This window comes from Halobellus ruber (assembly GCF_014212355.1).
GTDB lineage: Archaea > Halobacteriota > Halobacteria > Halobacteriales > Haloferacaceae > Haloquadratum > Haloquadratum rubrum.
In genome coordinates, this window is the sequence record NZ_JACKXD010000007.1 from 1 (window position 1) to 57,671 (window position 57,671).

Below are 57,671 nucleotides of genomic sequence, written 5' to 3' on the forward strand. Positions count from 1 at the left end.
AGGTCTCTTCGACATCAAACGAGAGAACAGAAGTTTCACGCTTAGCATACGTGTTCTGAACGTCAGTGTCGGCCTCCTTGTACATCTCCCGGGCAGTATGTGCTCCGTTGGAGAACAGAAGGTCTGATCGGTGGGCCGTCACGCTATCTGGTGAGACCAGGCGCTGTCGTTTCGGCGGTGTGTCGGCTCCACATTCGCATATTACATCTGGGGATTCGTACGCTTCCCAGCAACCCGGACAAACGTACTTCTCTAATAGTTCTGCGGATTCAGCATCCTCAACTCGTTTTCGAAGTTCTGAGGATTCGAAATCGTCCGTGGTAAGATGCGAGACAACATACGTATCTCCACCATCGAGGTACGCCGCACCGGGATGTAGTTCACTGATGGCTATCTGAATATTCCGTCCATCGTCGTCGCCGAGTGTCCGTGTCGTGTACTCGTCACCGTCACTGTCAACTAACGATACGGAGACGCTCTCGGCGACCGTTCGCATATCGAAAGCGTAGCGACTCTGACGCGACTCACGCAGGAAATCGACGTACGAGAGCCCCTGGACACGCTGTTTCTGCTCTTTGAGTGCCGACTTCCTATCAATCAGCGTCTCGTGTTCCTCTCGGAGTTGTTGCGCTTCCTGATCGGATGATGCTCGACGCCTGTCACGTTTGATTTCCCGTGTTTGTCGGGTCACTGACGTCAACTCTTCATCAATATTATCGATATACCCAGTATAGCTCTCCAGATATCTCTCTGCGAACTCGTCGACGGCTTCCTTTACGAGATCACCAAACTCATCACCTGCGTCTTTTATTCTCCCGTCACAACCGTCCTCTCTACAGTGGTTGACGGCTTCCTCGCGGTTGTATTTCCGGCTACACAGCGGACAAAACTGGTATTCAAGCAGTGATTTAAGATGATTCTCGATATCGGAACGGTAGTCGTGTACAATCGTCGCAAGTTCACTAAATTGTGAGTGATCAGTATCGAGGTCGAGCGCCTTCGTCCGCGCCGACATCACGTGCGTCAGTTTTGCCGCGTCATCCTCAGGAGATGGCTGACGCGGATGAAACGTGTGGCCGCCGGACACGTCTTTGTACCGCCCATATCGCTCGACATCCCACGGAATGACGAAGTTCGCGGCGATGTAGTCGAACACGGCCCACGTCAGCGAGATGCGCAACACCTCGCGGTTATGTTCCTTAAGCGGCACCGGCTGTGGGTCTGCAGCCATCAGATCCTCTGGCTGGTCATAATAATAATAGTCAATGGGGTTGCGTTGACTTACTGAGTGGACCAATGAGGCGTTCGAACTCCGGCCAGCACGACCAATCCGTTGAAGATACGCGTTCATATTGGGCGGGGTTCCGTAGAGCAACAACGCATCAAGTGCTCCGATATCGACACCGAGTTCCATAGTCGGTCCCGACGAAAGAAAATGCGGGTAGTTGCCTTCCCTGAAGAGATACTCCAGTTCACGGCGTTCGCGCTTATCCGTCATACCGTGGTACACTCGGCTCAAAAGGATGCGAGTCTCCGAGTAGAGTGCTCGATAAGCCCGTGCCGTGAATCGTGGGTGCGTGGGTGCCGCCAAGTCGTCGATCGTAGTATCGAACGGGACTGATGATTCCGATCGAAGCCCGTACTGCGCATTGAGCGTAGGTTCGATACTCCGATTGTTCGGATTATAGCGAAGGTGATCATCCTCGCCTGCCTGAGTAAGTTCAACTACACTCGGGTTGAAATAGACATAATCTCCCTCAACGTTCAGAATACCTCTCTCTTCCAGTCGATCGATGGCAGTGCCATCCGTTTCAGAAATCTCGTCTATTGGAGCGTCGTTCCCGGCATCAACGAGCCCACGAAGGACTGCCTGTTCGTGCTTTGAGATTGCGTCGTGTACTTCCGGTACCACTCTCACATCGAGGATACCATCACTGACCAACGACCCGCTGTATTCTCGATAACGAGGGCTGTAGCGGTGCGGGATCGCTCGTCGACGCAATCGGTCACGGATAGCCTCTTCAGTGTCCATATGCCGGCGGGCCGTTCCAATCAATTCCGAACGTAGATCGAAGGTGAGGTTCTGAATATCATTTGGTGGCGCGAGTATATCGTGAAGCGCGTCGATTCGTTCCACTGCAGCGTCGAGTACTGCGTCGAGTGTCGGCCAGGTTGTTGCTGATTCCCGAACTGCTTCAAGTAGACACTGATCAAGCAGGGTTCCGACCTCGGGTTCACTGAAGTCACGGTCGATTTCTTTCATATCGCGGTGTGAGTCAGCAAACGAAAGGAGTTTAGCCGATTCGAATCCCTCGTCTTCTGAGACTTTGCGAAGCAGATATTGTGACGTTGTGACAGCAACGTTTCCAGGCCCCCGAATCAGTTCGTCATAGCGTCGATCCGGGTCGTAGCGAAGTGACTGATGTGTACAGGGTGCTACGGGCCGGAAACTGCTCACAGACCGAATCGTGCCGTCCGGTTCGAACGTCTGAAACCTTTGGAATGCGCCTTCTCGAACGCGGAAATCTCCAGCACAGTCACAGGTCCGTTCAGCAAGGAATGATGTCTCGCAGTCCTCACAGTACGTATCAACGAACACCTCGAACAGTCCTGCCTTTGCGAACGTGTGGGATGATCCGCAATCGCACGAATCCGGTGGCTGATCGAAGTAGGTCCGGTCACAGTCACCGTTACGACAAACCCACGGCAGGAAACGGGTTTGACTCACAGGCGTTCCACACTCACAGACTTTCCCGGTACCAGCGTCGTGAGTTTGCCCACAGTTGTGGCAATCCACTTCGCCAGATCCGGTGACCGGTCGTTGCTGGCCCTGACAGACAGGGCACCCGCTTTCGTACGGTTGAGTCGCTCCACATTCCGGGTTCGGACACGAGAGCGTTTCCGTATCGGTGTGGACCATATCGGTCCCGCATTGCTCGCACTCCTGTCTCGAAGATCGTTCGGTAACATATCCGCACTCCTGACATTCGAGATGTGGATGAAATGTCACTCGAAGCGACCGAATAAGTTCATCACGGGCGTGACGACAGCGTTGACAGTAGTGATCGTTTTCGAACGTCTGCTCGCCCTCATCGGACGGTTGGTACGGTTCGAGTTGTTCACATTCCGGACAGTACCACGCAATCAGCGCTTCGTCGTCGCACCCGCGGCAATACGCCGTTCGGGTGACGAAATCGAAACCACATTTCGTACAAGACTCACGTGGCGAGCGATATACCGCATCACACGACATACAACCGTAGAATCCGTCGATGGGCCAAGAGAACAGGTGCGTTCTATTCTCCAGCAGACCTGAGAAAGTCCCGAGGGTCTGAAAGTTCTTGAGGACTGTCTCCGCTTCCCCTGGTTCAAGTCCAAATTCAGATTGTAGAAACTCCAGCACATCGTCGTATGTTTGAGGGTTTTCAGCTAACTCCCTGTGTAGATGCTGGACGGTGTTGACGACCGGATCGTCCGTCGCCTCAGTGAAATGGTCGAATAGTGTGTCCTGTAGGAGTTCCCGGAGTCGTTCATTATCAAACTTCTCGGGATCAACATCAAACTCGACGTTGGAAAGAAGGGAAGGTGTCCGTTCGTTGCGGGCGAAGGCCAGCAGATCGGTATCGGTCAATTCGGTTGCTACCATAGCGTTCGGAACCTCACTAACCGAATCGGGGTTCAGTGTCCGGGGTTCTTCATCGACGTGCGTAATCGATTGTGCATCACTAACTTTCCGAAAGAGTTCCACGTCGTTATCGACAGTCGCCGAGCTCGCTATCACCTGTAGATCATCGCAGTCTCGCTCCGCCCGAAGGGCCCGAAGGCGCTTGGTCAGCGTCGCAGTGTAACTGCCAAACAGACCGTCATACGTGTGAACTTCGTCGAAAACAAGAAACTCGGGTTCGTAAATGAATGCTTCGTGCTCGTCAGGTGCATTAATATTGATGAGTTTTCGGTTGATTGTGTCGGGGTTCGTGAGAAGGATATCCACGCCCTGGGTGAGGATCTGGTTCTTGGTGAGGCGAATGAAATCTAACGGCACGTCATCAACGCACTTGCGCTTCTCTGGTTGTAGTTCGTAGCGTTGTCCGGCGTGATGAATGCGAACTCCTTGCCCACAGTTACGACACTTCTCAAGATCCTCGTTCCGGCCGGGACAGTCGAAGTATTTGAATGAGGACTGTAGGTAGCCCTGTGCTTTCGACCCAACGTTCGTCGGTGTGTCACCGTCATAGATGCCGATGGTGATCTGCTCTGAGGATGGCCACTTCTCATTGATGAGATAAAGATACTGGACAAGGCGCTTGAACTGGTCTTGTGCAAGCGCCTTTGTCGGGTAAATTAACATTGCTTTGACGGTTGACTCAGCATCCTCGCGTTTCATATCGAGAATCCTGTCCAAAATCGGAACCAACCACGCTTCCGTCTTCCCGCGGCCAGTCGCAGCAGTGACGACCGTGTCCTCACCACGCTTGACAGTCTCGACTGTTCGCTCCTGGAACCGATAGAGACGACGGAATCCGAGATCGCTGAATGCTGTCCTGATGAGTGGATTAATATTTTGACTCCGACAGAACGACTCCCACGACTGTTCGCTCCAGTTAGGGATATCAAGCGCTTGTAAATACGGTCCTCGTACTCCCAAAACCGACTCTTCAGTGTCGGGCGTCCACTGATAACGGTTCGCAACGCTACGGGCTGCCGGACCAACCCGGCCCACGAAATGATTCCGGTACGCTTCGACCATCGCCTCCGCGCGTCTTGCTGGGTTGTCCATCAGTCAGATCTTGATTTTCACCACGTCCCGAAGCTCATCCACCGACAGCAATTCTTTAGCGATGTCTCCGTCGAGTTTTCTGAGTTGAATACTCCGTCCCTCTGCCAGCCTTTGAAGAATATCAATAGTCTTATCAGATAAATTATTTTCTCTCTGAAAGGTCTGCCAATCCATTCCGCTTTTATTCCACTGCTTTTGAAGTCCGCTCCATTCGGAGCGCAGCGACGAGATCGACTCCGAATCATCTTTCATCCGACGTTCGACAAAGGCTTCAATCTCGTTGAACATCCGCGCTTTATCAGATGAGTGCCCGAACAACTTCTGAACGTTTCGAGCGGCGTTCAGTTTATTTTGCCAACGCTGCTCCACGTCATCCAGTTCGTTTTCGAGTTGATTTGTTGCTTCTTTGACTTTCTTCTGCGCCTGCTGAACTTTCTGTTCGTAGTCGCCGATTGAATCCGCATCAACCTGCTGGTAATACCAGTCTTTATCATAATCGACGACGGATCGACTCTGTCGTCTCGCATCCTCAACGGTTCCGGGAACCTCGTCCTTGCCCTCAACCACATCAACGAGAATGGTTGCGAGGAACTCCATCCGCTGGACTCGACGATTGAGTCTATCGAGCGCGTCCTCTACTGAGTCCAATTTTCCGAGGTAGCGCTGTTTTTTCGCCTCGAAGTTGTCCGCAGTTTCATATTCCGCGGCCTTCGTACTGATTTCGTTCACTCTCGATGCGAGTGAATCGCCTGACTGGGACATCAATTTCCACCCCCGATATTTTCTTCAACGGTCGCATTCGTCTGTATCAACTTAGTCATCTCATCGGAACGCTTGACTTCCTCTTCAAGCACATAGGTTGTGTCCGGAACCTCAACGCCTTCTGCTGCCGTAATCATCTCGTCGATAGCCTCGTATATTTCCCACTCGACACGCTCGTTCCGGCTTTCCTCAAAACGATGGAGCAGCTCGAGTAACTCCGGGCCAGTAGCCGACTGTACGCTCCGGAACGTCTCAATATCGGACTGAAAAGCCGCAAAGCGGATCTCATCTCCTGTTTCAAGTCGTTCTTTTTGTTTCTCCCACCGCTCTTTTATATTCACGTCGAGCGTTCCGACCGCCTCATAGAGGTCCTCGTACAGTTCTCGTAGTTGAGGAACGTTGTGACTCTCGTCGAACCAAGTATCGATCTGATCGACCGCCTCAATGATGTGCTCAACATCGTCCCCTCCCAAGGAATTCAGTTCCTGGGCATACTCCCTGACCCGCTTGAGAAGAGAGTTGAGGCGTATCGTCGCATCCGACCGGTAATTCCCGATACGGTAGGCATCGGCCAAGTCGTCGTCGATGTACATTGCCTCTGTAACATAGGTTTCAAGGTTCGCTTTGACTACCCCGTATGCGTCTGAGAGACGCTGTTCGTCCACAAAGTTCTCTTTCAGTTTAAAGAATCCCTCTGCCAGGTCACTTGGGTGACTACTTGATTTCGTGAGGTTGTTATAGGATTCGCGGTATGCGTGGCTGTCTGCGAAGCGCTCTCGGACTGGGTTGGCATACTCCTCAGATGTCTCGAATTCTTCGAAAACCAATTGTCGTGAGAGCTCTGTGGTTCCGCGAGAGGCGTTGTGTAAGAGGTACTGCGCCACGATGATGAACTGTTCGATGGTCCAGTCGTCTGGAAGACAAGATTCGATATCGTCCCGCATCGCCGACCGGAATTCCGCGACGTTATCGTCAACCCATCCGCGCAACAAATCATAATTCAATTCGTACTGCTCCTCGCTGGGAAGCGCATCGTTTTCACTCAGGCCGCACCAAAGCAGCGGTTCATAGATATCGTTGTGTTCAGTTCCGAACGGGAGTTCAATACTCAATCCCTGTCGCTCGTTCACCGATTGTATCGACACCGGAGTTTCGGACCCACGGGCATAATAAATGCCAGCGACACCCGTTGCCGATGCATTGGCGTTCGCAAGGCGAGTCGGGTCGTGCCACTTTTCAAGAACAGTAACCGCACCCTCTCTCAGCGTGTCTGAACTCGGATACTCGTCACCAGTCTTGAGCCACTGCTCATACTCAAACCGTTGCTGGTCGACTTCATCGGGAGTGACCGTTACTTCGACGGGATAATTCCCGCCCGCGGTGAGAACCTGTACCGTCACCTCATCCTCGACACCGTCAATTTCTCCACGGATCGTCATCTCAGGCGTCTTATCGGCTACAACCGTTAATTGCCCGTCAGCATCGGTTTTCCCGGCCTGCTCATCATCTTTATACAGGGGGACATCACTGATTGGTTCACCATTGAATCGGGCAGTTATCGTTACCTCTTCACCCTCGTCCGGACGGGAAGGATTCGGTGAGAGATTCAGTGAGTCCGTCCCGACACTGAACGTCTGTGAATCTGAGAGGTCTGCTTTCCGGGCTGTAATGGTCACTTCACCTTCCTCGTTTGGTAAGACCAAGTCGTACCGGCCGTCATCGTCGGTAAACCCGACTGATCCCCCATCGAGTTCAATATCGGCGTCCGCTTCGGGGCGACCATTGAGCGTCGTTTCAATCGAGATAGTCGCTCCTGGTTCTATCGTTCCACCAACTTGTTCAAGTCGGAACTCCCGCTGAGGACCCCCTCCCTTTCCGCCGAGAACCACCGGATCATCGTCGGCCAACACACCGTCCGGAACCGTGACATCGAAGATCTCGAAGATGCCACGTGGCAGTTCGATATTTTGTTCTGCCGTCGGGATGCCGTACCACTTCGCTAAATTCTGAACATCGGCTGGAAGGTCGAGAGAGACAGGCGTTGGGAACTGCTTGACATAGGGATTACCATCGATCGATTCGAACGGTGGGGCTCTCGAAGTCAAGCACTCTCGGATGATACGGATGAGCAGCAACCGTGGCGTGCGCCGCTCGTTACCATCCTGAACGAGATGTTCGTAAGCACGGCGGACGAATTCTGCATTGAACGGGTATAGTCCGTCGAAGTCGTCTTCATCAATACCTATATCTAGTGTTTCATTCGACTCTTCTCGGATGACCGAGACGTACTTCCGAGCGAGCTCGACAGTGACATCTTCAGTGAGGAAGTACGCCTGACCTGTTTCGTCGGTCGTACTGAGATACCCCTCAGCACGGTCTTTCATATACGTGTAGGTGTTTTCGCTCGTCCCGAGCGCTTTGTCTAGACTATCTTTCTCCCATCCAGTCGTCCATCCGAGGACGACATCATAGTGGCCGCTATCGAGTTGGAAGATGTGGTCCAGCAGCTGTTCTTTCAGGACACTGAACGTCGTGAGGTCCTCGCAGATAAGCACCGGTCTGAGGCCCGCTTCGACGTATTCATCAGAGATCCGCTCCAGTTTCTCTTGGAAGTTCCCGACATTGAGTTTACTTGAGAGTTCGTCATGAAGAAAACCAAGGAGACTCGGATAGATTGTATCCTTACCGGTTGTTCGATTGAACGCACTCAGGGCAAGATCCCGATAGTCATCATCGTCGATAAGATCCGGAATCTCGTCGTCACCATCCCCAGCGACGGCTTCCTGGTATGCCTCAATATTCTCCGTAAGGATGCCCCGCAGGTCAGTTCCCGATCGGTCCTCAATCAAGTCGTGGACCTCATCTTCCGACAGTTCCTGGAATACCGTCGGCGCATACGCATCGAGATTTGCGATCATCGCATCCGCAACCTTTCCGGGGTTCAGGTCCTCAACATTCCCGACTTGGATATCCATATCAATCGGTTCGGTAAGGATATCAACAATATCCTCGATACGTGTCTGACTGCGTGAGACGTGAAGTGCGATGTGCGTCTCGTCCTCGCCAGTGTCGTTGCTGCGGCCGATCTGATATTCCAGCCACTGACACAGTTGGCTCTTGCCGCTACCGGTTTCTCCGCGGAGAATAAAGATCCGGTTGTCGTCTCTGACGTTAGATTTCAGAATAGCGTCACGGAACTCTTCTTGCGTAACGAACTCGTCGTTCGTTGGATGCGGGAACAAATACTCGCTTTTGATTTTATTGATGTCGATGTGGGTGCGCTCGAATTCGGGCCTCGACTTCTGATGGGACTCAGGGGTCAGATACCGTCGAACGATCTCGTCATCCCAGTCAACGGACATTCGAGTCATACATTTACCTCCGTGAAACGATCGTATGGATATCGATAACTTGGCTTATTACTCGCGGGTAGGCCGTGAAGATGGAACTCCTTGATTACAGGTTCCTCAGTTCTAGAATGAGTCGATGGGAGTTTCACTTCGTTCTGTGCGTCTGCCATACCGCGCACATCCACAACCCCGTCATCAAGCAGATTCTGGAGAGTGTCTGCGACACCCTGGTGTAGTTGTGGCGTCCCCGGTCTATCGGCTAAAACAGACATAAAGTACTCCTCTATCCAAGCTACTGCTTCTCCGAAATCGTTCGAGTCTTCCGTACGCTCGAACGTCTCCAGTAATTCGTACAGCAGTGCTCTGGCCGGACTCAACACGAGCTCGCGTGAGTCAATGTATGTCAGCACACCGATACCCTCGTAGAGTCGGTACCACATATTGACTTTCACATCATTCCAGTTGATGTAATCAAGATCTCTGTTGAGATACGTCTGTAGGAGATCTCGTTCTAGTGTCCTCGAAGCTTTCTCGAAGGCGACATCCTGCGTTCGCGCTAGGTGATCTTGTGGGCGCTCCTGCTGCCGCAGGTGATGTAATAATTTCGCCTCGAATGATAACTCCGGAAAAACGTCGTCGTTGATCTGCTCAACTACGCGTTCTTCGGGCCGTTCAAGAAAATCAACCGTATGTAAAAACCGCACACACCGGTCTAGATGATTGCTATCATCAAGGGTAAACATCCGTTCGAGTTGTTTGAAATTTATTGGTCCTGCGACTGCTTCCGATATTGCCTGGTAGATCAGTTTTAGTTCGGCTGGCCGTACGGCATTGTAATTAACGAGCGTTGCATCGGGTTTGAGGTCGGCGTATCGGTAGTTGTCTGCTGTCATCGGTGGTTTGGGGAACGCTGTCGGTATTGTTCAAGCATCTTCGGGTCGTACTCGCAGATCTGGAGCGCTTCCAAGATGTGATTTGCCACACGTTGGGTATCGCCACGCTCAGTCCAGGATCGCAGTGCTTCTCGAATCCGTTCAGAATAGTTGTCCAGAACGTTCTCTAAATCGTGCCTGACAAAGTATCGTATGGACTCCCACACGGGGCTGTCTGGCGGTGCCTCGGTGTAATCGAAGAGGTCGTCTATCGACCCTGCCGGAGCGCCCTGACGATGATGAATCGTCGATGCCGCGTGGAAGAATATGTTCCGCGTATCCACGACCGGCACGTGGGAATCAAGATGATTTTCGAGGAACTCGCTCGACAGGTGCTCGTAATCCCGGACCGCAATATCTCCGAATTCATCTACGATGGACTTTCCCGGTTTCATCGTGTATGTCGGCGTTTTCGGAGCAGCCGTATCCGTTACTAAAACATACCGTGCCTCCTCGTCGAGCGACCGTTTGACAAGTTGCCGAACTACCGTTTCCTCGCCATATTCGTCGATTCCTTCCTGTGTGACAACGTGTAGTAGAGGAAATGATACCTCTGAAGGATCGACATCGTCGGTCGAGACGTGGTCGTAATCCACAAGTCTATACTGATTATCCCACACGTCCGTGTGGAGCACGGTATCGAATCCGAATATCTGAAATAGCGGCACAGAACGCAGTTGTGCCCGGGCATGCTGGTCTCTGGCCTGCAGCTGCGGTTCTCGGACGACCACGGTCGGGATGTCGGAGTTGATAAACTCGGCAAACGCCGGCAACTGTCCGTTGTTCGTGATTGATCCGTACCAGTCTGGCGTATCTGAATCGGTCATCCTCGGGTTATCCCAGTTTTGCCGTTCGATTGTATTGTTGTCCATCGGATATGCCTGCTCCAGTCCCCTAGTGGTTGATCCCACGCTCGTTCTCCCGTTCTCGTCACTGGTACGTGCTTCTGTGCGTAGTCGGCGGGCCAGTTGTCGTTATACGCTAACATCGCGTTATATCGATATTGACATCCTGCTGTGCCGTCAGTTGTCAGAGCATTTCTTCCACCCTTTATTGACACAGCATCGGAAAGCAGTCTGGACATAACCGCCTCTTGAGTAGGCTCAACTACCAGTGAAACGTACACTGTCGGTCCTGATGCCGGATCCCCACTCATTCGCATATCCCCGTGTACTGAAGCAAATAGCGCTTTCGCTGGCTGATTGTACTTGCCGAGACACGAAGGGTATCAGACAACTGCGACAGCGTTGGACGATTATCACAGTCCACGGTATCGTATGCCGCGTGGAGAGCAGCACCTGTGAGCGTACGCGGGGAAAACCCGTGACAGTCGGTCTCGTCATCTGCCCGGAACGCTCTGAGAAGCGTTTTGGCGCACTGTTCAACAGGCACACCGATATTAAGTTCCGACGTAACCTTCGGAATGAGATCCTGTGGTTCTAATGGCGGAATCTCGATCTCCATACGGACCTCAAGTACCCCACGTGCCGTCTTAATCTGGTCTTCTGTGGCCCGAGCCACTTCTTCGAGTTCTCTCAGGGAAACGGGGAGTTGTAGCGGACTCTTTCGGACCGCTACGAGAAGACAGGCGGTTGCGAATCCGTTCGCAGACCGTCCAGCGACCAACCCCGCAGTATGGGCCTTACGATAGAGACGGGCCGCGTATTCAAGTTCGACATCCGGGATGTCGTATTCCGTGCCCATCCGACGTATCTCGCTCAGAGCGGCGTCGAGTCTAGTCTCCTGCTGTGTTCGACGGGTGGTCCACGGTTTCCGGCGTGCTACCCGACGCTGTGTCGCTGAAAGCGGCGTGCCATTTTCATCTGTAGTCACGTTTGCCGTGATACCCACCCCGAGACCCCGATCAGCGTACAGATGTGTGACCCGACTTCCTGCTTGGGCCTTCGAGTCACTCCCACTGTCTTCGTAGCGCGGCCGCGGGGCCGTTGATATTGGTTCCTCAGATACGACGATATGACACTCCGGACAAACGGCTTCCGTCACATTCACCGACTCGATTATTGACTCACAACCAGGACAGCGACGATGCTCGTTTGTTGCGTTTTCTGTCGGTTGCTGGGCAGTCGTTGGACGGTACTTGCTCTGTTCTGTGGGCGATACGGCGGCCGAAGAGCGTGGTTTTGCCTGCATTGGTGTACGGTGATAACCGTGGTACCGCCACGGTGGCCGGAGGGTCTCCCCGGCACTCGGCGGGCGCAGATTTTGGTCCGCGCATACCTCTGTGTACTTGTTCTGACAGCGGTGCTATAAATCTGTGGTCCCGGTCCTTCTCGTATCCGTATTCTACTCTGCCGATGGGTATCGTGGTACTTAAACTAGAAACACGTGATTATTTTTCGGCGATCGAATGCCAGTCCGTGAGGACTGGCGTGTCTCGGGTGGTTAGGCCGAGACGCCAGCCGACCACTTATTCACGGATTCTGACCATCCGTGAACAGCCCGACCGGCTGAATTCAGTTCGGTTATCACCGTAGGCGCATAGTGCGCCGTCTGAAATTATATCGTTTCGGCGTATTAAATTTGTGAGTACTTCATTTGAATACCTGTTCTTTGGTTTACTGTTGAGCACTCTGTTGAGGGCTTCCGGCATCGGTCCCTAATTTTAATACGACCGTATTCTATCAGTTTGTTATCACGGATGGGTCATACCTCTTCAACAGTAAGGAAATTTGAGCGGCTTCTTGAAGATACACGCGACCAACTTTCGACAGTACGTGATACGTATTCGCAGTTGGAGAGGACGGAATCAATCCCTGATTGGGTCATACAATCCATCGGGGATTTGGACCGGGAACTCGATGATCTTAATAAAAAGCTCGAAGTTTCCGAGCAGGACATACGAACCGCCGAACAGACTGCCCGGCGTGTCACGACTCTAGCAGGGGTTATTGACGCATTCCGCGAGCGACAGCGCACGATCGCGGAGGCGGCGACTGAACGTGTCTGTACGACTCTCTCAATAATCGCAGATCAGATCCAGGAGAACGGGTTGTCTCCTGATACGTCACCATCCCTCGATACGTTACAGCAACAGTGTTCGATGCTGGAAACATTGATTGAGAACGAACGATACGCGCAAGTACTTCAGCACGACCGGGTATCACCGAGATCTATAGAACCGCGGATACGAGAATTAGACGAGTCACTCCCGATTCCTGAGCGCACGCACGCACGGGTCCATCTCGATATTGTATCCAAGCTGCTTGATGGAATCCACGAATCACTGGCGATGCTCGGAGAGGAAAACGACGATCGGATGGCCTATCGTGACGATTTAGAGGAGATCAAGTCGGAAATCGATGAAGTTGAAGAGAGACTTCAGAGTGACAATGTGCCCTCTCCCGAGCAGACGACACGACCTCTTCTTGATGATTGCTTGAGGATGTCCGATCTTGTCGCACAGGCGGCCGCAGACCAACGGTTGGCCGATACTCTGGCAGAAACAATCCAGGAAGGAGACTTCATTGTCGACTGTGATGTCGCAGCGTGTAAAAAAGCGGGTGATGGAGAGAAGTTACTGGATGAACTCGGTAACGAAATCACCTCGAAAGCCGAGCTATCAGAGGCGAAGCGGCTTGAACAGCTGCTTGTCGAGCACGATGGAAGTGTTGTCAGGACCGCAGAGGCGACGGACTATACTGTAGACGCGATAATTGAGGAACTGTCGCAACTGTATCAGGCTGGAAACGTGGCCGATGTACACGTTGAATTCGGCAAATGAGTACTGATCACAAACCCGTCGATCTCGAAACGCTCAATAGAGCGTGGACGACCTTCGTAGAGACTGAAATGGTCTACGAGCGGGTACAAGAAGATCTTGTCTCCGAAGTGACTGATTCGTGCCGCCGACAGATCAACGCAGGGAACTACGATGCGGCTGCATCTCTGAAGGATATCTTCGACGTATTGGTCGACAAACATTGTAACGAGGAGAGTGCGTTCACGGAATCGGTTCTACGATCAGATGGGCTCCTGGTTGATACATTGGAGTGCGGGAGAGAGCGGATCGCGCGTGCCGTTTTCAAGCGACTCGTGGAACAGTTGGTCAATGACGGCGAACTCCTCTACGTGTACAACCGACAGCAGGTGCGGAGCCACGTCGCAGAAATGGCGCGCTACTTTGCACTTATGCGTCAGCGGCTTACTGACCAGACTGACTACCAGTTCACCCCGAATCTAGTTAAGATGGTCAAACTCGCGTCGGCAGACCGCGAGCAACCGATAATGGGGAAGGATAGAGCGAAGGCACGGGACTTCCAGACGCCGATACGGAAGATCAACGACCAGGTATCCGCTGAAGACACAAATCCAGCGTGGGAACTGGATGATAAGGTCGGTGGTGGATGGGAGGATCTCGTCAAAGAGACGATGACGACGATGAGTCGGTTTTTCGAAGAGGGTCTTCCCGAAGAGTTTGATTCGCTGGCAGCGTTTCAGGCACGGACGTTCGTAGCTCTTTATTTGAATTCCGTGACCGACCGGTCGGGACTGGATTCACTCTCCCACGTGGTGACAGCGAGTACTGGCGGTGGTAAGACGGAAGCGTTTATGTTCCCAACGCTGGCCTATTGTTTGACTGCTTCCAAGGCAGGCATTAGTAGTAACAAAGCCGTTCTGACGTATCCGCGAACCGACCTCTGTGACAACCAGTTTGAGCGAGCTTTCGACTACATCACGGAACTCAACCGTATCGAGGGTAGTCTGGATGCTACCTTCGAAGAGGCACCGCTGACACTCAGTATCCAGCACGGGTCGCGGGGAGACGTGACGCTCCCGTGTCCGCACTGTGATGGAACGCTGGAAGTCGTGGATGAATTCAAGAAGCCATATTTCCGGTGTGAGCGTTCGCCAGAGCATACGATCAGGTACGCCTCGGTCGACCGATCCAAACCGGCTGATGTAATCGTCACGACGCAGAACTCACTTCATCGGCGACTTATGGATCAGTACGGTCGAGACGCATTCTGGGACTCTCCCTATCCCCCGAAATTCCTCGTTCTTGATGAAGTCCATATATACACTGATCAGGCGGGGATGAACGTCGCAAACGTCGTGCGACGGTTCAAACAAGGGCTCAAGCAACGCGCACGCAACCAGTCTCCGACGCTTGTCGCGTCGAGTGCGACGATCAATAATGCCGAGGACTTCACCCGCCGTATCTTCGACACCGACCGGGCGGAAGAGATCAGTCCGACTGAGGACGAGAAGGACACGACCAGCCGCGAACACTTCGTGTTCGTAAAAGCGACTGATCCACGCGATGTGGTCGTTCCCATCGGGGATTCTGTCTACAGACCACGGGACGAGTGGGAAAACGTGAGCAAGACGACCGCATCGAACCTCTCGTGTATGATTCAAATCGCGTTCGGCTTCTTCCACACAATGCGGAAAGAACGGGCGGGCAGCCGAGAGGGACTCAATGTGAACAAGGACCGCGTTCTCGGGTTCGTCGACTCGATTGACTCGGTAAGCCGTCTCGGGGGATACGTTCAGGAAGCCGAAGAGGAAGGATTATTCAAGTACCGTTTTCCTGACGCGATTCTGGGCGAGCGCGGCAACAATCCGGACTGTCCGCGGAACCTGTTCCGCGGTGCGACAGACGACGAGTACGACGAAGATGCCGTGTGTGAGTCGGTCGTCCCGAACGAGAACATCAATCCCTGCCCGGTCTATCAGGATGGCGAATGCTGGTGGACGATGCGGGACCGGGAACTGGACCTCGAAGATATGACTGTCGCCATCCACCGCAGCGGCAATACAAAAATCGCAGGGTCCGAGAGGCCAGTGGGTGACGATTGGGACCAGCTCATTACAACTAGTGCGTTAGAGGTAGGATTCGATCACGCGAGCATCATTGGGACTTTTCAGTACCGGGCACCGAGGAGCGTCCCCGGATTCTTACAGCGGAAAGGACGAGGTGGGCGCGATGCTGCGGACGAACCAATAACCGTTGTCGTGCTCGGGTCGACACCCACTGATTCGTACTATTTCCACCACTCAAACTACCTCAGCGAGCCCCGCGACGACCATCTCAAAATTCCGCTCGACGAGAACAATCGTTTCATCCGTGCTGAACATATGACCGCCGCGATTATGGATTACTTCAATATCTCCGAGACGATTGATGCAAAACGAGCGTTTCAGGGGTCGTATTCTAATGGTCCAGACGTCGAGTATCTTCGGCAGTGCTTCGATAACAACAGGATTGAATTGCGAGGCTGGCTCTCGAACGCTTTTGATGGCGATGACGACGAAATAGAGGAAGTCCTATCGCAGTTCGACACGTTCCTGACATCCGTCAACGAGTCAGTTGCCCCCGGCGTTGACGAGACACCATACTGGGAATTCTTCTCCGAGATGGTCGAACAAGGCGATTCGAGTGCGCTGGAATACATCGACGAATTACTTCAGGAACTGGAGAACGAGCGATGAGTGACGATACGCCCGAAGGGCCCGACGACAACCAAGTGACAAGCAAACGAATCGGTCGTCTCCAAGGCATTCGAGGTCACGTCGAAGACTTCGTATCGAAGGACTACTCGTATCTGGATCTGCCAGGATTGTACGATGTGGACCCGGAAGCACAGAGTCCATACGTCGTTTCAGGGACGTTCATTCCAGAGGAAGTCGGCGGAAACGTGACTGTCGTGAATGCTGACGGGGAGAGCGATGGCAATCTCGGCCAAGAAAACCTCAATCAGATGCTCAGCAGTTTTCTTCCCGGCGGGTACAAACAGCGGTGGGGGAACTTCGACCTGTGGCGGGGAGCCTGGGACCACGAGACGCGGTTCGGTCACGCCGATATCGGACCGATGTTCGAATGGGCAGACTCATTTCCGCTTACCGAACTCATCGGTTCTGTCTCCGAGGTTGACTACGCCGAATTACCCTTCGATCCTGAGGGGGTCCGCGTGTACGTCCCGCTGACGGTCCGGGTGACGATGGAAGATAAGAACGACACGGACTACGTGTGGATCGAAGACAAAGGTATTGTCTGGACGGGTGACCCGCCAATGCGATACGAGCCACTCTCGTCGGATCCGACGACGAACTACCTCTGGTTCAAGCACGTCGAAGGATCACTCGAATCCGACACGACACCTGTCGCAGATGCCGACATTGTCAACGGATTCTCGTTTGATGATGATCGTCGGTTCATTCGATGTTATTACGCGTCGTTGCTTACCCTCTACCCTGAAGATTCACAGCGAACGCGGTCGGAAATCATCCGGTACCGCTGCGAAGAAGACGAAAGGGATGCCTTCGTTGCCAGTCGGGAGCGAAGCCAGTTGCTGAGCTTCGAACTTGACCGGGATTCCCTACGCTCGAATATTAAACGCGCTATCGATTCAAACCCGTATCTTAAGCGGGATCTCCGGATAGCGTTCCTACAGACGAAGATTTGGGAAGAGTTGTTCTTCGAACAGAACGCATTGGAGAGCGTTTTCGCCATCGAACCTCTGGTTGAACACCTGCTTGGAATCGACTATTGGCGACGCGTCGTTGACAACGAACCGATGGGGGTGTTCAGCCTGTCAGGGACGGGTGTTATTGACGAGGTACAGCGGCTACTCCCAGAGGACTCCTCGCGCCATCTTCGATTACTCGGGTACGAAGGACGTGAGGCTTCCCGGGCATTAGACGCGATCGAGAACCATTACGACCCCGTCGCTAAAATCTTGGCCGAGTGTCGGAACGAGACGCTCCTGTTGAATTTCGCGGAACGGATTCTCGTCCACTCGGCGGAACACGCACTGTCGACGTGGTCGAACGACCTGACCGGTTCAGGTACTACCTTCGAACTATGGTATGATGTCACGTTTCAGGAGAGTGACGACGATGTCGCCCGGATCGCGGTGTACGATCCGATTCAGGGCGGTGCTGGCATCGCAAAAGAGGTGTACGAACAAGTACGGGAGAATCCGAGCGTTGGGATTGAAGCAGGACTCGCAGCGCAGGGACGATGTCACTCTGCCGCCTCAGATCGTGCGACTATCGAACTGCTCGGTAGCCACCCAAGCGGTACGCTGTACGACATCTATCACAATGATCACGACGAGTTTACGTCGCTGGCCGAGTCGAAACTGTCAGGTGTCGTCGGTGACTTCGAGCACTACTCAAAGGAAGACCTGCTTTCACGCGTCGAACAACGGACACGGATCCTATTCGAAACGAGAGAGCTCGCAGCGTTCTACTCCTACGTTGCTACAGAGTATATGTCCGTCAAGGAAACGATCGAGAGGACACCACGAGTCGTGGATCTCGCTCTCCATCTCAACAGGCACGTCTTCACCGATCCACGAATCAAGACCACATACGAGCGATTCGCTGACGATTCGGGACGACGGGACATCGCCGAACTCGGCGAGCGACTCGGCGAGTTAACCGTCCAGTGTGTGACGGCCTGTCCCGACTGTCTCAAGACTGATTCAACCATCTGTCTCCACGGAACCGGACAACAGGCAGCACGGCTCAATAGACGGCTCCTCACGGCAGTGTTAGACCAATGATTCACAGTCTCGCTACAATTCTCGATGATCAGGGAACAGACGCAGGACCCGAAGTAACCGTTCGCTGTCGGGTCCAAAGCGACCCGATGCCAGGCGAAGGGACAGACGAATTGACAGTCTATCTCATTGATGATCCGCATAATGACATCGATGAGAAGGCGTTCCTCAGTTTCTGGGCAGGGGACCCACCGCATCCCGATCTCGAACGCACCGCACCGTATGTCCTTTCCACTCTTGGTGTCTCAACCGAAAGTGATGACGGACACAACGATGGACTCACCCTCCAGCGTGGCGAAGAGTTGCTATTGCGGGCCATCCCGAATCGTCGGGGCGGCGACGACGCATTCTATCTTAACGTCACCTCGTTCGTGATCCGAGATCCCGGGAAACTCATCAGCAAGAGCAAACTCCGCACGCAAGAGCGATGTCCACGAGAGTATTACTTACGGTACGTCAAACGAGTCTATCCAGGAAATAAATTCGATGTCGAAAACTACGAGCAAGAGGCCCGATTTCGAGGAAACGCGGTTCATAAAATAACCGAGAACGCATTCAAGCAGCACCTCGACCGGTTTCAGGACGCATCGTGGACACACGAGACTGTCGAATCATTCTGCGAAGACCAGTTCGCCGCTGAATTCGGATTCGAACAGGCATTACTCGTACTCTCAGGGGCGGGCCTCGACGTAAGAGACCACGTCAAAGATGCTGTGACGACGCTATTCACTGACGATGAGTTCCTCACCCGGATCGACTCGGCGGACCACGTCAGCGTTGAACAGTATCTCTCGAACGACTATGGGTACGCAGGCCGCGTGGATATCCTGCTTGACGGCACACCGTACGACATCAAAACAACCCGCAAACCGGATACGGACGACGTTCGGACTCATAGCAAGCAGATCAAACTCTACCTGTTCGCTCTCCTGTTGGAACGCATCGACCGAGGACAGTCGTTCCGGCAGTCAGTCAACCACGGTCAGGACGGCTATCTTGTGTATCCGAACGTGCAAAGCGACGGTGTCCGGTTCGAGCAGGTAGCACTTACGATGGATGATGTTCAAGAGTTCTTACACGCGCGGAACGAGGTTATTGAAACGGGTGATGCGTTTGCGCCGCCATCGACGTACAACCGAGAGTGTGAAGGCTGTTCATTCGCCGTCGAAGAGTGGATATCCGGACCCGACGACACCCTTCCGCCGGCGTGTACCTACCACTGCCAGAACGAGCGTAGGTGGCCTTGCTACGAGTTCGACGGCAACGAGTTAACAACAGACTGTTCACTGTTCGACCGGTGCGATCAGCGACTCGAATATCGTGACCCAGAGGTCATCGACCACTACGAGAGTGTCAGAGTCGCATTCCAGAAAGAGCGACGGGCGCGCGCGACCGCCAGAAGTGCTGTCGATACCTTCGATGACACAGTCCTTACTGAAGCCGGCTACAGGATCCCCGAAATGGACTGTGTCGGTGCGCGAGCAGCCGGAACCGTCATCCAATTTGAATCGACACAATCGGTTGTACCCGCGTTCGAACCGGGAGAAATCGTGAGAATCGAACCCGAAGACGGAACGAGTTCGGACCGCGCCATTTACTTCGGTCGATCTGAGGGACAGTTCCTGTTTAGCCCCGTCGAACCCGGTGTCAACGTGGCTGACTTCCTGGCGCCGGATACGTCGTACAGAGCCACGTACTCCTTCAGTGTTGAGACGATCGACGATCGATATCTGCCGTATCTCGACTTCGCACAGCGCCGGAATGCCGGTGACAAACTAAACAGCACTTCTGACGAGCGTGAGTCTGACGAGATTCCACCGACCGTGTCCACGTCAGCAGTGCCGGAGTATCTCGACCGCGAGAAGTTGTTCGTCGATCTTCCTGTAAGCACCCGACGAACCGAAGACCTCGGCGCACTAGTCCGGGAACTCGTGACCGCCCCGTACCCGGACCCACGTGGGGACGGGACCGTTCCGACCGAAGCCCGGCGGGCCTTAGTTCTGTGTGCGACGCCCGAACAGGCTGAGCAGGCAGTCGCGGCACAGCCTGACGGCGATCATTATCGCCTCGATGGTACAGGCGGCCCCGACGCGATAGAAAATGACGATGGATACCACGAGATTCAAGATCGCTTGCTAGATTCTCGATCGCTCGTCTCGACGATCCAGCAGGCGACCGGGCTTTCCGGTCCTGGTGGTGGCCGGGAATTCTTCCACCGACTTGAGGAGGGCTCGTTCGGGAATCGTGACCACTCTGAGAACTTCTTCGACGTGCTTGTGCTTCTCGGAGCCGAACGACTCACCGAACCGGAGTTTCACTTCCTCGCCGACATCGCAGATCGTCTCGTCGCCATTGGGGATTCTCGCCAGAGCGGTCCCCGTCTGCTCAGCACGGCAGCCGCAAACGCAAGCCTCGATGTCTACTTCGAACAACAGTTCGAGCGGTACAGAGCATTCCCGACCGAGGAAGCAGCTAGTCTCCAACTACAGGGCGAGGCACCGCCCGCACTGCGAAAGTTCTACCGCGATGGCCCGTGGGACGCGATCGACGGAGAGATCCAGTTCCTCGGGATCGAAGGCGACGAGGAAACAGCGCTTGATACAGTCGAACTGGAAGCATCAGTTCCAGCAGCGACCGGAAGCGGCCAGCGACTCGTCTTCGATGTCACAGACACACCGCTCTCGCCGATGGCGGCCCGGGAACTATTCGAGGACAGAACCGAACTCGATGCGACGAAACTGCGGAAGGGAACGGTAGTCGTGATTGATGACGAGAGCTTATTCCTCAGCGGGAAAGAACCGCTTGACGGCGAGGATCCCACGCACCACCAGGTGACTATTCAGGCCGAGCCATCTGAACTCCCGCAGTTCAGTCGGGCGCTGCTATCGAATCGCATTGCCGAACGCATCGTCACCGAGGTGGCTGAAGCCGAAGACCCAGACGCGGTTGTGACGCCCTTCGAGAAACACGGCACCAAAATCGCCCGGCTGCTAGACGAGAAGGAAGTTGATGTTCCAGTTCGCCGACCCGAAGAACTCGACGGGTCGATTGCCGACCACACGATCATCAGCTTCGCCACCTCGAACGAGGACCGTATCGTTCGACCCCCACTTGACGACCCCGAAGTTCTCTATTCGCTGCTATCTAGTGGACAGGACGTGATTGTAGTCGGGAACGAACCGACACTCCGATCCAGAGACGTATTCGACGAATTGCTGGCTGACGCGACGGAATACACGAAGATCTAACCGAGACGTGATACAGGTTCGATCCTTCCACGGGCTCGTGAATCAGCTTGTTTGAGATGGTTGGTCATATGAGTCCGCTCGGCAACTCGGCCTGTGCAACCATCTACGGTTGAGGTTACTAACTGTAACTCCTGGCCGGTTTTCGACTTTTTATACGACCGCGTGCTTCTGATGGGCGAACCGATAGCCGGCTGACATCCCGTTCGCCACACGGTGTTCAAACATATGACTCACGACGCTGTTCCACGCGCCCCCGAAACGGCAGCACTCAACGACGAACTGTATTCCGCTGATCCCGGACAGAAGATCACTTATCCCGTCACGATCGACGACACGGGCGTGTTTATCGAACCCACCGACGACGACTCGATCCAAGTAGTCGGGTTCGAGAATCCTGGCCAAGTACCCAGCGCCAGCAACGATACCTACGCGGTAACCGGCATCTACAAAAAGTACATCGTCGGAGTACACAATGATTCGAAGTATCTCGTTCTCCAAGACGTGCTCCGTATAACGCCTATTACGGATCACGAACCCGAGTCGGGAGAAAAAAGCGACTCAACAGAGGAAGCACCAGACGCGGATCAAGAAAAGACGAACACTACTAGCAAACGTCCGACCCTGAATTCGGGCAAGCGGGTGACGACCAAAGGGGGCGACGAGCGAATCACGGGCAAGAACCCCTTTGCCGACCCAGAACGCCTCAAAGAAACCGGTATTCACCAAGGCGGCAACTAACCTGAACGGCAACGAAAACCGGGTGTTGAAAACTACACGACCAATTATTTGAAATCTCAACAACATATGAGGCCTATGGACGATCTGCCGTTGAACGAATCCGAGTTTGTTAGACGGCTCGAAGAAGCCAACCAAGAGCGATTCGACGATCCCGACTGGTCGTTCAATGACCCGCAACAACGAGCCATTCTCCACGACGAAGGACCACTCCACGTGACTGCGGGGCCAGGCAGTGGCAAAACAGAGGTGCTCGTCTCCCGTACGCTGAAACTTCTGCTGGTCGATTCCGTCCCGCCAGGCAGTATCCTGCTGACAACGTTCACCGAGAAGGCCGCACAAAGTCTCGAAGAACGCATCGTTGACAGACTCGACGCGATCGGCTTCGGCGACGCCGTCGATGCGAATGAGATCCGCGTCGGGACGCTCCACTCGCTTTGTAACGATATTATGCAGGAGTACCGGTATCAGGACTACGCCAACGTCGAACTGCTCGACGAAGACGGCCAGCAACTGTTTATGTACCGGCACTGTGACTTCGTCGATTACATCAGCGGCTCCGATCTGAACGGGCAATGGGACACGGTGCCCGAAGCCATCGATGCCCGAGATGAGGACTGGCGGTTCTTCGAGGAACTCCACGGCTGGCAAGTACACGATCAGCACGGACCGAACAAATGGCAAGCAACCGAGATTACCTCGAAACTCTTCAATCGAGTCTCACAATACCGCGCCTCAACCAACCGACTCCGACGCCACAAAGACCGACCGTGGCGGGCGTGCGCCGAAGGACTTGAAAAATACCGGGAAACGCTCCGCGAACAGCAACGCTGTGACTTCGCTCGGTTACTCGAACGCTTCATCGAATTCATCGATACTGAGGCTGGACAGCGATTCATCCACGGGGAATCCGGCCGGGAACGACCGGCGTTACAGCACGTCTTAGTCGATGAGTACCAAGACACGAACCCGCTCCAGCAAGAACTCTATTTCCAGGTGCTTGAAGAAATGAATCGGCCGAACATCACTGTCGTCGGAGACGACGATCAAGCCCTCTACCGGTTCCGCGGCGGCACCGTCGAGTGCCTCATCCAGTTTCCGAAACGGTTACGAGAACGGTTCGGAACATTCGTCGAAAGCGTCCAACTAAGAACGAACTACCGGTCGACGAAAGACATCATCTCGTGGTGTAATCGCTACATCGACAACCACCCGGCGATGCAGGTCGACGGTGCACGTGCCCCGGGCAAACAGCCAATGGAAGTCGGGCGTGACGGGACCGAGAACATCGAAAGCGTCCGTGCGATTCTTGAAGGCAACTCCGATGCCGAGCCCGCAGCCATCGCTGCCGAACTCGTCGACCGTATGCACGACACCGGGTACATTGACGACTACAGCCAAGTCGCATACCTCTTCAAAAGCACCAAAGAAACCGACCGCTGGGCAGGCCAGTTCGTAACCGCACTCCGGGAACGAGGAATCCCCGTCCACAACCCGCGGAACAAAGCGTTTCTCGACCAACCTGAAGTCGAATTCGCACTCGGTGCGATCATCCGGGCTCTCGATCCCGAACTTGATGCACTGCAGAAACGCGGCATCCAGGGCCGCGTCACAGGCCAGATCCAAGACTGGTACGACGGCTTCGACGAGTACGTCGATCAGCACGACGCCACCGCGCTGGACCGATACGTCGACCAGATCGGCACCGAACTCCGAGCCACCGAGGACGAGTCACTCGGACTGAACCTGTTGGACCTATTCTACCGGATCCTCTCGTTCGACCCGTTCCTGACGTGGGTCGAAAGCGACGACGCCCCCGCCCGCGGCAGACGACTCGGGCAGCTCTCAAAACTGTTCGATGCGTTCGCCAGCGTCTCAGGACGATCAACGCTCACCGCGTCGTCGTGGGCGAACTCCGTCTCAACCAAGTTCCTCGCGGATTTCTACTACCTCTTCTGTGGGTACCTACACGCCACGGACTTCGACGAACCGCAAGACCCCCACGACCAACTCCCATCCGGATTCGTTCAAGTAATGACCGTCCATCAGGCCAAAGGCTTGGAATTCCCAGTCGTGTTCACCAGCGACCTCGACAGCGAGCCTTGGACCTTCGGCGGCACCTACTGGATCGAAGAGGAACTCGCACCGTACGCCGACATCTCACCTCTTGGGGGCGAAGACGAACGCTCAGTCCGCGACGAAATCCGGCGGTTCTACGTCGCCTACTCCCGCGCACAGGAAGACCTGCTCTTACTAGACCAAGCCGACACACCGACCCAACTCACACTCGGCTACGACGACGGCACCGCACTGACGACCGACTGGTTCGACGGATCACGTCGCATCAACACCCCTGACGACTTCCTGGACCACACCACAGGCTCGGTCGGAGAACTCCACGACGTTGACCTCAAACGACGATACAGCATCACAGGAGACGTACTCGCCTACAGACGGTGTAAACGACAGTACGGCTACTACACCGACCTCGACTTCGCACCGAACCACGTGACACAATTGTTCTTCGGACGCGTCGTCCACGAAACACTCGACCGAGCTCACCGACACTACGCCGGCGAACTCGACGGCTCAACCGAAGGCACCATGCCCACCGACGACGATATAGAACGCTACTTCCGCGAAGTCGCAGAAGCACTCAAAACACGGAACATCTACCCGATGAGCGAAGACGCCGAACAAACGGCGCTACAGTACATCCAACGGTTCAACCGCCGAGAAGGCGACCGACTCTACCCACGCGTAATCGACACCGAGCGCCGACTCCAAAGCAACCGCGAGGAGTTCGTCCTGGAAGGAGTCGTCGATGTCCTCGTCGGCGACGACGACGGCCGGGAAATCTGGGACTACAAAGCCGGACGCAGACCCGACAGCGGCCACGAACTCACCGACTACAGCGCCCAACTGAAAACCTACGCTGAACTATACCGCTACGCCCGCGGATCCTATCCCGACCGCGGTGTCATCTACTTCCTCGGCGAAGAAACCCGCACAGACGCGATGTTCGAGTTGACATTCGACGACGACACCGTCCAGGACTCACTAGCAGACTTCGAACGCACAGTCCAGCAAATCCAGACCGACCGCGAGGCCGGCAACTGGTTCGACATCACACCCGCCGACGCCCCTTCAGAAGGCACCTGCGCCGAATGCGACATTCGCTGGAGTTGCCCAGCCCGACCCGAGTATTCACTAGAGGACTGAACAACTCGATGGTTTTGCCGGCCACAGAGACTAATTCAGTCGCGGAGTTTTTTCACTATGACTCCCAAAACAGTTTTATTATAATCTACAACTATACGACTATATGTCTGACAAAAAACAAATTTTTCTTGCCCCGTGTAGCCGTGAACATAAAACTAAAACATATGAACATTTCGAGAGTACGGTTCTGGACGGGGTGGATACAGACACTTATCCGAGAATAAAATCCTCAGGGTTTGATGAAAAAGTTAGTGTATGGGGTACAGTCAGCGGAAATGAAGTCCATTGGCAGAAACTGGATGCCGGAGACATCGTACTGTTCTACACGAAATCCGGAGTCTACACACATCTCGCCGAGGTTGTTGACACAGAATACGATGAGATCATCGGTGATCAGTTGTGGACGACCTATGACGGAAAGCGACTGGTGAATGATCTAGAGGAGCCTTGGCCATTTCTGATCTATCTTAGCAATGTCCAGCAGGTGGAAATTCCCGCAAAAGACGTACATAACGCCCTCGGCTACAATATGGATTATCCACAAGGTTTCATACGCCCCACAGAGAGTCGTCATAGGACGCTTCGAGATGACTTTGGAAGTGTTCAGAATTTCATACAGCGATACACGAATGCCCCATTGAGTGAGTCGATTCGCTCAGTTGAAGAGACTATAGAAGACCTGAATTCGAGACTCAGTCGAGAACCTAAACTCGAAACGACGGTCAAGCGCACACCGACAGAACGAATCATACGGTCAAGCGCATTTCGTCGGAGAGTGAGAGATATCTACAATAACTCTTGCGCAGTATGCGGAGCTAGACGAAGGTCTCCGCAGGGAGCACCAGAAATCGAAGCGGCCCATATCTATCCTAAGAAACGAAATGGTAGCGACGATCTCCGTAATGGTATCACACTATGTAAACTACATCATTGGGCGTTTGATGTAGGTTGGTTCAGCATCGCAGAGGATTACAGTATTCTCGTACAGGAAGCTAAAAACCAGCGAGGATACGAAGAATTCAGACGATTAGACGGTCAAGGGCTTCGGATTCCTGAAGAGAGCCAATTACGACCGCATAAGAAATTCCTGCGAGCACACCGTACTATCCACGGGTTCGATTAATCCGACCTATTCAGAAGAACAGTATACTGACTCGTTCTTATCTTCTTCACCGCTGGTCCCAATTGTACAGACGAGGCATCCGCCGCCGGGAAACACTTCGACCTGATCTTTATTGATTTTCTTAACCGTGCCCGCGTCTGGGATTTCCCACTCTGTGTCCTCGGTACCACTATAATAGCTATCGTCATCCCGAACAACGAAATAAAGCGTGTCGACTGCTTCCGAGAATGCCGCTGCTCGGGAAGTCTGGCGGACGAACCTGCCAAACGGCGTCGAAGCCTTCCTCAGCAGATCACGGCACGAAAACGTTCTCACCGCCGGCGGCAACATTAGTGATTCACAGCTCACTGATTCAACCGTATACACAGGCATCCACTTCTGATTCAAATACCACCTATACCACGTCGGACTCCTTACTGATGACGGATCCGACACCAAAGCCGACATACTGGACGATTCGTGGCCACGCCACCATCTACTCAATTCAAAATAAAAGTTCTACACCCACTTGATCGTCGACTATGCCGTGGATATACGTCGGATCGAGGCCTCAAACAGGGGCTCTCAACGATATCTGGGATCCTCAGATAATTGCCAGAGTGCTGTAGGTTCGTGTACATACCCGATATAATCAGCAGCATATAGCCGGTCAAGACGCTTGGTTACTGTAGGTCGAGAAAGGTCAGTGGTTGCCGGAAGGCGCACCTGTCGTGGTGTATGCCTTCCGTCCTATCGAGGAGCCGACGTTCCAAATTGGGTATGCGAAGTGTGCTGATGGGCGGTACGTGCCGTCGGAGTGCTTCACGCTCGGTGTGCGTGAGTTGCTTGTTGAGGGGCGTGTCGGTGTGTGTTCGGATCAGGCGACGCAGTCGTCGTGGCCGGTGCTTGTTGCCCCGGAACCGGTGGCGGTGAGCGCGGCGTCAACGAAGTCCGTGCAGTGGCTTTCAAACGAGACGCGAGAGCGCGTGCGCGACAGGGGTGTTGAATCTGAGCGAGTGCCCGAACTGGACCCAGATCGGGAGCGTGATGAGCCGGCGTCACTGGTTGATCGTGTACTCCGGGTCCGGGTCGCGGAGCGCTGTGCGGAGCTGGGTGCGTGTGAATCTCCGTGCGGGGGTGATGCGTGATGTCGGACGTGCCGGCGTTTGATGATGAGCATTTGGAGATGGATCTCACGATTCCGGAGAGTGAGGATGAGGTGACGTTCCCGGATGTGTATGTGGGGTTGGAGATTGGGTTGTTGGCGCCGGGGGATGGGATCGTGACGGATCGACATCACGCGCCGGGGGAGCGGTACAGGCCGGATGATCCGTTGAATCAGACTGAGGGGCAACTCACGTCGTTCCAGATGTCAGGGTGGTTGCGGCACGGCTGCGAACGTGTGTTGCAGGGTGCTAGAGCGACGGCGTGCTATCCGGGAGAGCCGGATGCGGAGTTTATGTTGGATGACGTGTACGAGCGTCACAAGAAATTGTCCTATGTTGAGGTCAGCGGTGTCGATTGGGCTCGTGTCCTCGGTGTAGATCCGGACAAGGTTGATCTCGTGTCTAAAACGACTGAATTTCGCAGCAGCTCCCGCGAAGAGGTCTTCCCGGGTGACCGCGAGGCCGATCAGTCCAGACAGTCGAGCGAACCGTAGAGTTCCTCGTTCTGAATATGTGTACAGAACTGTGCGCAGAGCCGACAGCAGTCCGCGGCATCGGTGAACGCCCGGACACTGGCATCCCAGCGCGCGTGGACGGCGCCAAGCATCGCACTTCGAACCGATGGTTCGGTCGCGACCATAACCCGTCGCGCACGCGTTGGTGGCGTTGCATCGGCTGCCGGCCCCTGCATTCCAGCTGTTGATAGAATATCCTCGAGGACGCTCCCGATCTCGATCCCGACACCGAGGTTGTCGCCGACCTGTGGAGCGATGAAGATCGTTGCATTACTCGCTTGCGCAAAGGCGATACTCTGTGTGGCGGCATCCATCTCGTCGAGCGGAATCCCGACGTCGATTGCGAGGAAGGCATTGAAGCCGCGGTCGCGGAGGCAGTCCCGCGTTTCCTGCAGGAGCCGCAAGACCTCGTCTTCGGCGTACTCGCCGCTGGTATCGTCCCACGTCGCAAACGACGGGGCATCGGTTTCGACATCGGCGTCCGCCGGCAGCAGCGCGTCGACGTCGAATGTCCGATATGGGCCCATCAGATAGACGAGAAACTGTTCCCGCCGAACTGGAGCGAGCGCATCTGAATCACCGGCGGCACGGGGGAGATTATCGATAATCCGTTGCCGCATTCGACTCGTTGATTCGGAATGGCTGTATATAAATATCGATGTTCTCAGAAATATTCTAGTCGAGAACGACTAAGTACGTGGCGTCCCAACGTAGAACCCGAGGCACCCTCAAATGTCCGAAACCGATCGCCAGCCAACAGAGGAGGTTCGTCAGCCGGAACCACCGCTTCCCGAGGATAGCGGGCTGACGCTCGAGGAGTATCTCGCGATGCAACAGGCGATCGGCCATCCGACGCGGTTCCGGATCCTCCGCACGCTCGTCGCCAACGACGAACTGAGTGCTGCCGATCTCAAGGCCGCGGTCGATGTCGAATCCCACAATTTCCACTACCATCTCGACGAACTGGTCGACGTCGGGCTCGTTGACAAGCGCCAGCGACGGACCGCTGACAGCCAGGGTTTTTACACGTACTATCGGCCGACGGCAATGGGGCGGGGTATTCTCGAGCACGGTGTCGAGGAGCTGATGCGCCGTGAACGGGAGTTCAACGACGCTTATTCGTAGGTTGTCGTAGGGTTCTCTGTCCCGGTCGGTGATCCAGTTACCCTCTCGAATTCTTGTTGAGACCACAGTATGTCACGGAATTAACCAACAGACTGTCTGATGAGTCGATGTGTTGGTTAATTTCTTTCGACGCGATGTTTGTAGATCCCGTGTGGCTGTACGAACAAGATCGCATTTTTTCACGGTTCAGTAGTGGCAGAACGGTGGCTTCACAAGCGGTCCGAGGCGGATGCACGGGGCTTGCCCCCGAGGTGGTGGACTAACAACCGACAGTACAGGAGGTCACTATCTTATGCCGCTTCCGTGGAGTTAAGTTCTCTACTAGCCAGGTATAGACTATCGAATGGTCGAAATTCCGGACTCGCTTCGCTCTGTTTTCAGCGCGACTGTTCACGAGCGTGACGGGACATACGTTCTCGAGGTTCCGTCCGGAGAACTCAGCTATGACGCTGTCTCTCTCGGAGAAACGTATCGGATCGCTGTCTTTGACGCACCCACGTCGGCGCAGGATGAGCACGAGTCCGCGTCCGCAGATCGTGCCCAGTCTGACCGTCAGCGTGAATTTTCTGAGCCGCCTGTTGAGGAGGGTGAAGTACGCGAGGTGACAATCGAAACGGTCGGTGACCAGGGTGACGGGATCGCGAAAGTCGACCGCGGCTACGTCGTGATCGTCCCCGATACCCAACCCGGCCAGCAGCCGACCGTGGAGATCGAGCAGGTGCAACAGAACGTCGCGTTCGCCAGTGTGGTTGCGTCTGATTCTCGTTCGCTCTGATTACGTACCTCTGGCTATGTATCGGTCCGAAGAAGGGATTGAGTCGTATTAGAAAAAACTTGATCTGTGAGCCAGCGAGTTAGTGTTCAGTCGTCTTTGAATTCGTCAAGGACGTACTCTTCTAGTTCAGGATGATCGAGTCCAGCGCGTAACAAGCCCTCCATGAAGTGCTTGTGTTTCTCGACTTGAGCCTCATCGTTCAGTGTCCGCTGAGCATTGAACTTCTCGAAGCGATTCTGCACAGTCTTTTTCAAGTCGGGAGTTACGTACAGCGGGAACGGGGAGCGAGACCGGACGGTGCCTTCTTCCGTCTCTGACTCTGTCCCGTTCCCAGTTTCGTCATCCTCAGAAGACTCATCTGTAGATTGCGTAATTTGCGTAGATTCCGTATTGTCTGGGGACGATGCTTCGCTGGCATCACTATCCGAGGCAGATTCTGTTTCAACTTCATTGCTGAGCTCCTCTGTGTCTCGCTCTTCATCCGCTGCGTCACCCTTGGTCCCCTTGATTCGATCCCCGAGCATCTGTCCAAGGGCGTCGTCGTCCTCTTCAGGCATAGTGTCCCTCCACGTGGTCGGCGAGGCGGTCGTAGATCTCCCGCACTTCCTCGGCCTTCTGATTACGGTGGCGGTTCGATGGCTCGAATTCGTATACTGAATGCCCTTGGTTGAACGCCCCTTCGATTGCGACGGTCTCTGGGACGATGAAGACGTTCTCTTCGCCGAGGTTATCCAAAAACCAGTCGAGGCGGTTATCGCTGATTTTGTTTCTCGTCACTGCGTTCACGACTGCGCCGACGATGCCGATATCGCGCTGGAATTCTCGTTCGAGCTGGGTAATCTCCTGGGTGAGGAGATTCATTGAGAAGGTTGCGATCGAATCCGCTCGTGAGACAAAGAGAACGTTTTCTGCCGCGAGAAGTGCTCCGTCGGCGAGTGGTCCAAGGTTCGGTGGCGAATCGATTAGCATGTAATCGTAATCGCTTTCGACCTCATCAAGGATCATATCGAGTCGTTCGAGCGACCGGTTTGCCGACCAGAGTTCACGTTCGAGCTTGAAATTACTCCCGTGAGCAGGAAGGACATCGAACTCCTCGTGTGACTGTATAATATCGTTAACCTCACTAAACCGCTCGAAATCGAGCATAAGGTCGTACAACGAGACGGCGTCACCGCTCACGTAATAATCTCGGAAACCGAGTGTGATTGTAGCGAACCCCTGTGGATCAGCGTCGACGAGCAGGACGTCGTTCTCATCCGCGAGCGCTTCTGCGTACGCGAGTGCCCCACAGACATTGATTGTGGTGGTTGATTTCCCAACGCCCCCCTTCTGCATCGCAACTGTGAGCCTATTCGCCATCTCGATCACCGTTGATTGACGTGCTAGCTCGTGGGGTACACATAGTCTGTGCATTTCGTGATTTACGTATATTCCGTATTGCGTGGTGGCTCTGCAAATTGCGTAAATCACGAATTGTACGCAATTGACGAAAGCCACGAAAATTACGACTATCTCGAATTTTGCGTAATTTGCGCACATTACGATCACGGCCTCTGAATTGGATAGGTCTTTGCGGGATTGACGGGCTCTCCCTTCGTTTTCCGCTCCACATCAGTGGTGGCATATTTCGTAATTCACGGAGATTACACATAAATCTGTGTCAGACGTCTATTTCGTAGATTCCGTAAATTACGAGTTATACGTAATCTGCAGTTGTTGAACAACCACCCTGACTTGGACAGCGAGATCCAGTGCAAAAGCTGGGCGGGACAGACGAGATCGTCTCACGGCATTCTCTAAGTTCCAAACCGGTATGATTAGTCCCCTCGCCGTCCGTCGAAAATCGGGGTAAATGAGTTGACCACAGCTGATATCCTTTGGCCTGAAGCGACGCCAGGCAGTAGCTGAGGCTGGATGTCTCAATGCATATGGCTCGATCGGCCGTAATCATCTACCTTGTTCTGTGAGTTGTCGTAGATTCCCTGCGATAGGAGATAGCCTACAGACCCCAATATTTAGTGTTTCGAGTTTCGTAACTCTATACAACAATGTCCTACGACACGGACCACGTCCAGAATGCAGGTGGAACTCCTGAGCGAATCACGGGTATCCATACGTTCACGGATCTTGTAAATAACGTCGCCCTTGCCGCCCTCTATACGAATATCCGCAGCAAAGGGACTGCGACCGGTCCTGAACTCGTCGACGAGGCGGCAGTCTCGAAGAAAACTGTCTACGACTATCTCAGTACACTCGCCAGTGCAGGACTTATTACCGACATCGGCGAAGAGAACGGCGCGACAACCTACGCCGCCGAGGACTTCGAACTGACCCTAACGGTACGAGACGTGGCAGTGTCGATTACACCGTCGCTGGTGGCGGTACTGAGCCATCGAGACGAATATCCTGTCATCGACCGCGTCCTCGAAGAACACGGCCTGTTGACGTTTGCTCTCGCACACGATCTCGTGATGGATCATCACGAAGGAGAAGTCACCATACGCCAGATTGGGGACCTCACAGGCCTCTCCTCCGGGATGACTTACGACCTCGTCGACGCCATCTACGCGATTCGGGACTTCGGTGAGAGTGCGTCCAGCCCAGAGACGTACACTCCATCCACCGTCGACAGTAAGCAGCACAACGGCGACGAGACTGAGGAATGAGCGCGGGCGAACACGGCCGGGTTTACACGGCCAACATCGTCGATACAGTCGTCTTTCGGAGTCTCGGGAAACACCCGAACTCACATCTCGACAGGCTCAAAGATGCCGTCAAGCAAGCACAAACTGAGATTTGGGTTCCAGAACTCATCTACGAGGAACTGGCAGACCACGGCACAGATGGCACGACGAACCCGTATCTGGATCACGGAATCGACGACGGGTGGATTCGTGTCGTATCGCTACCAGATCCAGAGAGTGACTCGGCTGACGCCGAGTCCGGTCCCACTATGGAGGCGTGGCAGGAGGCCAACCACTTCCTCAACCAGCATAGCAAGTATCCCACGACGAACAACCGGCGAGATGGAACGATAGTAGCTCTCGGAGTCCACCTCTTCGAGCGGAACAAGCGGATTCGCGTCATCACGCATACCGCCGACGAACTGCTGGCGAAAGCCTGTGCAATCATCCCGCCGGAGTTCGGCTACCACGAGGTTGTATCACGATACTACCATCCGCCTGCGACTGCGAAAGAGCAATTCCCCACAATCGCCAGTCTTAGTTGGGATCAGTAGTACTCTCTCGGATCGCGTCCCATCTAGTCGTAGATACCGTGTCTCTCCCTCGTAAAATTCTACTGGACAGGGGGGTAGAAACGCGATACAGAAAGACGAATTCTTGGCTTCGCCTGTGCGAGGCTCCGGTGTGGCTTCGACACGCGACAGTCGTCAGACGGTATTTCGACAAATCGCGCGCCGACAGTACCGTGATTGGCCATCCTACGCAGAAGATCCGGTCTGTGATCAGTCCACGCTCGCTGGTCTGGAATCAGACATCCGTACCGTTGCAGAGACGTGGTTCGGACACGACGCCCACCACTCTGTCGAGGAGTTCGTCGCTTCTTTCCCCCTGGTATATTTAGGGTTTGAAGCACACGACACCTACTCAGGGACTCCGCGATACGAGATAGAGGCCCTATCTCGCGTCTTCTTGCTCAAGGAAATCCACGGCTTCGATCACGAGACTACGCTAGTCGAGTACCTCGAATGTCGACCCGATTTCGTCGACCAACTTGGACTTGAGGCGATTCCGGATCAATCGACACTGTGGCGAAGCTGGCACGACCGGTTTACTGCAGAGTTACGCGAGACAGTCTTGACGGGCGCTCGGATGATCCTCATCAAGGCGGATAACGAGGGTGTTTCAGTCCCACGCGAGCCTGAGAGACGCACCCAGCAGCAGAACAATCGCGGAAAGCAGGATTTCCCCGATGATCGGACTGTCTTGGAACAGGCGGGTCGAATCACCGACTATGTCAGCCGTGTTGTCTTTCCGGCGTTCTCGCTGGATCGGGGTGAGGGCTGTGAGATTTACGAGAACGCATACTGGGGCCTCCAAACGTATCTGGGCCTTCGCGAAAATTTGGCTGCTAACGAGGGCGCTCGCAGCTTCGTCTACGAGTCGACGCGGGACAGGACGCCGCTGGGTCACGCCCATCGCGAGCAGATTCGCGATTTCTCGATTGAAGAGGTGCGAGCGATGTACCAGCAGTCCATCACTCGGCTCCTAAACGAAGTTTCGGAGACAGAGCAGTTCTTTCGAGCCGGGGTGGTCGCAATCGAGATTACCGAAGCTGACCCGTTCAGCGACGATAGAACGGGCTACGAAGACGAGATCATCGGGACGAAGGAGAAGACCGACGAATACGCCTACTAGTGGGCGACGGTCCAGCTGGTCGGGAATGCCGTCCCGCTGGTCCTTGATGCTCGCCTGGTACGGAAAGGCGAGTCACGACTGGAAATCATCGAGGACTTGCTCGATTCGGCTGAGGACCTCGTCTATGTCGATAACGTCCTGATGGACCGGGAGTTCGATAGCCAGCACGTCCTGGAGATGATCAGCCAGCGCGGGCTCTCCTACGTCGTGCCAAAGCGGATGCAGACCAGCGAGAAGGCTCAGGCGAACCGATTGCTCCAGCGTGACCAGGACCGATACGAGACCGACTGGAAGCTCCACCTCGGGAAGAACGAATGGCACGAAACAACACTGATCTACCGGCGGAAAGAGGACTCCGAGCACGACGACCACCGGCAGTATTCGGTGTTCATGACGAACCGGGGGAGCGGACACCTTACGGAGTATGGCTACCGATGGGAAATAGAGAGCGGCTATAGATCGATAAAGCGGTTCATGGCGGCGACGACGTCGAAGGATTTCGGGCTGCGGTTCTTCTACTTCGCATTCGCCTGCCTGTTGTACTCAATCTGGCGGGCTGTCGATCTGCTCGTACAGGTCGAATTGACTGGGGAGTACGAGCACTCACCGGTGATTACAGCGGACAACACGCTGACGCTGCTGAAGAAGGAGACTGAAATCGGGTAGTGAGGAACTCTATTCGGGTTAGCGTGCCGTCTGAGTGGCTACACTATTGGAAGTCTCGAAAATTCGCCCATACGATTGGGAGTATGACAAGAATAGCCGCTTGGAGAGCCATCTGGGGCAGTTTCCGCTGACCGAATCGGTCAAATTCACGCATCACAGCCCTGCTAAACCCCCTGTAGTCTCAACTTCCAATGGCCGACAGTAGTTGAGACCGACCATCCCAATGCATATGGAATGTATTCTTTGCAACTCCAGAAAGAGAATCATGGAACCCTATCGACCTAACAGACGCTGTCGGAGCGAGCGAGTGTGTGGTCGTTCGGCGAGTAAAACCGTCGTATCGAGATCATCAAGGGCGGATATGTTCAGCGATCCGCCCACGACTCGAGAGAGCAAACCACGCTCTGTTGCTCCCACGATGACCAGTGTCCGACCGGCCGATGCGTTCTCGATTGCAGTTTCCACGTCGCCCGTCTCAATCAATAGTTCGGCCTCTTCTAACTCGTGATCGGCGACCCAGTTCTGAAGAAACTCTCGGCCCGAGGTCGGATTATCGGCCACATGCAACACCGAGACGTTCGCACCAACTGTTGCTTGAAGCGCCTTTGCGACCTCCGCGGACAGGTCTGAAGAGTAACCACCAGCAGTCGGCAACAGGATTTCACTTGCATCGAATCCGCGCTCATCGAGAACGAGCACGTCACACGGTGGTTCGTGAAGCAACTCGTCGAGGGGGCCTTCGGCACGGCGTCCGGCCAAGCGCGTCCCTCGGTGGCCCATAATCAGCCTGTCAATGTCGTGCTCGTGGGCCGCGTCAAACACCTCCTTGAGACCTTGATGCGAGAGGATCGTTCGAGTCTCGATTGGGACTCCGAGATCGGCAGCATCGGTTTGGGCGTCGGCCAGCAACTGCTCGGACGTCTCCGGCAGGCGCTCACGCTGGTCAGCGGCGGCTGTAAGCGACGTCTGGTCTGGTACTTGAATAACGTGAGTCGCAAGGAGCCGTCCGCCATCGTTCCTCGCGAGCGCCGCCGCTAACGTGATAAGCGCGCGTTCCGTCCGAGGATTGGAGAGCGCAACCATCGTCGTCGGGATGTCGGGTTCTTCACCGGCGCCGTCCGGAGCAACGGTCGCTGCTGCGTTGACCACGGCTCGGGGAAACTCCTCTTGCCGGTTCAGAACGTGTCGGCCGAGGAGCCCTTGGTTCTCGGTTCGACGACGTGCATACGCGAAGTACCACACCAGTGCTGCGACGACGAATACCGCCGAGAGGAGAAGTTCGCGTTGGCCGACGAACGCCAGCAGCCCGATCGAGAGGATCATTCCCAGGATCGGCGTCAGTGGATAGAACGGGACACGGAACGCGGGCTCGTATTCAGGATCGGTTTCGCGGAACACGATGAGTGCGGCGTTCATCAGCGCGTAGACGACCAGATGAAGGACGCTCGCCGCCTTCGCGAGGACTTCGATGTTCTGTCCGAGAAGCGTAATAAAGACGACGATCATCGCACCCGTGACCAGAATCGACCGGTACGGCGTCGCGTAGGAGGGGTGAATTTCGTTGAGCCAGTTGGTGACGATCCGGTCGCGACCCATTGCGAAATTAATGCGTGCCGACGCGAGAATCGACGCGTTCGCGCTCGAGGCTGTCGCCAACAGTGCACCCAGTGTCACAACCGTGACGGCGATGCCGGCTAACCCACCGGGGAACGCGACCCGAGTAGCCTGCGTGAGGGGTGCGGTCTGACTCAATTCGGGCCATGGCACCACACCAAGCATAATGCTCACGAGGACCGCGTAGGCGATCATTACGACGGCAACGCTTCCGATGACGGCTCGCGGGAGATTCCGGCCCGGGTCCTTCAGCTCCTCGGCGACGGTCGCGATCTTCGCGTACCCGAGGAACGAAACAAAAATTAGTGCCGTCCCGGGAAGGATCGCTCCATACCCGAGGGGCGCGAGTCCGCCGTCGCCGAGCAGCGTCCCGAAGTCGAACGAGAGCCACCCCTGGATCGCGAACAGCGCGAGGATCGACAGCAGAATCGTCACGATAATCGTCTGAACGCCGCCGGTCTCCTTGGCGCCGATGTAATTGACCCCGACGAAGACCACACCAGCGATGAGCGCGCCCACTTGGATATCAGAGAGGAACAAGACACCCGGGATCGGGAGCAGTGTGGTAAGGTACTGGCCGAATCCGATACTGTAGAACGCACTCGCGAACGCCAGCCCCATCCAGTCACCGAGGCCGGCGATCGACCCGAATAGCGGACCGAGGGCACGATTGACGTAGTAGTAGCCGCCGCCAGCTTTGGGCATCGCGGTCCCGAGTTCCGAGACCGACAGTGCATTCACCATCGCGATCGACCCGCCGATTACGAACGAGACAACAACGACGGGACCAGCCGTGCTGGCTGCGACGCCGGGCAAGACGAAGATACCGGCACCGATCATCGTTCCGATCCCGATGGTCAGCGCCGAGAGCAGCCCGAGGTCCTTCGCGAGTTCCTCGTCACCCATCAGCTCCTCTCCCGTTCAGTGAGCGCCGTCCGCTGAGAAGGGTTTACCAGACAACACGTCTCATCCGGCAGATAACCTGGGTGACCCGGTCCGATACGGTTCCCCTTCCTGCGTGTGCAACGCGTGTCACAATCCGCAGCCAGTTCGCTGTGCATATCTGGCTCTCCGAGATAAAACAATTTCAAACCCTCGATTAGAGTGTAAAACATAATATTGGCCACTATAATTTGGATTTACAAGATAAAGACAAATTTACTATACAAACTTTAAGACGGTCGACCCGTCAGTTGCGCTATGCACCACACCCCGCTGTCTCCAGTCAGGTCTGGCGACCCAGCGTTCAACAGTGCGGTTACCGGGACCCGCTTAACGCGCGGTGATCCGGCATGAGTACGGGCGTATTCAGGCGCATTCTTGTCCCAGTCGCGTCCGAATCGGACGCGCACGCGACTGCTACCGCGGTTCGGCCAATTCTGAATGGTGACGGGGGTACCGGCATATTCGTGTACGTCGTAGAGAAAGCTGGCGGCGCCCCGGACAAAGCGTCGGTCGAACAGCAGGAAACATACGCTCAGAAGCTGTTCGACGGTGTTCACACCGTGCTTGAGGGGCAAGGTCTCTCGTATGAAACAGACGTTCTATATGGAACTGACATCGGAGAGGCGATCATTGAGGGAGCACACGCTCATCAAGCAAACGGGATTGCGTTCACTCCCCGCGGTGGGAGTCGATGGCTCAAGCTTCTCACGGGGGATGTCACGGAAACGCTTGTTTCCTCAAGCGACCTGCCGGTTATCGTCCTCCCCGAGGCTGACAGTGCTTCCGGGACGAGGTCTCCACGATGAATTAGGACTTTCAGTAAGAGAAGCCAGATATATTGGTGCTACCCAAATACACATTCTATGGTATACGGACTCGACGATATCGACCGATCGATCCTCTATCATCTCTCTCGGGATGCCCGACGTAACTCGGCCACAGATATCGCCGACCACGTCCGGGTATCCGCCCAGACGGTGCGCAATCGAATCAAACAACTCGAGGAGAGCGGTGTGATCAAGGGGTATCACCCACAGATCGATTACGAACGGGCCGACGGTCTGCTTACGAACCTGTTCATGTGTACCACGTCGGCGAGCGACCGCGAACGTTTGGCCCGACAGGCACTCCAGATCCCCGGGGTGGTCAACATCCGTGAGATTATGACCGGACACACCGATCTGCGGATTACAGCTATCGGCCAGGACACGGACGAGATTTCACAGATCGCCCGGGCGATTACTGATCTCGGTATCGACATCGAAGAAGAGGATCTGGTTCGACGTGAACACGTTAGCCCGTACCGGAAATTCGACTCAGATGGCGCACAACAGGGGCCAGCGATCACGGACTTTCTCAGTCTTGCCGGGGACGCGGAGCTGCTCGAAATCACCGTCGAGGAGGGAGCCGACATCGCAGGCAAGACGCTCGAAGAAGCGAACGCCAACGATCTCCTCGATGAGGACGTGCTGGTAATTACGATTGAACGAGACGACGTCATCATCACCCCCCGTGGGAAAACGACGGTCAAGGCTGGCGACGCGGTCACATTACTGCTCCGAGGCGATGCCGATGCAGAGTTTGGAACCACGTTCGGCGCTGGCGCGGAGGACTAATTTCGATGTATCTCGTCGTCGTGGGAGCGGGTGATATCGGAACGCCCCTCATCGAGATCGCGACCCGGGACGGGAACGAAGTCGTCGTCATCGAGCGCGACGACGAGCGGGCGGAACAGGCCGCGACGGACTACGACTGCCTCGTCATCAACGACGATGCCACGGTGAAAGACACACTCGTCGACGCTGGGACCGACCGCGCAGACGCCCTCATCTCGACGACCGACCAGGATGCAACCAACATCATGGTCTGTCTGCTAGCCAAAGAACTCGACGTCCCCGAGGTCGTCTCGGTCGTTCACAATCCCGACCACATGGGCATCTTCCAACAAATCGGGGTGAATACCATGGAAAATCCCCAGCGACTCATCGCCGAATACCTCTATCGGGCGGTGAAACGGCCGACAATCGTCGATTACATGGGCGTTGGCGAGCGGGCTGAAGTGTTCGAGATTGATGTCGGCCCAGACGCAGTGGTAGCGGGTCAAACGTTACAGGAGGCCGCCGAAGCTGGCCTCATCGGTGAGGACATCCTGCTCGTTGCGATCGAGCGAAACGGGGAGGCAGAGCCGATAACACCCCATGGCGGAACGACTCTTCACGCGGGCGATCGTGTGACTGTCTACTCGGCTATCGGAGCGACGCCCGACGTAACGGACGTGTTCGGGCACTACGAGAACCACAACGGGGCCGACTCGTAGTTACCCGATGGCCCGGAACCGAACGATCCACGGGGTCCCAGTAGACCTCGCAACCATCGTGCGGGACATCGGTGCACTGCTTCTCATGGAGGCGGGTCTCATGCTCCTCTCGGTGGGAATCGCGTTCGTGTTCCGCGAGTGGTACACGGCCGCTGGCTTTCTCGTTGCGAGCGGGGCGACCGCTCTCGTTGGATACGGCACTCGTCGACTATTCTCCGAGGCGCCTGACCCACTAATGAAACACGGGATGATCATCGCTGCCGCGGGCTGGTTCGTCGTTGCGTGCTTCGGTGCCCTCCCCTTCCTGTTAAGTGCTTATGTGACACCGGAGTCAGTACAGGCGGCGTACGTCCCTGCAGGTGCCGAGTATTCGACATCGAGCATCCAATATTTCACGAGCCCCCTCCATGCGCTGTTTGAGTCGATGAGTGGCTGGACCGGGAGCGGGCTGACGATGGCCGCCCACGAGCCGTCGCTCCCGCGGACAATCCAGTGGTGGCGGTCGCTCATCCAGTGGGTCGGGGGCGTCGGTGTCATCGTGCTCACCGTCTCCGTGCTCGAACGGCCCGGGAGCGGGAGTTACGCCCTCTACCGGAGCGAGACCCGCGAAGAGAAGATTCATCCGAGTATCGTCTCCACTGTTCGGACCATCTGGCGCGTCTTCCTGCTGTACACTGCACTGTCCGTCGTTGCGATGGTGATCGCGATTCGACTCAGTCCGTACGGGAGTCAGCTCTCGACGTTCGAAGTCGCTTGGCAGGGGCTCAATCACGCGATGACCGGTCTCGCAACCGGTGGGTTCTCGGTGACCGACAACTCGATCGCGACGTACAATTCACCGCTCATTGAGGGCGTTCTTCTCCCGATAATGACTCTTGGCGCGATCGCGTTCCCTATCCACTACGCGATGCTCAAAGACCGAAATCCGAGGCGACTATTCGATGACGTTCAAACCCGCGTGCTGTTCGGGTTGTTTGGACTTGGTGTGCTTGCGCTCAGCGTGCAGAATCTCAGCACTCTGCCGGTAGCGGAGTACGGTCGAGCAGTAGGGATTCCCCCATGGCTCGGGGTCTCCCCCGCACAGTTCGACGCGATCCGGGATGACACGTTCCAGTTCATCAGCGCACTGACCTGCACCGGGTTCCAGTCCTCGCCGATTGGGTCTTGGAGCGCTGGCGGAAAACTCATGATCAGTGGGGCGATGGTGCTGGGCGGGGCAGCCGGGTCGACGGTCGGTGGGATCAAACTCATCCGGGGATACACCGTGCTTCGCGGGATCCGCTATCAGTTTTCGCGGGTGTTCCTCCCAGCAAACGCGATCGTAACGACACGGATCGGCGACCGTCGTTTGAGCCGCGAACAGATGGAGCGTGAGTTCTCAGAGGCTGCGATTGTCGCATTACTGTGGGTCCTCCTGCTCGGGCTGTCGAGTCTCGTATTGGTGAACACCGTCGGTGTCGGGTTCGACTATGCCGACGCGCTCTTCGAAGTTGCGAGCGCACAGGGGAACGTCGGGTTGTCGACCGGGATTGTGGGACCGTCAATGAGCCCCCTCGCTGAGGGAATGTTCGTGCTGAACATGTGGATCGGTCGGCTCGAAATCATCCCCGTACTCGTTCTTACCCGGGCGCTTCTCTATGGGTTAGAGCCCTGATCACATCGAAGTCAGCACAAAAGCCTGGGTGCTACCCTTCCGAGTAACTCCCGCGTATGAGTTCGCTCATCGGAAACACTGTCTCAATCCAGAGGATACACAGACGTGACACACGGACAGACATTCGTTCTACGAACTCCCAGAGAGTGTCTGAGACTCCCGTGACTCGTCAATAAAATGGGGCAAGTCGTCTTCAGAATCTCTTGTTGATGTAAACGAGTTCTTGAGCGCGTATTGCTCAGTATCTCGTAGTGGGTTCGACTCGTGTGTCTCGTCGAACTGTCTTTCGACGTATCGCCCAGCGACAATACGGTGAGTGGCCGGCGTATGATTCGACACCGCTGTACGGTCGCACATCGCTTGCCGGACTGGAATCAGATATCCGGACAGTCTCGGAGACGTGGTTCGATCACGATAGTCACGACTCCATCGAGGAGTTCGTCTGTGCACTCCCCCTGGCCTACTTCCGGTTCAGCGCCCACGACCGATATGAGGGGTCGCCACGCTACCGGATGGACACCCTCTTTCGGGTGTTTGTACTGAAAGAACTCCACGGGTGGGAGCACGAAACAGCACTCGTCGACTACCTCGGAACCCGTCCTGAACTCTGCGAGCAACTCGGTTTCGAGACGATTCCAGACCAGTCGACACTGTGGCGAAGCTGGCACGAGCGGTTTACCACTGACCTCAGGGAGACTGTCGAGACGGCGGCTCGAACGATCCTCATCAAAGCACAGAATGCAGGTGTCGCGGTTCCGCGTGAGCCGGCACGAAAGCTCCGATACCACGGGAACGAGTCCGGTGAGTCAGACCCGGATGATCAAACTACGTTGGAGCAGGCAGAGAAGATTACCGACCACGTCAGCCGCATCGTGTTCCCGGCGTTTTCGTTGGACCGTGGGGACGGCTGTGAGATCCACGAGAACGCCTACTGGGGCTTGCAGACCTATCTCGGACTCCGTGAGAGACTGGCTGCGAACGAGGGCGCTCGTAGCTTTATCTACGAGTCGACTCGGGAACGGACACCGTTGGGTCACGCTCATCGCGACCACATTTGTGATCTCTCTATCGAGCAGATTCGCGAGATGTACCGACAGGCGATCCGGCACCTCATTGAGGAGGTTGCAGAGACGGAGGAGTTCTTCCGCGCCGGTATCGTCGCCATCGATATCACTGAAGCTGACCCCTTCACGGGCGATAGAGAAGGCCACGAAGACGAGATTATCGGAACGAAGGAGAGCTCCGACGAGTATGCATACCAGTGGGCGACAATCCAACTCGTCGGCAATGCCGTTCCAATAGTCCTTGATGCGCGGCCAGTCCGACGGGGCGAGTCACGCAAGGAGATCGTTGAGGACTTGCTGAACTCGGCAGATGATCTCGTTCACGTCGATAACGTGCTGATGGACCGGGAGTTCGATAGCCAGCACGTTCTGGAGATGATCGGTCAGCGCGGGCTCTCCTACGTCGTTCCCAAGCGGATGCAGACCAGCGAGAAAGCCCAGGCTAAGCGGTTACTCCAGCGAGACCAAGACCGCTACGAGACCGATCGCAAGCTCCATCTCGGCAAGAACGAATGGCACGAGACGACGCTGATCTACCGCCGGAAAGAGAATTCCGAGCATGACGATCACCGGCAGTATTCAGTATTCATGGCGAATCGGGGCAGCGGGCACCTCACTGAGTACGGCTATCGGTGGGAAATTGAGAGTGGCTACAGGTCGATCAAGCGATTCATGGCCGCCACTACGTCGAAGAATTTCGGGCTTCGATTCTTCTACTTCGCGTTCGCCTGTCTGCTGTACTCTATCTGGCGAGCCGTTGATTTGTTGGTACAGGTCGAGTTGACTGGTGAATATGAACATTCGCCGATCGTGACGGCCGACAACACGCTGACGCTGCTGAAGAAGGAAACCGGAATCGGATAGCGAGGATCTCTGCCGGTGGTAGCGTGCCGTCTGAGTGGCTACACTGTTGGAATTCTCGAAAGCCTGCCCATACGATTGGGAGTATGACAAGAATGGTCGCTTGGAGAGTGATCTGAGGTAGTTTCCACAGATCGAATCGGTCAAATTCACGCATCACAGCCCCGCTAAGTCCACTGTAGTCTCAACTTCGGCGTTTGCGGCTTTGGTATAGCGTTATATGATTTATAAAGTTAGTGAAATCCATATTTCGGAGAGTAAGACCTCTCTAACATAGAAATACCGGATATGAGACCTCTACCTCTGTTGGTTTTGATTAGAGTGGTAATCACGACCACTTTGAAGTACCCCGCCGCCGTCGGGGAAGCACGAAATGTGGAACCGCACGAAGAAGGCCTCGAACCCGGGGAAAAGCCGGCGAACACCGCCATCCTCCAGTCCGTGTCGAAGATGCTGTCGATAAGACCTAATAGCTTCTAATACAAACCAATACTCAAGATGCCCATCTCGAAAGACGAGTTCCGCTCTATCGACGACGACGGGCCCTCGCTCCCCGACCTCGCGCCGGACACCACCCAGGGCACGGTGTACCGCTTTCTCCTCGAGCACGCCGACCAGGCGTTTCGCCAGCGGGAGATCGTCGATGCTGTCGACGTGCCCGAGGGGAGCGTCGGCCCCACGCTGAAGCGCCTCGAAGAACACGGCCTCGTCGACCACCGCGACCGGTTCTGGACGATCGCCGACGCCGAGCACGCGGTCGCATCGGCAGGCCTTCACGGCGCCGCCACGGCCGACGACATCGACGGTGGATTCTCCGACGACGACGTCGAGGCCTGGATGGAGACCGCAGTCGACCCCATCGAGTCAGAGACCGAGCAAGACGACGAGGAGTCGTGATCCCGGATGGCTGACCGCGGAACTGTCGTCTGGGCTCCTGATCCGTTCAAAACGGATGGTGGGAATCCCCGGCCGTGGTTGGTCGTCTCCGGTGAGCAGATGCCCTATCCCGACGAGGAGTCGATCGCCGTCGCGTTCACGACGCAGTCCCACCACGCCGGCAGCTTCGCCGTGCCGAGCGAGGCGTGGGTCCGCGGCGAACCGGGCCAGCAGAGCTACGTCCTCCCCTGGACGCTCGCCACACTGAAAGACGACCTCCACGTCGTCGGCCGGCAGGGCTCGGTCACCGACGAGTTCACCGACCAGGTCACGACGGCCACGATCTCCTACCTGGACAATTCGGAGGCTGCTGACTCTGTATGATCGACGATTCAACCGGACAAGAGCCCGCAGCACGACTGTTGCGGAGTTCCTTCGACCGTTATCTTCAGGACAAGGGCAAGGGTCGCGGCGGCGAGGGCGGGAACTACCGCCGGAACGCCGCCCGTGAGCTCGACCGGTTCGCGGAGTGGGCCGCCGGCGAGCGTGGTGATGACGATTGGACCGGGATCACTCCCGAGGACGTCGACCGCGATCCGACTTTCGAGGAGCTTGACGAGCGGGTCTTCCGTGAGTATGCCCGCCACCTCGACGGCGATCGTGGGCTCAAGCAGAACACTGTACAGACCTACTACGCATACATCTCGGCGTGGTGTGGCTGGTGCGTCAACGAGGGGTATCTCGAAGCACACTACGCCCAGCGGGCGAGCGCGACCGCGCCGCTCCCTGACGACGACGGACGGAAGCCCGGTGACCAGCAGGCCTGGACGCCCGAGCAGCGCCACACGCTCACCCGGTACGTCGACGAGCAGGCACGCGAGTCCATCGAGGCATACACTACTCTTCCCAGTGACGTGGACCTACTCGACAAGCAACGAGCCCGGTACGCGGCGCTAAAGGCGGCCCGTGACCGGGCGCTCGTGGTCGTCCTCGCGTACACTGCTGTCCGCGTTGGTGAGCTCCTTCGGGATCCTGGTGACCCACGACGCCGTGGCGTCCGGTGGGAGGACATCGACCTCGAGGACGGGAGTATGGATGTCTACCGGAAGAAACAGCAGTGGGACGCTGCTTCTCTCCCCGATCCTGTAATCTCCCCATTACGGAGCTACCGGAAACTGCTGGACCCGCCGACGGAACGGTGGCCCGTCTTCCCGACACTCGATCAGCGGACGCTCGCAGAGCTCGTACAGGAGGAGTTAGCCGACCGGGGAGAGCCATCGAAGGCAATTGACGAGCGACGTGGGGAGTACGCTCGCGACCTCCTGCTGGCGCTGGACGATGACATCCGCCCGCCGTCGATTACGACCGATGGTGCCCGCTCGATTCTCCAACGACTCTCGACAGCCGCGGAAATCGACATTGACCATCCGAAACACGACTATCTCGCACCACACGGCGGTCGCCGGGGGATGGGTGAGGTTCTCGTCCGGGCATTTGGATATACTGTGGCTGCCCGTTACCTCGACAACTCGGAGGAGATGGTTCGTGAACGATACTCCCATATCGAGGCCGGTAAACTGGGAGACACAGCGACGGAAGCTATTAATAAAATAAATGATGACCTTGCGTAGGTGACTCCGGTATACTGGATTCGATGATTACCGTGTCAGCCTCAAACCTCGGCTGAGCCTTCTTCAGTAGTAACTCTGTGCAGTTACAATCGGGCTACAGACAATGTAGTTGATTCCGGTTGGTAAGTTGGTCTCGATCCAGTGACTTAGTCGAAACCAGTCAAATTAACAGACGTACATCTGTTATTTTACCGGTCGACGTGTCCGAAGCCCTGGTTCAGTAAGCTCACTCGAATTGTATAAACGACCGAATGGAACGTTATAGCAGAATAGTGTTCCAAGAGTTCAGAATTGTTAACTATGGGTTTATTTGTCCACTAGTAAGTGAGGTCCACCTCGACCATCTGGGCGTTCCGGCGCAACTGATCGGGAATCTCGGTTTTGAATGTCTCCCCGTGGATTCGACTCGTCGGACCTGCAACCGAGACCGCTCCGACGAGTTCGTTTGTCTCCCGGTTCCGAATCTCTACGGCGACACCTCTCATCCCTTGAATACGCTCCTCATCGTCAAAAGCGACACCACGTTCTCTGATTTCCTCAAGTTCCTGGTTGAGTTCCTCCCGGTCTGAAACCGTGTTTTCGGTGTATCGTGGTAATCCGTGACGCTCGATAACGGAGTCAACGTACGCCTCGTCTTTCCCCGCTAACATAACCTTCCCTGTTGCCGTGCAGTGCATCGGAAACCTGACTCCAATATGAGAGTCATACGTGACAGCCTCGTTCCCTCTGACCTCGTGGAGATAGATGGACTGCCCTCGACTCATTGTTGTGAGAAGCGCAAGCTCACCAGTCTCCTCAGCCAGCTGATTGACTGCCGAGCGAGCAGCCTGGTAGAGCCGGTGATGATCACGGGCAAAGCCGCCGAGCATGAGCGTTCCGATACCGATGTGGTACTCGTCCGTTTCCGAGCGGACGTAGCTGAACTGTTCGAGCGTCCGCAGGTGATTGTGGATTGAACTTCGTGAAAGGTCGTGACGTTCTGTGAGTTCACTTACAGTTGCGCCGTCTGACTTGACGAGTGACTCCATAATCTGACAGGCTGTCTCGACTGCTCTGATCGTTTTTCCCTCGGACGCATTGTTCACCATAGTAACTCGTATCTATACTCATAGTTCATAATTGTTGTGTGGGTGACTTGCTTTCGTCACAGGCCTTTACAGAGTATCCTATTCACTACCCACAATATATAATGATGAAATATGATATATTTAATCTGTGAATGGACTAATTTTACCTCTAGTAGTTTGACTAACACCCTTAGTACATTATCCTACACTAGAAGAAAACCAAGGGGGAAGCTGACCCGGTTGAATAGTAGTGAGCGTGTCAACTTCGGCGGAAAGAACCAAGCAACGGTACATCAGCGACTCAACAATGCTCGGCCGCGTGGTTGAGCAAGCACGGAATAAAAAATACTCTCGCGGAAGATACGCCGACGGAGCAGCGTGTCGAGATAGTGTTCTTGTACCACGCCGGCCTGTCGTATCAGCACCTGAGAAGGTGATTGAACGTTCGTATGCGGTCTTGTGTTAGTGGTCTCACAGGCCCGCGCAACTGTTTGATACGGACCCCGCCTTTTAATGAACGAAATGGATAAACGAAGCTGAAAGTCGAAAACTCAGAGGTCTGCGTTGGGTATCGATTGATATGAAAATTCAGAGGTCATCCACATCAGAGTACTACAAGATCAATCTTACCTCAATGCGTTGCTTTTCAACGAGCAAGTGTTGAGGTGCTGTCACGGTGATTCTGTAGTCCTCATAAATCCCGGTCCGTGCGGTCCAACTTGCTGCTTAATCAGCTCGGAATTTGCGAGTCGCGTCGAGAATAGTGGCGGAACGGTCTCTGGTCGAAGTGTGGTTCGGCTTGCCGAAATACCCAACCAGGCTCTTCCACGAATGGCTCTCCCACTATACCTCCTGGTAACCAGTCGACTGCTGGGTCAAGGTCTTCTTTAAATTTTATGATGAAATGTTCTAATATTTACACCCCCTGCCGTTACAAAGGTGGCTCTTACCGAACTGAGTGAAACAGCTTCGTGAAGATTAGGGCATCCCGCCGTTGCCACGTTGAGTATGTCAACACAATCGGCCTTCGGCGGGATGCTTCAGCACCTTGTTGAGCTCACGTCAATAGTCTTGCGCCCAGAGCCGCTCGATACGGAGATCGAGCGGCGCTGTAAGCAGGCGTGGGAACAGGCCCCCTGTCCAGAGTGTGGCGACACCGCTAACCAGTCCGGGGACGGCAGTCCCCGGATCTGGTGTACCAACTGTCGCTACGGGTTCACCTACACCCGCAACACGCCCTTCGAAGGGCGCACGCTCACGCCTGGCGAGATCGTCATCGCGTTCGTCCTCTACGCCGACACGCTGCTCAGCATCCACCAGATCGCCCAGCTCTTCGAAGCCGTCTACGATACGATCCACACGACGATTCGAGAGGTAGAAGCCGCCTTCGAGCGCGGCTTCTACCTCGTCTGGGAGCGCATCCAACACACCATCGATGGGCCAACCCAGATCGACGAAACTGGCCACAAGTGCTCTGGCTACAAGGGCCAGACGCCGCCGCGGGACGGCCTCTCCCGCGGCGGCTCTGGAGAAGGCGGTCGATCACGGTGGGAAGGAGCGCCAGGTGATACGATGACGCTGATCGGTGCCTGTCGTGACGTACTTCGGGTGATTCGCACCGAGCCAGGCGCTCGACCGGAAGAACTCAAGCCAGCCCTCGACGAGGTCGAGATTCTCTCGGGGAAACTCGATGAGGTCTGGCATGACGGGTGGCGCGGGTACGCGCCACTCGTCTACGAGAACGAGCAGACCGTGGTTCACTCCGAAGCGTTTGTTACTGATGACGGCGTCCACATCAACCAAGTCGAATGCCTGTGGTCACTGGTGAATCCGTGGCTGCAGAAGTTCCGGGGCCTCTCCAAGCCCGGATTAGAGCAGTCCGTCCGAACCTACGGGTTCGTACGGACGCTGAACCTCGCTGGAGCACCACTACACGGCCTTCTTGACTGCTTCGTCGTCAACGTGTTTCGCTGAGTTATGCAAGAGCCACAAAGGTTTATAATCGAATATATACAACATCTCTATGAGCACTTATCGGTAGAATTGAACATAGCTGAATACATACAAGGAGGATACGATGGTTAAACTCTCACTTACACTTCCGCCAAAGCCTGATAACCGGTGGCAGCTCGCCAAACAGATCGGTGTCCAGTATGCGGTCGTTCATACGCTGGAAATCGGCGACGGGTCACGGTTCTGGGAGTACAGCGAACTGTTAGGGATGAAAAATTGGTTTGAGAGTGCTGGGCTGTCGATTTCGGTCATCGAAGGTGGTATTCCATTAACGGATACAACTAGATTGGGACGTGACGGCCGGGACAAGGAAATAGCCAAATTCAAACAGTTTTTGCGTGACGTAGGGGATCTCGGCATCCCGATCGTCTGTTACGACTGGGTGGCAGGTACCCGGTGGGCCCGAACCAGCGCCCATCAAGAATCCCGTGGCGGCTCACTGGTAACAATGTATGATGATCGTAAGATGCCGGACGACAGGGACACAACGATAACGCGAGAGCAACTGTGGGAGAACTTGGAATACTTCCTTGACAAAGTGCTCCCGGTAGCCGAAGATGCTGGGGTGACGCTCGCCTTACATCCAGATGATCCTCCGCGTGAGAGTCTGGGAGGTATGCCACGAATAATAAACAGCCCGGAGGCGTACAACCGGTTGTTTGAGCAGTTTCCGAGCGAAAATAACGGTATGACATTTTGCCAGGGAAACTTTGCCGCAATGGGTGTGGATATTCCCAAACAAATTCAACACTTCGGGGACCGAATCAAGTTCGTCCACTTCAGAGACGTCGATGGAGATGCAGACCACTTCGTCGAAACTTGGCATGACGACGGCCCAACAGATATGCTCGCAGCGATGCGTGCTTACCAGGATATCGGCTTTGAGGGACCGATGAGACCGGATCACGTTCCAACAATGGCGGGCGAGAATAACTCAAATCCTGGCTACCATACTAAAGGTCGACTCTTTGCGATAGGTTATATCCGTGGTCTCCTTGAGCAGGCTGATGCTTTTTAACTGTTGTACGCCTTCGGGTAAGCGATTGTTGATGAAGCAACTGGTTTTAATCAGAGCTCGGATTCACCCCACGAATTCCGTAATAAAACGCTCACCAAGATAAGTAACAACCGAACTGCTGGATCAGTCGTATATATTCGCTCGTCGGGTGAAAGGTTGTCTCGATGATTGAGCCTCTTCGACAGAGCTTCGACGACCTCTAGCGTACCAGTATGTTGCTTTGCGCGCACGCGAGAGGGGTAAAGAGACATTCCCCGCGGTTTCCTTATTGATGGGACCCCCAGACAGCAAGCGGAAAGCTCAGTCCCTGTTCACTTGGCCTACAGCCGTCCTATAGGGCACTGTCAAGCCGAGTCTCTCGGCCATCTGCTCCCGTGGCGGATGATTGGATGATCGACTGGTGCCTGGTATTTAGTCGCTCAACCAATGTGTCATAACAGAATCCAGGGTCGGCGAGAAATCCAGCGACGTCGAACGGCAGAGTGGCGACCTGGCCGAGCAGTGGCTTGACCGAGTCGCTTTTCGATTGATCACCACGGATCATAGTGACTGCGACGACGAGGCACGATCAAGAAAGCCCGGGTAGGCCATCCAGAATTTAATGCTTCCGCCCTGCTTGCGCAATCGGGTATCCGGGAGTATATCTACTAACCGTTACTTGATTGCTGAACCCGTTATGTAATCTCTACACACATCCACTGGATGCTCATACCGACAACAATTGAAACTCTCCAAATGATCTCAGTCTATACTAATAAATATGATATTTCTATCAAGATTTATATATCTACAGACCTGGATGAATCAAATATGTCACAAAGAAACGTGACTGATAGCCGTCTCACACGCCGAAGAATCCTCAAGACGGGGGCTGGTTTAGCGGCGGCAGGAGGATTTGCTGGATGTTCAGGACAGGATTCTTCGGGTGAGAACACAGATAGTGGGACTTCAACTGAGGGAACCTCGGGTGGTAGTGCTGGCGAGATCGAAATTGTCCACCGCTGGAACCGCGGAAAAGATGGACGAGCGATGGCTGCGCTCCTTGAGGGGTTTGCACAAGAACACCCAGATATCTCGGTCCTTGAGAATAGTGTCCCGGCAAACAACGACGGTCTTGGGACAATTATCCGTGATCGGATGCTGAATGATGATCCACCGAGTACGTGGCAGAATTGGCCTGGCAAGGCACTTACCGAATTCGTTGAGGCGGATCTTCTCGGCGATATCGAAGCGGATGTATGGGACGAGGCGGGATTAAAGGATAAGTATAAATCGGGGCCACAGAGAGCGGCTCAAGTCCAGGGGACATACGTAACAGTCCCGCTCAATATCCACCGACTTAATCCGATGTTTTATAACATTGATGTCGTTGAGCAAGCCGGTGTGGACCCCACTTCTATCAATAGTCCTACCGCACTGAAAGAGGCAATGGATAAAGTTGAGTCCGATACGGACGCGGCTGGTATGTCCAACTCAACGAAAGCCGGTTGGACGGTACTACAACTTTGGGAGACACTCCTGATTGCGACTGCAGGACCAGACGGGTATGAAGACATTGTGGGCGGGAATGCAGGTAATTACCAGGATGCCATTCAAGAAGCACTACAACTTACTGCGGACTACAGCCAGTACTTCACTGACGACGCCGGCAGTATCGAATGGCCCGCTGCCGCCCGCAAAGTAGTCAGCGGAGAGGCTGCTTTCTTCCAGCACGGGGACTGGGCCGCGGGCATATTCCTCTCACTTGATGACTTTAATTATAAAGAGGATTGGGATTTCGTGGCCTTCCCCGGAACGGAGGGGTCGTACTCGGTTGTGATGGATAGTTTCCCCTATCCCGCACCCAACCGATCACCAGAAGCCTCCAAAAAGTTCCTCCGGTACGTTGGGAGTACCGACGCGCAAGAGCGTTTCAACCCAATTAAAGGATCCATTCCGCCGCGAACGGATGTCTCACTTGATCCGTTCAGCAGCTATCAGGCCGACGAAATTAAGTCATTCCGTAATTCCGATGCACAACCGCGAGCAATGGCTCACGGGCTCGCTCTCGTGCCCGGAGCGGCTAGTGATATGAAAAAAATAATGTCTGACTTCGCCGCTAATTGGGACGCCGGTTCTGTTTCAGACCGGGTGATGGATATTTTAAGTGGATAAATCCGTACTGTACCCTGTATTAGCTGCCAAATAAAATGATATCCTGTAATTAAGTATATGAGTACACGATCACGTATAGAACAGAGCCTGGCGCAGATCCCCGCTACAGACGCGCTAGCCGCTCGGATACGGCAAAGCCAGTTCCTTCGGTCGTTGCCGTTCTGGCTGCCAGCAGGATTGATAATGGCGCTCGCCGTGTACGGCGCGATCGGCTGGAATTTTGTTGTCTCTCTGACTGATTTTCAAGGGCTCACCTTGCCGTCATACAATCCCGCTACGTTCGATGTCGAGATGTACGCGAGAGCGGTGTCGGATCCAGTCTTTTGGAATGCACTGAAGAACACTTTTTTATTTATGATAGTATTCACGACGCTGTGCCTATTAGTTGGACTCGGTCTTGCTATCCTCATCGATCAGCAGATCCGGTTTGAGAACCTATTTCGGACGATCTATCTTCTTCCATTCAGCCTTTCATTCGTAGTCACAGCAAAGTTCTGGCTCTGGATGTACAACTCACAAACCGGCGTAATTAATACCGTTCTCCAGGCAATCGGGCTTGGAGCATTCGCAGTTGAGTGGTTCAGCCCGCAGTTCAAATTCGTCGCTATTGTTATCGCACTCACTTGGCAGTTCAGCGGTTACGCTATGGTTGTGTACTTGGCTGGGCTCCGGCAAATCCCCACGGCACATTATGAAGCGGCCAAGGTTGACGGGGCGAGCAAGTTCTCAACCTATCGTGAGGTGATCATCCCACAACTCGGCCCGTCCACGATGAGCGCAGCAGTGGTCTTGATGGTCTTCACGTTAAAGGCATTTGACTTCCTGTATGCGCTGTTCGGACCGACACCAGGTCCTTCTATGGATATTCTCTCGACGATGATGTACAGACAAGCATACGGTGCCGCCCGCTGGTCATACGGTGCGGCGATTGCGATGATCCTGTTTGTTATGGCATTAGGTGTCATCGCACCGTACTTTTGGCTCCAGTACCGCCGTGGAGAAATTTAAAAATATATGTCCAAATCATCAATTCCGTTCGACTTAGCGAAAACGATGAATCGCTTGCGAGCTGGGCAGTCAGACGACCTGGAAGCGTCGCCGAGGCGCTTGGCACTCTATCTTATGCTGATCGCACTCATCGGTATCTACCTGCTCCCGCTTGAAACTGGTATTGTTACCTCACTTAAGACGGAGCAAGGCTATCTCACGACTCAACCGCTGCTTCCCCCATCAGAAAACTTTCTGACCTTTCAGCCGTGGATCACAGCGTGGGAGACCCTTTCGCCCGCGTTGATCAACAGCGCGCTTTATAGTATTCCCGCGACAATTCTGTCGGCGCTCATCGGAAGCATCGCAGCTCACGGCCTGACCAACACCGAGTGGCGTGGCCAAACGGCCGTCTTCCTCGTGTTCGCTATAGGCATATTCATCCCATATCAGTCGGTGCTCATCCCCCTTTCACGATTCTGGGGCTTCCTTGAACTTCAGACAATGTTTGGCCCGAATGGGATCGTGAACCTTTGGCAACTTCCGTTTGTGTACCCACATTACTCCTACATAGTCGAACTCACACTGACTCACACCGCTTACGGTATCCCGATCACGACCTTGTTCTTCAGGGGATACTACCAGGCGCTCTCAGATGATATGATTGAGGCTGCACGCCTCGGTGGTGCAGGACTTTTGAGCATCTACCGCGAGATCGTGTTACCTCTCTCGAAGCCTATGTTCGTCGTCGCGTTTATTTACCAGTTCACGTCAATCTGGAATGGGTTGTTGTTCGTCCTCATCATCGTCGGCACTAACAAGGCTGCTCGCCCGGCTACTCTCGCACTGAACGAGCTCGCTAAGGTCGGCTACGTTCCGACATACAATACTATGATGGCTGGAGCGTTCATCACAGCACTTCCAACACTCTTAGTATACATTCTCTTCGGGGATCAGTTTGCGAAAGGTGTTGCGGGATACGGACAAGCAGACTAAACCAAAGAATGACACGACTTAAGATCAACAACCTGGTAAAAACGTTTGGAGACGGTGAAAAAACAATTACTGCTGTAGAGAACCTTTCCCTCGATATCCAAGACGGTGAGTTTCTCATCGTCGTTGGCCCATCGGGCTGTGGGAAATCAACGACGCTCCGGAGCATTGCCGGCTTGGAGTCACCGGACAGCGGTAGTATCTTGCTGGGTGATGACGAACTGACCGAGGAGCCCCCACAACAGAGGCCGGTGGCGATGGTGTTTCAGTCGTATGCGCTCTATCCGCATATGACTGTCCGCGAGAATATGGCGTTTGGCCTGCGCCATTCGACAGACTGTGAGAAAACGGAGATAGACCGCCGAGTCACTGAAACTGCGGAGATGCTCGATATCCCAGAGCTACTTGATAGACAACCAACCGAACTCTCCGGAGGACAGCAACAGCGGGTTGCACTGGGTCGTGCGATCGTTCGAGAACCGGAAGCGTTCCTGCTTGACGAACCGCTTGCGAACCTTGACGCCAAGCTCCGGGCTCAGATGCGAATTGAGTTACAGAAGCTTCACTCGGAACTGGGTGTGACCACTATTTATGTCACGCACGATCAGACGGAGGCTATGACTATGGCCGATCGGATCGCGATTATGAACGATGGACAACTCCAGCAGATCGGCACGCCACTTGAGTGCTACCACAAGCCAGCAAACCGATTTGTCGCCGGGTTTATTGGAGAACCGTCTATGAATTTCCTCGAGGTTGAGAAACGGGGTGATTCCCTCGCTGGGCACGGATTCGACCTATCAGTCTCAAAGAAGGTTCTCGATGCGGCTGGGACCAAGCAGAAACTAACACTTGGAGTACGGCCTGAGCTAATAAATGTGGAGCAAGGCGCTGTAACGGACAGCGACGGAATCGACGCAGTGGTTGATGTGGTTGAGCCGATCGGAAAAGAGACGAATATCTATATGACAATCGTCGATTCTGACTTGGAATTTATGGCCACGATCGATGGGCGTAAAAATATCGACCAAGGAGAACGCGTTATCGCGCACATCCCCGAAGAGGCTATCCATCTGTTTGATGCCGATACCGGCGATGCATTGATTAACAGTCGTATTGACGATGAAGACGCCGAGATCCGTGTTTAAGCCATATCTGCGTTCTTGAGAGTAGGTCCATATCCGATTTCTCGGGCTCTCGACGTCTTTCAAACGACCTCGGCCTGCTGAAACTGGTGATACGCGTACGCTGTCCGGAGCGCGAATGCCGCCTCGCCGCGGTCGAAAACTAGTCCGTCACAGCTTTTGACGTGATCGAGAACCGCATCGTTCGCGTGTGCCGGCGCCGCTGGAATACCAGCTTGTGTCTCTGCAACGGCTTCCATAACTCGTAGGTCGGTCCGACTATCCCCCATCACCAGACTGAACGGATGTTCAATCCCGACCGTCGACAGGGCTGTTTGAACTCCGGTCGCCTTATCGAATCTGTTACTTGTAAGTTCGACGGCATCGCCAGGATAGTAATTTACATCGATCGAATGAAGCAAAGAGCGGATTGATGTCGGAAGCTCTGCCAGATCCGCATCGAAAGCCACCTCCTGACTGGCCAAGGCGGACGCGATTTCACTCGATTGATCCGCGTAATAGGCCGCAATCGCCTTCCAGGAACCACTGTTCCAAGCGGCTCTCCCCACCCCTCGTAGGAGGTAAATAAGTGCCTGCTCAATCGCTTCGACCGCATACTCGCTGTGCGTTTCGTGGACGGACATAAGTGTCACCGCGAAAGACTTCTCTTCAAGATACAACTGTGCCTGGAGTTCATCAGGCATACCCGACCATACTTTCTCGCGGACTGCCTCAATAGTGTCCTGAACGTCATTGGATAATCGAGTGAATAACTTCTGTTTCGTGTCGCCCTCCTGCTGAGGCGCATACACGCCTGCCCCAGTCTCGTATACGACTCCGAAGCGATCTGATTCGGTAACTGTTTGACCTAATGCCTGCGTCATCATACCCCTAACAAACCCCAATCCCTTCCCAGTGGAGATGATGATCGGAACCTTCTCCAACCAGAAGCGGAGCAAAATCCGTGCCGTCTGTTGTCCGATTCGGTTGTCACTGACAACTGTTGTGCGCAGTGTCTCGTCGATATCGAGGATCAAACTTGTTAGTTCCTTATTATATTGCTCGGTTAATTCCAGTCCTGCAATCGCATGTCGCTCCTCAACTGCTGAGCCGAGTCTTAAAAAAAGATCCCCGCAGTCAAACCGGGATTTTATTTTATCAGCGAGATCCCCTTCTCTCAAAAGAATGTCTGACTGGTCAGTTATACCATCTACCAGCAAGTTGCACGTCCCCTGACCCAGCGGGTACTGCTTGAGCTTCGAAACGTCGAAATCACTATACAATGCTTGTACTTCATCGTACAAGCTCATCGGTAAAATACTATATCTCACTATATATAATCTTTATCCTAGATAAAAGAAAGATATAAATAATTGGAACCCAGACCGAAAATAATGACAAAAATAATTTACATTGATATCGACTCGCTTCGTGCCGATCACGTTGGCACGTACGGATACTCGAAGAACACGACACCGGAAATAGACCGCGTCGCTACGGATGGCGTCCGATTCGACAACGCTTACGTAGCCAACTCACCTTGTATGCCATCTCGGGCAGCACTTATGTCGGGAAGGTATGGCGCAGACAACGGGGTCGAAACACACGGCCCGCTGTCACAGACGCTCAATACACCTGCACACTCAATCCAATGGGCAGGTTCGTGGAGTGATCATACCGATGACCGGCCGTGGTGGCGACTTCCCGAGCTATTCTTTAAAAATGATATTTACACCGTCGCAGTCTCGTCATTCCCACGTCATCCGGCACCCTGGTTTTATCATCTATGGGATACGTTCCACCAGCCACGTGAACCGACTGGCCCTGACGAGTCATTTCAGACGCCACGTGCGGAGAATGTCGTTGACACTGCCATCAAGGTCGTGAATCGACTTGCTGATTCCGGGAAAGATTTCTTTCTGTACGTGCAGATGTGGGATCCACACGCACCGTACAATCGGACAGATAATGAGATTGATCATTTCGCTGATAAGCTTACCCACCCGTACCCCACAGCGGAACAGATTGACACCCACCGTGAGTGGGATGCGTGGCGATCTGCCTCGCATAT

Annotated in this window: 39 protein-coding genes and 1 pseudogene (1 of these 40 running past the window's edge); 28 read left to right on the forward strand and 12 right to left on the reverse strand. The window is 54.8% G+C overall.

Features of this window, described 5'->3' with window-relative positions; translation table 11 throughout:
* From H5V44_RS15855 to H5V44_RS18215, 6 genes are all read right to left on the reverse strand, one after another.
* The coding region (locus H5V44_RS15855; RefSeq protein WP_185194118.1) for a DEAD/DEAH box helicase at positions 1-4,777 on the reverse strand (4,777 nt) is incomplete at its 3' end.
* A gap of 3 nt (positions 4,778-4,780) precedes the next feature.
* Positions 4,781-5,539, reverse strand: coding sequence for a hypothetical protein (locus H5V44_RS15860; RefSeq protein WP_185194119.1), 759 nt, complete (start codon positions 5,537-5,539; stop codon positions 4,781-4,783).
* Complete coding sequence (locus tag H5V44_RS15865) at positions 5,539-8,910, reverse strand: S-layer protein (RefSeq protein WP_185194120.1); 3,372 nt, start codon at positions 8,908-8,910, stop codon at positions 5,539-5,541. Before H5V44_RS15865 ends, H5V44_RS15860 begins: the two co-directional genes overlap by 1 nt.
* Positions 8,907-9,782, reverse strand: a complete 876-nt coding sequence (locus H5V44_RS15870) for a hypothetical protein (protein ID WP_185194121.1) — start codon at positions 9,780-9,782, stop codon at positions 8,907-8,909. The genes H5V44_RS15865 and H5V44_RS15870 overlap by 4 nt, the downstream gene beginning before the upstream one ends.
* Positions 9,779-10,693 carry a hypothetical protein gene (locus H5V44_RS15875; protein WP_246404060.1) on the reverse strand — a complete coding sequence of 305 codons (915 nt, stop codon included), beginning with the start codon at positions 10,691-10,693 and terminating at the stop codon, positions 9,779-9,781. The genes H5V44_RS15870 and H5V44_RS15875 overlap by 4 nt, the downstream gene beginning before the upstream one ends.
* A gap of 280 nt (positions 10,694-10,973) precedes the next feature.
* On the reverse strand, positions 10,974-11,972 hold the full coding sequence (locus H5V44_RS18215; protein WP_394354561.1) for a hypothetical protein: 999 nt from the start codon (positions 11,970-11,972) through the stop codon (positions 10,974-10,976).
* Between the two features lie 652 nt (positions 11,973-12,624).
* On the opposite strand from H5V44_RS18215, the gene H5V44_RS15885 reads away from it, so the two are divergent.
* From H5V44_RS15885 to H5V44_RS15920, 8 genes are all read left to right on the forward strand, one after another.
* Positions 12,625-13,563 (forward strand): hypothetical protein, encoded by a 939-nt coding sequence (locus H5V44_RS15885; protein ID WP_185194123.1) that lies wholly within the window; start codon positions 12,625-12,627, stop codon positions 13,561-13,563.
* On the forward strand, positions 13,560-16,274 hold the full coding sequence (locus tag H5V44_RS15890; protein ID WP_185194124.1) for a DEAD/DEAH box helicase: 2,715 nt from the start codon (positions 13,560-13,562) through the stop codon (positions 16,272-16,274). The genes H5V44_RS15885 and H5V44_RS15890 overlap by 4 nt, the downstream gene beginning before the upstream one ends.
* The gene (locus H5V44_RS15895) at positions 16,271-18,352 is read left to right on the forward strand and encodes a hypothetical protein (protein ID WP_185194125.1); all 2,082 of its coding nucleotides are present in this window, start codon (positions 16,271-16,273) and stop codon (positions 18,350-18,352) included. Before H5V44_RS15890 ends, H5V44_RS15895 begins: the two co-directional genes overlap by 4 nt.
* Positions 18,353-18,438: 86 nt before the next feature.
* Entirely contained in the window at positions 18,439-21,597 is a 3,159-nt protein-coding gene (locus H5V44_RS15900; RefSeq protein ID WP_185194126.1) for a RecB family exonuclease, read from the forward strand.
* Between the two features lie 225 nt (positions 21,598-21,822).
* Positions 21,823-22,335 (forward strand): hypothetical protein, encoded by a 513-nt coding sequence (locus tag H5V44_RS15905; protein WP_185194127.1) that lies wholly within the window; start codon positions 21,823-21,825, stop codon positions 22,333-22,335.
* A 75-nt stretch (positions 22,336-22,410) separates the two neighbouring features.
* Positions 22,411-25,554: an ATP-dependent DNA helicase gene (locus H5V44_RS15910; protein ID WP_185194128.1), complete on the forward strand. Its 3,144-nt coding sequence runs from the start codon at positions 22,411-22,413 to the stop codon at positions 25,552-25,554.
* A gap of 103 nt (positions 25,555-25,657) precedes the next feature.
* Positions 25,658-26,677, forward strand: coding sequence for an HNH endonuclease (locus H5V44_RS15915; protein ID WP_185194129.1), 1,020 nt, complete (start codon positions 25,658-25,660; stop codon positions 26,675-26,677).
* Between the two features lie 1,126 nt (positions 26,678-27,803).
* Complete coding sequence (locus H5V44_RS15920; RefSeq protein ID WP_185194130.1) at positions 27,804-28,316, forward strand: hypothetical protein; 513 nt, start codon at positions 27,804-27,806, stop codon at positions 28,314-28,316.
* Here the strand turns inward: H5V44_RS15920 and H5V44_RS15925 are convergent.
* Complete coding sequence (locus H5V44_RS15925) at positions 28,289-28,957, reverse strand: DUF7509 family protein (RefSeq protein ID WP_185194131.1); 669 nt, start codon at positions 28,955-28,957, stop codon at positions 28,289-28,291. The two genes, H5V44_RS15920 and H5V44_RS15925, sit on opposite strands and share 28 nt — an antisense overlap.
* 112 nt (positions 28,958-29,069) lie before the next feature.
* Between H5V44_RS15925 and H5V44_RS15930 the strand changes: the two genes are divergently transcribed.
* Together H5V44_RS15930 and H5V44_RS15935 are read left to right on the forward strand one after the other, a co-directional pair.
* Positions 29,070-29,462, forward strand: coding sequence for a winged helix-turn-helix domain-containing protein (locus H5V44_RS15930; RefSeq protein ID WP_185194132.1), 393 nt, complete (start codon positions 29,070-29,072; stop codon positions 29,460-29,462).
* 343 nt (positions 29,463-29,805) lie between these two features.
* Positions 29,806-30,237: a TRAM domain-containing protein gene (locus H5V44_RS15935; protein WP_185194133.1), complete on the forward strand. Its 432-nt coding sequence runs from the start codon at positions 29,806-29,808 to the stop codon at positions 30,235-30,237.
* An 86-nt stretch (positions 30,238-30,323) separates the two neighbouring features.
* Here H5V44_RS15935 and H5V44_RS15940 read toward each other — a convergent pair whose 3' ends face one another.
* Both H5V44_RS15940 and H5V44_RS15945 read right to left on the reverse strand, forming a co-directional pair.
* A complete protein-coding gene (locus H5V44_RS15940; RefSeq protein ID WP_185194134.1) occupies positions 30,324-30,794 on the reverse strand; it encodes a hypothetical protein in 471 nt (156 codons plus the stop codon).
* Positions 30,787-31,596, reverse strand: a complete 810-nt coding sequence (locus H5V44_RS15945; RefSeq protein ID WP_246404073.1) for a ParA family protein — start codon at positions 31,594-31,596, stop codon at positions 30,787-30,789. Before H5V44_RS15945 ends, H5V44_RS15940 begins: the two co-directional genes overlap by 8 nt.
* A gap of 689 nt (positions 31,597-32,285) precedes the next feature.
* Here H5V44_RS15945 and H5V44_RS15950 point away from each other — a divergent pair.
* The 3 genes and pseudogenes from H5V44_RS15950 (at position 32,286) to H5V44_RS17670 (ending at position 35,282) form a co-directional block, all read left to right on the forward strand.
* Positions 32,286-32,903, forward strand: a complete 618-nt coding sequence (locus H5V44_RS15950; RefSeq protein WP_185194136.1) for a transcriptional regulator — start codon at positions 32,286-32,288, stop codon at positions 32,901-32,903.
* Positions 32,900-33,475, forward strand: coding sequence for a hypothetical protein (locus H5V44_RS15955; RefSeq protein WP_185194137.1), 576 nt, complete (start codon positions 32,900-32,902; stop codon positions 33,473-33,475). Before H5V44_RS15950 ends, H5V44_RS15955 begins: the two co-directional genes overlap by 4 nt.
* Before the next feature lie 130 nt (positions 33,476-33,605).
* A pseudogene (locus H5V44_RS17670) lies at positions 33,606-35,282 on the forward strand (transposase).
* Positions 35,283-35,555: 273 nt separating this feature from the next.
* On the opposite strand, the gene H5V44_RS15965 reads toward H5V44_RS17670, so the two are convergent.
* Entirely contained in the window at positions 35,556-37,802 is a 2,247-nt protein-coding gene (locus H5V44_RS15965; RefSeq protein ID WP_185194138.1) for an amino acid permease, read from the reverse strand.
* 386 nt (positions 37,803-38,188) lie between these two features.
* On the opposite strand from H5V44_RS15965, the gene H5V44_RS15970 reads away from it, so the two are divergent.
* From H5V44_RS15970 to H5V44_RS16005, 8 genes are all read left to right on the forward strand, one after another.
* Positions 38,189-38,647: a universal stress protein gene (locus tag H5V44_RS15970; protein ID WP_185194139.1), complete on the forward strand. Its 459-nt coding sequence runs from the start codon at positions 38,189-38,191 to the stop codon at positions 38,645-38,647.
* A gap of 57 nt (positions 38,648-38,704) precedes the next feature.
* Positions 38,705-39,457, forward strand: a complete 753-nt coding sequence (locus H5V44_RS15975) for an Lrp/AsnC family transcriptional regulator (RefSeq protein WP_074791299.1) — start codon at positions 38,705-38,707, stop codon at positions 39,455-39,457.
* 5 nt (positions 39,458-39,462) lie between these two features.
* Positions 39,463-40,158, forward strand: a complete 696-nt coding sequence (locus H5V44_RS15980) for a potassium channel family protein (RefSeq protein WP_074791297.1) — start codon at positions 39,463-39,465, stop codon at positions 40,156-40,158.
* Positions 40,159-40,165: 7 nt separating this feature from the next.
* Positions 40,166-41,812 carry a TrkH family potassium uptake protein gene (locus H5V44_RS15985; RefSeq protein ID WP_185194140.1) on the forward strand — a complete coding sequence of 549 codons (1,647 nt, stop codon included), beginning with the start codon at positions 40,166-40,168 and terminating at the stop codon, positions 41,810-41,812.
* A gap of 251 nt (positions 41,813-42,063) precedes the next feature.
* Positions 42,064-43,740: a transposase gene (locus H5V44_RS15990; protein ID WP_185194141.1), complete on the forward strand. Its 1,677-nt coding sequence runs from the start codon at positions 42,064-42,066 to the stop codon at positions 43,738-43,740.
* Between the two features lie 495 nt (positions 43,741-44,235).
* A complete protein-coding gene (locus H5V44_RS17675) occupies positions 44,236-44,634 on the forward strand; it encodes a MarR family transcriptional regulator (RefSeq protein WP_246404061.1) in 399 nt (132 codons plus the stop codon).
* Positions 44,635-44,640: 6 nt separating this feature from the next.
* Positions 44,641-44,997, forward strand: a complete 357-nt coding sequence (locus H5V44_RS16000; RefSeq protein WP_246404063.1) for a type II toxin-antitoxin system PemK/MazF family toxin — start codon at positions 44,641-44,643, stop codon at positions 44,995-44,997.
* Positions 44,994-46,244, forward strand: coding sequence for a phage integrase SAM-like domain-containing protein (locus H5V44_RS16005; protein ID WP_185194142.1), 1,251 nt, complete (start codon positions 44,994-44,996; stop codon positions 46,242-46,244). The genes H5V44_RS16000 and H5V44_RS16005 overlap by 4 nt, the downstream gene beginning before the upstream one ends.
* Positions 46,245-46,561: 317 nt before the next feature.
* On the opposite strand, the gene H5V44_RS16010 is transcribed toward H5V44_RS16005, so the two are convergent.
* The gene (locus tag H5V44_RS16010) at positions 46,562-47,332 is read right to left on the reverse strand and encodes an IclR family transcriptional regulator (protein WP_185194143.1); all 771 of its coding nucleotides are present in this window, start codon (positions 47,330-47,332) and stop codon (positions 46,562-46,564) included.
* A gap of 987 nt (positions 47,333-48,319) precedes the next feature.
* On the opposite strand from H5V44_RS16010, the gene H5V44_RS16015 reads away from it, so the two are divergent.
* From H5V44_RS16015 to H5V44_RS16040, 6 genes are all read left to right on the forward strand, one after another.
* The gene (locus H5V44_RS16015) at positions 48,320-49,285 is read left to right on the forward strand and encodes an IS1595 family transposase (RefSeq protein ID WP_185194144.1); all 966 of its coding nucleotides are present in this window, start codon (positions 48,320-48,322) and stop codon (positions 49,283-49,285) included.
* Between the two features lie 103 nt (positions 49,286-49,388).
* On the forward strand, positions 49,389-50,342 hold the full coding sequence (locus tag H5V44_RS16020; RefSeq protein ID WP_185194145.1) for a mannonate dehydratase: 954 nt from the start codon (positions 49,389-49,391) through the stop codon (positions 50,340-50,342).
* 735 nt (positions 50,343-51,077) lie between these two features.
* Positions 51,078-52,496: an ABC transporter substrate-binding protein gene (locus tag H5V44_RS16025; RefSeq protein WP_185194146.1), complete on the forward strand. Its 1,419-nt coding sequence runs from the start codon at positions 51,078-51,080 to the stop codon at positions 52,494-52,496.
* 57 nt (positions 52,497-52,553) lie between these two features.
* On the forward strand, positions 52,554-53,504 hold the full coding sequence (locus H5V44_RS16030) for a carbohydrate ABC transporter permease (RefSeq protein WP_185194147.1): 951 nt from the start codon (positions 52,554-52,556) through the stop codon (positions 53,502-53,504).
* A gap of 114 nt (positions 53,505-53,618) precedes the next feature.
* Entirely contained in the window at positions 53,619-54,479 is an 861-nt protein-coding gene (locus H5V44_RS16035; protein WP_246404065.1) for a carbohydrate ABC transporter permease, read from the forward strand.
* A gap of 8 nt (positions 54,480-54,487) precedes the next feature.
* Entirely contained in the window at positions 54,488-55,624 is a 1,137-nt protein-coding gene (locus H5V44_RS16040) for an ABC transporter ATP-binding protein (protein WP_185194148.1), read from the forward strand.
* 59 nt (positions 55,625-55,683) lie between these two features.
* On the opposite strand, the gene H5V44_RS16045 is transcribed toward H5V44_RS16040, so the two are convergent.
* Positions 55,684-56,910: an HAD hydrolase family protein gene (locus H5V44_RS16045; protein WP_185194149.1), complete on the reverse strand. Its 1,227-nt coding sequence runs from the start codon at positions 56,908-56,910 to the stop codon at positions 55,684-55,686.
* Between the two features lie 84 nt (positions 56,911-56,994).
* On the opposite strand from H5V44_RS16045, the gene H5V44_RS16050 reads away from it, so the two are divergent.
* A protein-coding gene (locus H5V44_RS16050; protein ID WP_185194150.1) for a sulfatase family protein crosses the window boundary here: on the forward strand, positions 56,995-57,671 show its beginning. It continues 712 nt past the right edge of the window; 677 of the gene's 1,389 nt are visible here — the first part of the coding sequence; the start codon lies at positions 56,995-56,997; its stop codon lies off the right edge, out of view.

Coding starts and splice junctions, on each gene's coding strand:
- H5V44_RS15860 (WP_185194119.1), bottom strand. CDS start 5,539: ATGTCCCAGTCAGGCGATTCACTCGCATCGAGAGTGAACGAAATCAGT.
- H5V44_RS15865 (WP_185194120.1), bottom strand. CDS start 8,910: ATGACTCGAATGTCCGTTGACTGGGATGACGAGATCGTTCGACGGTAT.
- H5V44_RS15870 (WP_185194121.1), bottom strand. CDS start 9,782: ATGACAGCAGACAACTACCGATACGCCGACCTCAAACCCGATGCAACG.
- H5V44_RS15875 (WP_246404060.1), bottom strand. CDS start 10,693: ATGGACAACAATACAATCGAACGGCAAAACTGGGATAACCCGAGGATG.
- H5V44_RS18215 (WP_394354561.1), bottom strand. CDS start 11,972: ATGCAGGCAAAACCACGCTCTTCGGCCGCCGTATCGCCCACAGAACAG.
- H5V44_RS15890 (WP_185194124.1), top strand. CDS start 13,560: ATGAGTACTGATCACAAACCCGTCGATCTCGAAACGCTCAATAGAGCG.
- H5V44_RS15895 (WP_185194125.1), top strand. CDS start 16,271: ATGAGTGACGATACGCCCGAAGGGCCCGACGACAACCAAGTGACAAGC.
- H5V44_RS15900 (WP_185194126.1), top strand. CDS start 18,439: ATGCCAGGCGAAGGGACAGACGAATTGACAGTCTATCTCATTGATGAT.
- H5V44_RS15905 (WP_185194127.1), top strand. CDS start 21,823: ATGACTCACGACGCTGTTCCACGCGCCCCCGAAACGGCAGCACTCAAC.
- H5V44_RS15910 (WP_185194128.1), top strand. CDS start 22,411: ATGGACGATCTGCCGTTGAACGAATCCGAGTTTGTTAGACGGCTCGAA.
- H5V44_RS15915 (WP_185194129.1), top strand. CDS start 25,658: ATGTCTGACAAAAAACAAATTTTTCTTGCCCCGTGTAGCCGTGAACAT.
- H5V44_RS15920 (WP_185194130.1), top strand. CDS start 27,804: ATGTCGGACGTGCCGGCGTTTGATGATGAGCATTTGGAGATGGATCTC.
- H5V44_RS15925 (WP_185194131.1), bottom strand. CDS start 28,957: ATGCGGCAACGGATTATCGATAATCTCCCCCGTGCCGCCGGTGATTCA.
- H5V44_RS15930 (WP_185194132.1), top strand. CDS start 29,070: ATGTCCGAAACCGATCGCCAGCCAACAGAGGAGGTTCGTCAGCCGGAA.
- H5V44_RS15935 (WP_185194133.1), top strand. CDS start 29,806: ATGGTCGAAATTCCGGACTCGCTTCGCTCTGTTTTCAGCGCGACTGTT.
- H5V44_RS15940 (WP_185194134.1), bottom strand. CDS start 30,794: ATGCCTGAAGAGGACGACGACGCCCTTGGACAGATGCTCGGGGATCGA.
- H5V44_RS15945 (WP_246404073.1), bottom strand. CDS start 31,596: ATGGCGAATAGGCTCACAGTTGCGATGCAGAAGGGGGGCGTTGGGAAA.
- H5V44_RS15950 (WP_185194136.1), top strand. CDS start 32,286: ATGTCCTACGACACGGACCACGTCCAGAATGCAGGTGGAACTCCTGAG.
- H5V44_RS15955 (WP_185194137.1), top strand. CDS start 32,900: ATGAGCGCGGGCGAACACGGCCGGGTTTACACGGCCAACATCGTCGAT.
- H5V44_RS15965 (WP_185194138.1), bottom strand. CDS start 37,802: ATGGGTGACGAGGAACTCGCGAAGGACCTCGGGCTGCTCTCGGCGCTG.
- H5V44_RS15970 (WP_185194139.1), top strand. CDS start 38,189: ATGAGTACGGGCGTATTCAGGCGCATTCTTGTCCCAGTCGCGTCCGAA.
- H5V44_RS15975 (WP_074791299.1), top strand. CDS start 38,705: ATGGTATACGGACTCGACGATATCGACCGATCGATCCTCTATCATCTC.
- H5V44_RS15980 (WP_074791297.1), top strand. CDS start 39,463: ATGTATCTCGTCGTCGTGGGAGCGGGTGATATCGGAACGCCCCTCATC.
- H5V44_RS15985 (WP_185194140.1), top strand. CDS start 40,166: ATGGCCCGGAACCGAACGATCCACGGGGTCCCAGTAGACCTCGCAACC.
- H5V44_RS17675 (WP_246404061.1), top strand. CDS start 44,236: ATGCCCATCTCGAAAGACGAGTTCCGCTCTATCGACGACGACGGGCCC.
- H5V44_RS16000 (WP_246404063.1), top strand. CDS start 44,641: ATGGCTGACCGCGGAACTGTCGTCTGGGCTCCTGATCCGTTCAAAACG.
- H5V44_RS16005 (WP_185194142.1), top strand. CDS start 44,994: ATGATCGACGATTCAACCGGACAAGAGCCCGCAGCACGACTGTTGCGG.
- H5V44_RS16010 (WP_185194143.1), bottom strand. CDS start 47,332: ATGGTGAACAATGCGTCCGAGGGAAAAACGATCAGAGCAGTCGAGACA.
- H5V44_RS16015 (WP_185194144.1), top strand. CDS start 48,320: ATGTCAACACAATCGGCCTTCGGCGGGATGCTTCAGCACCTTGTTGAG.
- H5V44_RS16020 (WP_185194145.1), top strand. CDS start 49,389: ATGGTTAAACTCTCACTTACACTTCCGCCAAAGCCTGATAACCGGTGG.
- H5V44_RS16025 (WP_185194146.1), top strand. CDS start 51,078: ATGATCTCAGTCTATACTAATAAATATGATATTTCTATCAAGATTTAT.
- H5V44_RS16030 (WP_185194147.1), top strand. CDS start 52,554: ATGAGTACACGATCACGTATAGAACAGAGCCTGGCGCAGATCCCCGCT.
- H5V44_RS16035 (WP_246404065.1), top strand. CDS start 53,619: ATGCTGATCGCACTCATCGGTATCTACCTGCTCCCGCTTGAAACTGGT.
- H5V44_RS16040 (WP_185194148.1), top strand. CDS start 54,488: ATGACACGACTTAAGATCAACAACCTGGTAAAAACGTTTGGAGACGGT.
- H5V44_RS16045 (WP_185194149.1), bottom strand. CDS start 56,910: ATGAGCTTGTACGATGAAGTACAAGCATTGTATAGTGATTTCGACGTT.